The organism is Mucilaginibacter tolerans (assembly GCF_030519375.1).
GTDB lineage: Bacteria > Bacteroidota > Bacteroidia > Sphingobacteriales > Sphingobacteriaceae > Mucilaginibacter.
In genome coordinates, this window is the sequence record NZ_JAUMKB010000004.1 from 115344 (window position 1) to 173014 (window position 57671).

Consider the following 57671-nt stretch of genomic DNA (forward strand, 5'->3'; position numbering starts at 1 on the left):
AGGTTTATATCCTCGGGTATCTCCACAGGTTCACGGTGACCATTCCTGTCCTCTATAATTAAAGTTATCATAATTAAAATGCTGTTACGCCGTAAACTGTAGTATACTTGAAAGTTAGTTTTTGCTCTGGATATACCTGCCTGAAAGCACTTTGGGCCATCAACGCCGCTTCATGAAATCCGCATAGTATTAGTTTTAACTTACCCGGGTAGGTATTAATATCCCCTATTGCGTATATGCCCGGAACATTGGTAGAATAATCGAATGTATTTACCTCTATTGCCGAAAAGTTAATATTTAAGCCCCAATCCGCAATCGGACCCAATTTCGGAGTAAGGCCATAGAGCGGTATTAAATGATTGGTCTCAATAATGGATTCTTCGCTATTCCTGTTTAGGATGTTCACTTCCTGCAAATGACCGTTTCCGTTTATGCTGGTGATATGTGATTGCAGTACCAGGTTGATCTTTCCCTGCGTTGCCAAACCGAAAACTTTTTCTGCAGAATCAGGAGATCCCCGGAAAGTGTCGCCTCTGTGTACCAATGTTACTTCGGATGCAATGTCTGCTAAAAATATGGTCCAGTCTAAGGCGGAATCGCCCCCGCCGGAAAGTACTACTTTTGTATTTCTATAAACTTCCGGATTCTTTATCATGTAAGCTACGCCTTTTCCTTCGAAGTCTTCCAGCCTGTCTATGGCAGGTTTCCGGGGCTCAAAACAACCCAGGCCACCGGCAATTACCACAGCTTTGCAATGGACCTCCGTACCATCATTGGTTTCTAAAATAAAGGATGCATCATCTAATTGATGTAATTGTTCAACCCTTTCGCCTAATGAAAATGTGGGTTTAAACGGGGCAATCTGATCCATCAATCCGTTTACCAATTGTTGCGCGTTAATGCTCGAAAAACCGGGTATATCATAGATCGGCTTCTGAGGATATATTTCAGATAGCTGGCCGCCAACCTGTGGTAATACGTCGATAAGGTGACAACGCATTTTTAATAAGCCGGCTTCAAAAACAGCAAATAAACCTACAGGGCCAGCGCCTATAATGCAGAGATCGGTAGTAATGAGTGCCATAAATTCTGTATTTGGATAACACTCAAAGGTGACTGCTATTATAACTTAAATCAAATGATAAATAGTAATATGAGATTACTTTAAGTTATAGTTTGATAGGCAAAAACGTTTGAACAGTTCGATAAGTTTGGTATATTTCCCATGCAACTGGATAAATTCAAAGATTCTGAATATCTCTAAACCTTTAATTTCTATAACCGCCAGTTCGTTATATTTCAATTCATTGATCACCGATTGAATAGAAAGAAAAGTTGCAGTTTCTGAATATAGCAGATATTCTTTTATAGCAATGCTGCTTTCCAGTTGAATTTCTATTTGCAAATCTTTAGGGTTTATATGCACGTCCGAGAGCGCATTAAATATCACGTCCAAAGTGCCGGAACCTGCTTCGCGCAAAACAAGGGGGATATTCAGTAATTGCCTCGGGTTTATTTCACCTTTTTTGGCGAGTTGATTATTTGCCCGGGTTACCAACACAATTTCGTCTTTAGCAAAGGGCGCATAGGCGATTTGCGGATAGTGTGCGGCGCCTTCAACAATGGCAATGTCAATTTTTTCATCCAAAACCTGCTGGGTAATATAATCGGTATTGCCTTGTATAAAGGTGAATGAAATAGATGGATAGGTTTGTTTAAATAAAGCCAGTAAACGCGGTAAAATGGTTTGTGCTACAGTGGTGCTCGAACCAATATGAACTGTGCCTGCTTCAATATTATTTAGCTGGGCGAGTTCGGTTTCAAGATCATTATAGATATGAAAAATTCGCTCTGTATACTGGAGTAATATTTTACCTGCCGTAGTGAGTGTAATAGTACTACCATTGCGTTTAAACAATTGAAGATTTAGCTGATGTTCTAATTCTTTGATGTGCTTGGTTATCGCAGGTTGGGTAATAAATAGTTCATTCGCAGCTTTTGTAAAACTGAGTTTTTGAGCAACAGTATAAAATACTTTCAGCCTGAAATCAAAAATCATCGGTTCTAAGTTAGGCGTTCAAAAAATAAATAATGCAATTATTATCGACTGCAATGATCAATAGCCTCGAGAATTATTTTGCAGGCTTTCCTGATCTCGCCCGGCGTGATAATCAAAGGCGGAGCGATACGCATAGAATTACTGCAATGCAGGAACCAGTCGACCACCACGCCATTATCAATGCAGCGGTCAATGATCTTTTTATTCAGTTCGAAATTTTCCAGTTCGACAGCCAGCATCAGCCCTTTGCCACGCACTCCCTTGATGGCAGGATGCACCATCAGCTCGCGGAATAGTTTCTCTTTAGACTCAACCTGACTAACAAGGTCTTCATTCAACAAAACCTCCAGAGCCGCTAATCCGGCAGCACAGCATACCGGGTGCCCCCCGAATGTGGTGATATGTCCCAGTATCGGATTTTCTTTAAGTGCCCCCATGATCTGATTGGAGGAGATAAATACCCCGAGAGGCATGCCTCCGCCCAGGGCCTTGGCTAAAAGCAGTATATCCGGAACTATATCAAAATGCTCAAATGCAAATAGTTTACCTGTACGGCCAAATGCTGCCTGTATTTCGTCCAGTATCAATAGCGTGCCGGTTTGGGTGCAACGCTTACGTAAGGCTTGCATATAGGCTATATCGGGTACGCGGATACCTGCTTCTCCTTGTAAAGTTTCGATAATCACACAAGCTGTTTCATCAGAGATCAGTTCCAGGTCATCGATATTATTAAACCGGATAAAATTGACACCCGGCAATAAGGGACGATAGGCTTGTTTGTATTCTTCATTACCCATCACACTCAAAGCGCCATTAGTGCTGCCGTGATAAGAGTTATAGCACGAAACAATCTTGCTGCGGCCAGTGTACCGTTTAGCCAGTTTAAGCGCTCCTTCAACGGCTTCGGCTCCCGAGTTTACAAAATAGACTGAACTTAGCTGTGGAGGTAAAACTGATACCAGCTTTTCAGCAAAACGCACCTGGGGTGTTTGCACATATTCGCCATAAACCATCAGGTGCATGTACTTATCCAGTTGTTCTTTAATGGCATTGATGACATAGGAATTGCCATGGCCCAGGCTGCTTACTCCAATGCCAGAGATCAGATCGATATAACGTTTCCCTCCTGTATCATACATATAGATACCTTCGGCACGTTCAAATTCGAGCAGGAGCGGGAAGTCAGTTGTCTGGGCATTGTTAGCTAAAAATAGCTGGCGAAGTGTGAGCATATGCAAAAATAACAAAGGCTTACGTACTTGAATATGTAAGCCTCCACAAATATAGCTTGTTAAATATTATGGGTTGTTCTTTATAGCCTCGCTGCGTTCTGAAAGTTGTTTTATCAGCTCATCATTAAAATCACGCTCGCTTTTGAATATCAAACTCACTTTTTCGGGGGCGAGTATCTTTAAAAATTCGTCGGTATAATATTTTCTGGTATTTACCAACTCACTTTCATAATACAATTCCCTGTCAATCTGATCTTTTCCGTTGGGTTGGTCAGGTGAGTTGTTTGCTCTTTTTTTCTGAAGGATTTCCTTGAGGGCCTGCCTGTAACGGCGGTACACCGGCCAAAACCGCTGGCCCTGGTCGGCATTCATATTAAGTCTTTTGTTGATATATTCTTCGCGTACCTCTTCTATCCGGTTATTGCCACCGTTTTGCCGGCGCTGTATCACTCGTTCCTGGAAATTTTGCGGACGCCGGAGCAATGGCCTGACAACCTGCCCGAACGATTTAGTACAAATACCCAAAAACAAAAATATGATAAAGATATGTTTGGCCAGTTTATACATTTTATTGACTGGTGTCTAATTCATCCTGCAGATCGCTACTTAAATTATCTGCGTTAACTTGTTTGCTTTCATCCATCAGAGTGTGCGAATCATTCTGATCAACATTTGACTGGATGTAATCTTTGATATCATCAACCGACACCTGTGATAATGATTTATGCAGGAAAGAATGGTTGTGATCCTCTGGAGCACCAGTATTCTGGGTTAAGAGGATAGTTGCCCCAACTGCCAGTGTAATACAGGCTGCGGTTGCATACTTAAAGGTTTGTGAAGCAAATAGTTGCCTTACAATGCCTCTCTTCGGTTTTACAACTTCTTTCTTTTCAGCTGGTTGATTAACCGTTTTATCAAGAATGTTTGCGTTAAGCCTATCAAAATAACCCTCAGGAACAGCAAATACCTCTACCTGGTTTAAAGCCTCTTCTACTGCAATACGGCTTTGAATGTTTTGGTTTAACTCTTCAAAGTAGCCTTTCGGTACAGAGAACGTATCCTCTGATTTATCTAAAGCCTCCTCCACTGCAATACGGCTCTGGATATTCTGACTTAGCTCATCAAAATAACCTTGCGGTACGGTAAATGCATCTTCCGATTTATCTAAAGCCTCCTCCACTGCAATGCGGCTTTGGATGTTTTGGCTTAACTCATCAAAATATCCTTCGGGAACAGTAAATCCGGTAGTCTCTTTATCGGCAGCTCCTTCAATTGCAATACGGGCGTTGATATTGTTGCTTAGCTCATCAAAGTATTTTTCGGGCACAGCAAACCCATTTGAAGGAGAGCCAGTTTTTAATTCATCTAACTTGATATATGACACGATCTGCTGCTCCAGTTCATCAAAATAGCCATCAGGCACTGTAAACGGGTTATTTGGATTAACCTGTTTAAGTGACAAATAATCATTAAGCCATTCTCTATTTCCTCTTTCGCTGTTCATATCGTTATATAGATGAATCTCATGCACAAAGGTTTAAAGTAAATTTAAAATTTAATCCCTTGATAGTAAAAATGATTCAATTTTTTTCACAGCAAGATGAAAGGAAGCCTTTAGCGCACCCACACTTGTTCCCAGCACTTCCGACATCTCTTCATACTTCATATCATCATAATACTTCATATTAAACACAAGGCGCTGTTTTTCAGGCAGGGTCAAGATAGCCTGCTGCAATTTCAGCTGTGCCTGATCGCCGTTAAAATAACCCGAATCCGCCAATGTATCGGCAAGTTCGTAAGATACGTCATCCAGTGGAATGTTATTTTTTTGTTTTTTCTTGTTTAGAAATGTAATACACTCATTAGTGGCTATACGATACATCCAGGTGTACAACTGGGCGTCGCTACGGAAACCAGGCAGGTTTTTCCAAACCTTTACAAAAGTATCCTGGATCAGGTCATCCGCATCGTCATGGTCAACTACCATCCGGCGGATATGCCAGTAGAGTTTTTGCTGGTATTTTTTTAATAGCAGGTTAAAAGCTTCATTCCGGGTCTTTTCGTCCTGGAACTTGCGTAATATTTCTGCATCATCAACCTGTACCGACATGTATTATTATTTATGATTTACTCGTAATTATGGCGAAAATAATTAAAAATCTTTTATTGTAGCAGGTCGAGCACCTGCTGCGAAGCGTTTTTGCTGTTAACTTTATCTATTACCCTTATGATTTTTCCATTTGGATCGATCACAAAGGTCGTACGCAAGGTACCCATATATTTTCGGCCGAATAACATTTTCTCAGCCCAGAGGCCATATTGTTCTACAATTATCCTGTCCGGGTCGGCTATTAGTGGAAATGGCAGGTTGAACTTCTTCTCAAATTTTTTGTGCGATTTTTCTGTGTCGGTACTTACGCCGATCACTGCAAACCCTTTGCTGAGTAACGATTGATAATTATCGCGGAAGTTACACGCCTCATTAGTGCAGGTTGGGGTGTTATCCTGCGGATAAAAGTACAGGATAACATTTTTGCCCTTGAAATCGGATAATGCAACGGTATTGCCATTTTGGTCTTTTGCTGTAAAATCGGGGGCCTTGTCACCCTCTTGTGGTATTGCCATATTTTGTATTTTACTAAGTTAGATTATTATTAGTTGGCATAGCCAATCTAAAATTTCTCGCTAAATTTTTGCTCTTAAAATAGTTAATCAGGCCGTGGAAAAAAGAAAAGCCCTCACCTCTGTAGGTATTTAATATATTTATGCAAACGTTGCTTTCATCTAAAATTATATTAATAATCTGTTCCCTTAGATAGCCTACTTTCTTTTTGCCTCTGATCAAGTTGGGATTACCCGACGTAAATACGATATCGGGGTATTGATCTTCTAAAACAAGCATAATGGCGTCTCTGTTTTCGTTAGGAGTTTTGCCTTTAGAGACAACTAATTTGTTCATGAAGTAAAGACTAATTATCAACCACAGATCAATTAAGACGAATAATAATTCTAAAAGCGAAAATTTTTGCCTAGCAGAAAAAAATATCACTTTCACAGATATAATTGGAAGTATCCAAGCCAAAAAATACATCATAAAATAATCAAATATTAACGAGGTATTTGATTTATAAACAATTCTTTTTCTTTGAATACTTTTATCAACGATTATTTGTCTCATGTGGGTTAAGATAATTATAAATTCTAAACGGGGACATTCGTCCATTTAAATAATTATCTGAAAAAATATGCGGAAAATTGCGAAATATTATCCTTATTATCAGTAACGGTTAAGTCAAATATATGTTTCCCTGAAGCCAAATCCTTGTCGAACTTGTAGCTTAAAACTTTGGTTTTATAGTCCCATTCCATCAATACCCATTTGCCGTCAATTTTACCCGTATAAGTTTTTACCCCCGACATATTATCGCCAATCTTAAGGGCTATGCGCTGCATTTTGGCCATGTTACTCCCATTTTTGATGTTGAGTGAATGAATAACAGGGGGAACGGAATCGACCCGGATATAATAATCGCCAAATGTACGTGCGCTGGCTTTAATGTAGCCATTGTCATAAGTACCTCCTTCGCAAACGCCATTGGCATTCATAATCACCGCTTTGCCAATATTGTTGCCAATTTTTTCATCGGGTTTTATCCAGATCTGGAAAGTATCATTGATTGGCGTGAGATGATTATGCAGGTGATGAATGGCTGAATACATGCCCGGTTTGCCTGGTGAAGCAGAATAGGTAAAGTTCAGGTCATCATACAAATTGCCTTTCGGAACCACCACTTTTAGATTGTCTGCATTAAATTCATTCTGACGGTCGTAATGGAATAAAGTTGTTCCGGTAGAGGTAGGAACAGCCGCGATTTTGGCCGTACTTGATTTTACCTTGATATTTAATGTTGATGTATTTCCAGCGACGTCTTTTACCACGTATTGCACATCATGTATAGCGTCATCAGTAAAATTAACTACCCCGCGATTTACAGATTGCGGATAGAGTGTGATCTTACTGCCCGGTAGTATAAAACATTTTTGGATGAAACGGTGCGAGCTTAGAAAGATAGGGTAATCAATATAGGCATTGATAGAATGCGTTTGATCAAAGGCAAAACGTTCAACGGCAAAGGTGTAAACGGTTGTACCATCAACTTTTAATTCGATGGAATAGATACCGTTATGATTGAATGAAGCGCTGTTCATGTCAGTTGCGGTAATTCCAAAACCGGTTTCGCCGCTTACGTTGATCACCTGGGGTTTGGTTAGATGGTAATGACCCGCCGCGCCAGCAACTGCAAAAAACTGTCTTGGTGTTTTTTCGCTGAAAGGGGCGTCACTGAGGCGATACACGCAAATGGCGCCCAAAGCAGGAGGAACATGATCGGGTATAGTCAGCCCGAATAGTTGCGGATTTATAGTTTGCTCGGTTTGGGTATCTCTTATTTCAAAATGTAAATGCGGCCCTGCTGAAGCCCCAGCATTGCCTGACCAGGCGATCACATCGTCTTTACAAACCATAACCTGTGTGGGTGGCAGTTTAAAATCAACCTCAAAACTTTGGGAGTCGTATTGCTGTTTGCGTACTATTTCCTCCAATTTTGCATCAAAACGTTCGATGTGCCCATAAACTGTCGTGAAGCCGTTGGGGTGGGTGACATAGATGGCATTACCAAAGCCACCAAACTGGACTCTTAAACGCGATATATAACCGTCATAAGCTGCATGAACTGGGTAGCCGGTGCGGCTGTTGGTTTTAAAATCGAGCCCTGAGTGGAAATGTTCCGGGCGCAACTCACCAAATGACCCGGCGGTGCTTGGCGGCAGGTCTAAAGGGTAGCGAAAAAAGTTTTTAGGGTACTGTTTGGTTTGAATAGGATCCTGCGCAAAACAATTAATAGCAAACCCCAGGCAGATTGTATAAAAGGGAATAGTTTTTTTAAACATGCTTATTTAACGTAGAAATCAAGCATTTTCACATCTTCAATATAACCTTCCAGATGATCGCCTATTTTTACCCTACCTACGCCCTCGGGTGTGCCGGTAAAAATCAGGTCGCCTTTTTTGAGTGTGATGTATCTTGATACAAAGGCTATTATACGTTCAAAAGAGAATAAAAGGTCTTTGGTGTTGCCGTACTGGCGCACCTCTCCGTTGATATCGAGTTTAAAATTTAAATGATACAGATCGCTAAAATTGGCTTTCGGTACAAAATTGCTTACCGGTGCCGAACCATCAAATGCCTTGGCCAGTTCCCAGGGTAAGCCTTTCTCTTTATGTCGCTGCTGAATATCACGGGCCGTAAAATCAACTCCTAAACCGATCTCCTCAAAATAACTGCCGGCAAATTTTTCATTAACATGCTTCCCTTCCTTGCTGATCTTTAAAACGATCTCAATCTCGTGATGAACATCTTCGGAAAAATCGGGATGGTAAAAAGGCTTGTTATCTTTCAATATAGCCGTATCCGGTTTCATGAATATCACCGGACTGGTCGGAACAGGATTGTTTAATTCTTTAGCGTGTTCGGCGTAATTGCGGCCTATGGCAATTATTTTCATAGTGCTTGTAAAACGCCAAAGCTAATGATTTAGTTGTAATGGTTGGAGTGGTTTTAATAGTTGTAGATGTCGTAATTGTAGTTCCTGGAAAAATGGTTAGCGTCGATAACGACTTGAACATCTGCAACCACTCCAACGTTTCCAACAGACTATAATACCGATATCCTCTTGATCACTGATTCTGTCCCAGCAACTACTCGGATAAAGTAAAATCCGCGCGATAGCTTGTTACTAACGGGATAAGTAAAACTTTGTTCGCCTGATCCGATTCTTTGGGAAACCAAAGTCATTACATCATTACCCAAAACGTCCATCACTTTTACAGTGACCAACGCATTGCGGGATAAAACGTATTTAACATTGATGATATCAGTAACCGGATTAGGATAAACCTGAACATCAGTAAGCAGTTTATCATCTGTGCGGATCACACTTATTTTGGCGGTAGAAGTAACGGCCGGTTTCAGTGGTGGTAGTGCCAAATGCAACCCCGTTTTTGGGTAGGAGTTTTTTGTTGTAGTGATTTTTGTTTTTGGAAGATGTAAGGTCGTATCAGACTTATTTGCCTGAAAAGCAGAGGCAATATTTATGGTTAATGCAAGCGCAAATATTGTTAACCATGAAAAAATATTAGTATAGTTTTGCCTCATGCTCAAATTTCCTATACAAAAATAGAAATAATGTCGCTATCAATTAATAACAAAACCCTTTTAAAGAATATTTTAACAAAATTTAACAAAATGAGTTTTATTATTGAATATTTGCGCAAATTTATAATGTAAAAGACACACTAAGAGTTATAAATTTAGCAAAAAAGCTCATAACTTTTATCGTTAACAAATGCATAAAGACCTTCAAAAGCTTTCTCTTGCCGGCCTTCTCATAAGTCTTGGTATCATTTATGGAGATATTGGTACTTCTCCGCTTTACGTGTTCAAAGCCATTGTAGGCACACAACAAATATCAGAAACCTTAGTGCTGGGAGGGATTTCCTGTATTTTCTGGACGCTTACGTTACAGACGACATTGAAATACGTAATAATCACCTTGCAGGCGGATAACAAGGGCGAAGGTGGCATATTTTCCTTGTTCTCGCTGGTTCGGCGCAAGGCTAAATGGCTTATTATACCTGCAGTTGTAGGTGGTTGCGCTTTATTGGCCGATGGTATCATTACACCACCTATTACCATTTCTGCTGCTATTGAAGGTCTTGAAGCAAAGTTTCCGCATTTGCATACGGTTACAATAGTCATTATTATTATTACAGCGCTGTTTGTCATACAGCAATTTGGTACCTCTCTGGTGGGTAAAGCTTTTGGCCCGGTGATGTTCCTTTGGTTTACTATGATGGGTGTATTGGGGCTGATGTATATTTTTCAGATGCCTTCGGTGATCAAAGCTTTAAATCCATACTATGCTTTAGTATTGCTGACCAGTAGTAATTACAATGCATTTCTCATATTAGGGGCCGTCTTCCTGTGTACAACGGGGGCGGAGGCTTTATACTCCGATCTGGGGCACTGCGGGCGTAATAACATACGCATCAGCTGGATATATGTAAAAACCTGCCTGGTGCTCAACTATTTGGGACAAGGGGTATGGCTGTTACATCGCAACGGACAAACCCTGAATCTGAACCTTCATAATCCTTTCTATGAAATTATGCCTTCATGGTTCCTTATCTACGGAATTGGTATAGCGACCATAGCCGCTATAATAGCCAGCCAGGCCTTAATTTCAGGTTCCTATACGTTGATCGCAGAAGCCGTGCGGCTTAACTTATGGCTAAAAGTGAAGATCAACTACCCAACGGAGCAGAAGGGACAACTTTATGTGCCGAGCATTAACTGGCTCCTGTGTGCTGGTTGTATCGGCGTAGTACTTCTGTTTAAACACTCAGACAAAATGGAATCGGCCTATGGTTTGAGTATTACCGTAGCGATGCTGATGACTACCATATTGGTATCAAAGTTTCTGGCAAAACGGAAATTTCCAGCCTATGTCATCGGTATATTCCTTGTAGTGTATCTGCTCATTGAGGTTACTTTCTTGTCGGGTAACCTGGTGAAATTTGTACACGGCGGTTGGTTTACGTTATCAGTTGGAGCAGTTCTGTTTGCCATTATGTGGACCTGGCATATTGCACGAAAGATCAGAAACCGTTATGTGAAGTTTATTAATATTGAGGATTACTATACTATACTAAAAGAATTGAGCGAAGATGAGTCGGTGCCAAAATATGCTTCGCAATTGGTATACCTCACAAGTGCCAATTTTGATTCGGAGGTTGAATCCAAGATCATTTATTCGATTTTGCAAAAGCAGCCAAAAAGGGCTGACGTTTATTGGCTGGTGCATGTGGATGTGGTGGATGAACCCTACAGAAGGGAATACGAAGTGAATTTCCTGGTGCCAAATAAAGTGATTCGTATTGATTTTAAGTTGGGTTTCCGGGTGGAGCAACAGATCAACTTATTATTCAGAAGGGTGGTAGAGGATTTAGTGAAGAAAGGGGAGGTGAATATTACCAGTACTTATAAATCACTAAACAAGCATAAAATAGTGGGCGATTTCAGGTTTGTGGTGATTGAAAAAGTATTATCGCGCTCACACCGGCTATCATTTTACGAGCGCGTTATCATGCTTATTTATAATTATCTCAAAAGGGCCAGTTTATCTGAGGAGCGTGGCTTTGGCCTGGACCTGAGTTTTGTTACCGTGGAGAAAGTGCCTTTGATGCTCACTGATCCTGAGGTGGTTGATATACAAAGAGTAGGGTGATATTAAGTTGTAATGGCTAAAATCGTTGGAAGAGTTGTAGTGGTTGTTTATTTTTTATAATCTACAACTTTTTGAACCATTATAACATTTACAACCTCTCCAGTGTGTTACATGTAACAGGTGTAACGGAATAACACCCGCAATAGTTAAAAAAAATTAACTGGTGCTTTCTGGTTGTAGTTGTTAAAAATGTTGTAATAGTTATTTATCATCTGCAACCTTTTAAATCACTACAAACCACTCCAACCCTTACTTATACCTGATCTTGTAAGCAAGTATGATGCTGGCGAATACAAACGTCACAACATTGGCAGCAGCTACCGGTAAGCTGTGGCTTAGTATACCATATATCAGCCAGAACAATGTACCTGCCGTGAAAAGCATATACATGTATAAGGAGATTCCTGACGTGTTTTTGGTTTGAATAGTTTTGATGGCCTGCGGTAAAAATGAAACCGTAGTGCCAAAAGCAGCTAAGTAGCCAATGATATCGATGTAGCTAATACTCTTCATAGGATTTGAGTTAGATGATGAAAACAATTACCCCTGAATAAAGGGCTTTTTCAGCTTACAATAATATTTATTCTAAGCCTTCTATCTTTTTAACACTTTCCTTACCCAGGATGCTGTTTTTGTAGCTATAAGTAAAATAAATAACCAATCCGATGATCAGCCATACCAGGAATCGTATCCAGTTGGTATAACCCAATTCTGTCATCAGGTAAAAACAGCTCAAAAGACCTAAGACAGGTATCAGCGATAAGTTCTTGATAAAGGCAAGTACCGTTAATACTGCTGAGAGAATGATGAAGATAAAAAATGGAAAATTCTCATGGGCATTTTCGCTGGTAAACAGTTTCAGAATATCATTTCTGAAAAAATAAATCCCGGTAATAAAAATAATGGGGACAATCCATTTCGAATTGATGTATGGAAGACGGAACTTGCCGCTTTGAGCGGTTTCTTTAGGTAATAATAAAACGCCACCGCAAACTAACACGAAGGCAAACAGGGTTCCTATACTGGTCAGGTCAGTCACTACTGTTAGATTGACGAACAATGCCGGTACGGCAACTACAATGCCCGTAATAATGGTTGCGAATGATGGCGTATGGTATTTGGGGTGTATTTTAGAAAATACTTTTGGCAATAAACCGTCCCGGCTCATGCTCATCCAGATACGTGGTTGCCCTAGCTGGAATATCAATAATACGCTAGCCGTTGCAATGACAGCGCTAAAGGAGATTATGCCGCTTAATTTAGTCAAATGAACTTTGTTAAATACAAAAGCCAGGGGGTCGCCAACTGCAAGCTCTTTGTAGTTCACCATGCCTGTAAGCACTAACGCAATTAAAATATAGAGTACCGTACAAATGATAAGGGAATAAATCATCCCCCTTGGCAAGTCGCGCTGTGGTGCGCGGCATTCCTCGGCAGTAGTGGATATGGCATCAAAACCGATATAAGCAAAGAAAACGCCGGATACCCCCTTCATTACCCCACTGAATCCGTTTGGCATAAAAGGGTGCCAGTTGGCAGGCGTTACGTAGAAAAACCCTATAGCGATTACCGCGATTACAATACCGATTTTTAGCAACACCATGGCGTTAGTGGCCTTTTTTGTCTCGCGGATACCAATATAAACCAGGTAGGTGATAATGACCACTATTAATAGTGCCGGAATGTTGGCTATGAACTTGACATCCCCTATACCGGGTGCGGTGTTCCATGCGAGTGCGCCTTGTTTAAGTGTATCCGTTATTCCTGCCAGGTTATGGCTTGCAGTAAGAGCCTGTACGTCTCTATTGGCATTGAAAGCTGATAGGTAATCGATTGTAAGATATTCGGGAATATGGATATGAAAACCCTCCATCAGGTTAACAAAGTAGGTGCTCCACGATATGGCTACCGCAATATTACCTATTGCATATTCCATGAGCAGGTCCCAGCCGATTATCCATGCGATCAGCTCACCAAACGAAGCGTAGGCATAAGTATAAGCGCTGCCGGCTACGGGGATGCGTGACGCAAATTCGGCATAACACAAAGCGGAAAACCCGCAGGTGATCGCTGTGATTACAAAGAGGATAGTTACTCCGGGGCCACCATTAAAAGAAGCCAGGCCAATGGTCGAAAATATTCCTGCACCAACCACAGCCGCTATACCCATCAAGGTGAGGTCTTTTACATTTAACTCTTTTTTTAATTGGGAACCTGAATGTTCGGCATCGCTAAAGCCGCTTGCAACATCAGCTAATATTCTGTTTATAGATTTTTTACGGAATATATCTTTCGGCATGCAGTTAATTATTAGACCAAGCCCAAACATAACTATTTTTTTGCATTGAATTATATAGCGGATTTTCTATTAACTTGCGGCCATGAAACCATCATGAGCCACCGCTCAAAAGCTGAAATAAACGAAAATGGCTCATGATAGCTTCATGGCCATTAAAAAACAAATTATTCTAATGAAAATGAGTATGAATGAGGTTTTAAGGCGAACTAATTCGTTTTTGATCCCTTATTTATTGATCTTGTGCGCTTGCCTGGTAATCAAACTGGTTTATACCAAAGCAGAAATCTATTTCGCAGTAAATGCACACTATAACCCATTTTTTGATTGGATACAACCCTATATAACCGATATAGGTAACGGATGGACGGCTGTAGCAATAGCAGCAATACTAACACTGTTTAACTACAGAAAGGCATTAATCGTCGCATCGTCTTACGCAGTTACGTCCATTTCGGCCCAGATATTAAAATACATATTCGATGCCCCTCGGCCTAAATTGTATTTTAAGGATCAAATTAGCAGGATTCATTTTGTTAAGGCGGTTGAGATATTGAGTTTACACAGCTTTCCGTCCGGGCATACGGTTTCGGCATTTACTCTGGCCGTAATTTTTACCTATTGGTGCAAGAACAAGGCCTGGGGACCTTTATTCTTATTCATTGCTGTTATGGTAGGCTATTCACGTATGTATTTAAGTGAACATTTTTTCGAGGATGTCACTGCGGGCTCGGTGATCGGCGTGATTGTAACTGTTATCTGGTTGTACTGGTTGGATAATAAAACATTTATTCAAAGCCCTAAATGGCAAAAGGGACTACTCGGTTAAGCAATCCCTTTAATATTATTGTTTATTAATCAGTTTAATGATGGCCGAAGGCATAGACCAGAGCCACAATAACAAGTAGTATCAGGATTATTAAACCGGCAATTTTTGCAGCACTCCTTGGATGCACACCATGTACTTCTCCCGTGCATGCGTTGATGGTAAATTGATATACTTTATTGTTGTAGGTATAAGTACTTACCCAGACTGGTAACAATATATACTTTATGCCCACATTCTCAAGGTCTACTGCAAAGTCGCCGATACGTTGTTCATCGCCCTCGATATCCTCCAGAATAGTTCTTCTGATTACTGGTGCCATTGAATTTTTAGCTACTTCTAAACCATCCTGCGGGCTTAGTTGATAATTCTCAGCACGAAAGCCGCTCAGAAACATTTCGTTATATGCGGTAAGCTTATTATAAGAGCCAAATGCCCGTAATCTAATTGGGCCAAATTCGGCATCACGAATGATCACAGGGTTTTGCGTGCCCCATTTTTGATTCAGGAACTGGCGCGTACTTATAAAGTATACATCAGCCTTGAACGGACTATTGAAGCCGTATTTCCAACCTTTTAAAGTGGAGAGTATGGGCATGTTCAGCGAGCTAATTCATGCCTGCCTGGCGAATAGATATCAGCTATTTCCCCTTCGTTCATGAAAATCGCTACCTGCGATTCCCTGACCGTGAGTTTAGCGCCCATTTTAATCTCATTATCTTGTCTAGGAAATTTCCATACTATAGTATTTTTGGTGGTATCAACCCACTCAATTATATCTATAAATTCATTCATCAATTTGCTAAATAATCCCATATGTGGTTTAGATAAGTCTTGCAACTAAAGTAAAATAATTTTGCTATTTAGCCTATCGGAATTTGAAATTTCAATAAATAAAAAAGGGGATATCACTCCCCTGATTATGTTTTAGAATTGGTTTATATTTTATTTAATCAGGCAAATTGGCCACTATCTCTTTTCCTGAATATCAGCCAGGCTATCAATCCTATAATTAATACACCACCTGCAATCTCGATTACCATATTGGTATTTACTGAGCTCGATGGGCGCGTGTCGGTGTACTGGTCGTTTCGCTGCAGCTCGGGCGAAAGCTTAATGGATGCAAAAAAGGCTTTTGATTCATTTTTTATCAGATCCTTACGCGATTCAGGGTAGCCGTACTCAAAAGTATAGGTAGCGTCCTGTGTGTACAGCAAAATGAAATTACGGTACTGACTCTCGCCGTTAGGGTCGCTTTGAAACAGCGTAAACGCTTTGGCTTTTAGTGTGCCAATGGTTGTATCGCGTACATTCTGCGTACTACCGTTGCCGCTTTGGCTTTGTATACCCTGTATGTATTTTTTCAGAACGGCATTAAGATCATTTTCCTTTTGTAATGGTTGATTGCCTTTAGCGTTAGGCTCCCGGATGGCGATCATGTAACCAAGGTCATTATTGGCGGTTAATATCTGCTGACCTAAGGTGTCTTTTTTGATATAAGATGTTGGTAACGAAACGCTTACCAGGCTATCAAGCTTTACCGATTTTAACGATTGACCGAATACTGCATTCACCGAAAACAGTATGGCAAATAATACTATTATCTTCTTCATATTACATGTATAAACTCTAGAAAACCGTAAATAGTTTAATATAATTTACAATAAGTAGTCTTATGTGTTTGTTAATTGTCTGATAATAAGTATTCTATGCGTGATTATAGGCGCCTATTTTACACTTAGGCGACAAAGCAATAACGCTATGCAGACTATACCCGGATTTTCATCTGCCTGGTTGTTTTAAGAAAAATATTTTAGTGTAGGTGATAACTTGTTGAGCGAAAATTTCGTATACCCGACAAAAAATAACGATAACTTAAATCTTGTTACAAAAATGAAAAAAATTAAAATCCTGGCCGTAATGGCTATGTCTCTTGCCGTAGTTACTTTAAATTCCTGCAAAAAGAAAGATGTAAAACCGGCTGTGTCAATTACAGCGACTGTTGACGGAACCGCTACTAATTTCAACGTTAATGCGGCTGCCCTGCAGGCTACGTCATCTGGCATGACCATTACGAATATTGAAGGTTCAACCTCCGCTGGGGGGCCGACACTATCTCTGGGTCTGATTGGAACACTAACAGCCGGTAAAACGTTTAGTGACGCTAATACCGCTGACAATGATAGGCCGTTGTTTGTGTACGCCACATCCCCAACTGCCGACTCTGACTATGTAAATGATGACGATGATACATCAAATCTACCAACTGTGACCATTACTTCCGTAACTTCAACTACTATAGACGGAACATTTAAAGGCCTGGTTGCGGACGGCACAAGCACCAAATCAATAGCCAACGGCAAGTTTCACGTAAATATCCAGACTCACCCCTAATACTTAAGGTTATGAGTTATAAAAAAGCCGGCTATAGAGAATATGGCCGGCTTTTTTGCTTTGATTTCCTTTTCCAATCAGAGTTTATCCATCTCACTCTTGACAAACTCGGCCAGCTCTTTTACATAGCCCGCACTGAAATCAAATTTGATTCCCGCTGTTTGATAGATCTCTTTAATGGTTTTGGTATAGCCTAGCTTTAAGGCATCAAGGTATTGCTCCAATCCCTTTTCAGGATTTTCTTTATAGTTTTTCCATACAGCTATTGCGCCTAATTGCGCCATACCATATTCGATATAGTAGAATGGTACTTCGAAAATATGCAGTTGCTTTTGCCAAAGGTTGGCTTCAGCCTCTTTGTGTGTATTCCAATCGGCAAAACTGGCACCAAAATCTTCAAAAATTTGTACCCAGGCTTCGGTACGCTGTTCATCTGTATGGTCCGGGTTGGTGTATATCCAATGCTGGAATTGATCGACAATGGCTACCCATGGCAAAGTTTTTAATACATCAAAAAGCTGATCACGTTTTGCCCGCTTCAGATCTTCTTCGTTATCAAAATACACATTCCAATTGTCCATCGATATTAGCTCCATTGACATAGAAGCCAGTTCTGCAACTTCTGACGGACAATGCTTAAAGTCGTTCAGCTCTAAATCGGCGGTCAAGAAGGTATGCACTGCATGGCCGCCCTCATGTACCATCGTAGTCAGGTCGCGGAAGGTATTAGCTGAGTTCATGAAGATGAATGGCGCACCGGTTTCAGCTAGCGGATAGTTGTAACCACCCGGCGCTTTGCCTTTGCGGCTTTCCACATCGAATAGCTGGTTGTCTTTCATGATCTCCAGGCGCTCACCGAGGTAACGACTGATATTGCTGAAGCACTGAATGGATTTCTCGATCAGCTCGCCACCATTCTGGAAGGGCTTTAAAGCAGCTTTACCGGAAATATCTACATCCAGGTCCCATGGCTCCAGTTTGTCTAAACCTAATGCTGTTTTTCGCTTTTCAGCCTGCTCATGCAGAATAGGTACAATCTCTTTCTGTATAGCTTCATGAAAGGCGTAACAATCCTTCGGAGTATAATCGAAACGCCCCAATGCCTGGAACATGTAATCTCTGAAGTTTTCAAAGCCGGCATTCAAGGCCACTTTATGCCTTAGGGCACGCAGGGTATCGAATAATTGATTGAGCGGCAGCTTATCCTGCCAACGGCGGGTGGTGATCTTCTCCCAGGCTTCCTGCCTTTTGCTGCGGTCTATATCTTTCATCCTTACCGCAGCCTGCTCCAGGGTAAATTCCTTGTCGTCGATATGAACTGACATCGAGCCGGTGATTGACTGGTATTTTTGCTGTTCTACCTGTATCTCGGTCAGGATTGGAATGTTTTCTTCCCTGAAAAGCTCTAAAGCCTTTTTTACGCCACGCAGATAAATAAAATATTTGTGCTTATCCAAATCATCGGCGTATTCACTACCAACTAGCTTCTTGTTCAGTTCATTGCTGTAAGGCGCAATTTTAGGTTCGATCTCGGTAGCGAAATATTGAAACTTTTGCAGCAGTTCTTCGCTGGTGGTATCGCAGGTCATCCGGATATAGCGCCAAGCAAAATCTTCCTCCAAGGCAGCTTCCAGTTCACTGCGGTCATGCAGCCAATGCTCGAGTTCATCAACTGAATTGATGGGGCGTTCAGTTAGTTCCTTGAAGATCGGATCCAGGTTTTCCCATTTTATCTCCAGGTTTTGCGGGATGTACTTTCTTGTTTTTTTGTGTATCATGGCTTTGATGTGCAGATGTGCAAATGTGCGGATGTGAAGATGATAATCAAAGAAATTTACAAACTAAATCAAAACTTGATAATGAAATTATTTTTATCTTTACCACAGGCCTAAGCCTTAATATGAAATCAATCCTAACCATCACAATTATAGTAGTAGCTACCATATTTTTCTCCTGTTCAAAAAAGCAAGACAACAATGTTCAACCGGCACTTGGTGCAATTTCTATAAGTGGCACTCATGAGGCTGATACCATAAAAGGGGTTTTGTCGGCACAGATTGCCGTGTCCGGTTCAGTTCAACCAACCAAAATAGAAGTCTACGCTAATGATTCATTGCTAACCACGGTTACTAAGGTTCCATATAATGTTCAATGGAATACGTTTGGTGTAAACAATGGAAACTATAAGCTAAAAGCAATTGCTTACGATAACTCAGGCAAGCAAACGCAAACTACGCTGAATGTTGTGGTTCACAATGTGCTGGTTACCTTGCTGATCGATCCCCATATAAACAGTATATATTCTAGTGTAATGTATATAGTTACTGATTCTGCAGGAACTGTATTAAATTCCATAAAATACAATGGAACCGATAAATATATTTATGTAACAACAACCCATCCTGATCCCAAAAGTAGATGCAGTGTATTTGAAGTGAAAAATTATTCTTTGGTCGGCCAAACCTATATCACTGCGTATATGAATATACCTAAAGGAAGCGTTTGGAATTTGCGTGGAGTTACTGAAAACCTCGATCCAAAAATATCAAATGCAAAAATAAATCTTGCCAATATCCCTTCTTTTAGCCGGCTAACTACAAGCTCGGATTTATATGGCTTTACCTATACGAATACCGCAGATATACGTAATGTTACCAATTTCCTTTTCTCAAGAACTGGAAAGCAGTATGTGCAGTATATCGATAACAGCGGTAATGGCCATTATCATTTTTATGATGTGGATACTGTCAATAAGAATAATGTGATCGATTTAGCAGCCAATATTTTTCAATCATCAATAACGAAGACCATTACTGCAAATGGCGCAACTTCGATAAGTGTCTATTTAAATGGGAAGTCCGATAAAAGTTATGACGATTATTATTTGTTGGATAGTTATTCCGTTAACGGACCAGGTTTGTCATATTACTACCCTGATGGTACTTATATAACCAACTATACAAGTCTGGTTTCTTTTACCCAAAATGGATGGAATTATAGTAATGTTTATTTAGACCTGCCTCCTGAAACTATTGCTCCTTTTGGAACTATTGCAACCATCACAAGCAGTTCATTAAGCCAATTCAGCTTTACTACACAAGGCACCCTTGACTATTATTCGGCCAATTTTTATTCAGCTTCAAATAATGCCCAACTATCAATTTATTCGCCTTCGGCTTATAAGTCTATCCAGTTCCCAGATATATTAAAACTAACAAATTTGTCGGGTGCGCCTCTCAGTAATTTTAAGCTGACTGCATTCAGTATGTATAAGACACCAGGATTTGATGAAAGTAAGCTGTTTTATTATACTAATGAGTATCCTGGTATAGTCATGCCATCTCAGTCGGCGACTATACGTTTTTAGTAGGCTTTCTTGAACAGTGTTTCGGACATTAACTTAAAGCCATCTTTATAAAAGGTGGGTTTATAGTTGAATGTTTTCTCAAATTTATCAGAGTTAAAGTTGTAGTCATGATCGTATTGGTAATACATCTCCACTGTACCCATCACCACTTTCACAAACAAGCCATATAACCAAAGCATGGTCTTATTAACAGCCATGAATTTAGGTTTGACATCATAAATACTTGCTGCCAGGTCAATGAATTGTTTGCCGGTCATGGGTGCTGCTGTAGGCATGTGCCATATCTGGTTATCGCTTGATGGGTTTTGTCCTAACAGGAAAATCCCTTTGCCCATATCAGGGATATAGCTGAAGTTGTGCAGCTTATTCGGATTGCCTATCCATTGGGCACTTTGCTTTTTGGCGTACTTATCCAGCACCATCATATCCAGAAAACTGTTCTTGTTGTCTGTCCCGTAGAAATCTGCTGCACGGGCTATGCTGGCAGTTATGTTCCCAGTCTTTGCTTCATCCATAAACTGCATAGCTATTTTAGCCCTGACCTCACCTTTTACGCTGGATGGGTTATAAGGAGTAGTTTCCAGCATTGGGCCGTTAACCAGTCCGTAGGAATACACATTGTCGAAGAAGATCAGCCTTGCTCCGGTTTCTTTACCCAGGTTGATAAAGTTTTGCATGATGACGGGCCATTGTTGCTGCCAAACAGTTTTATCGTATACCAGTCCGGCTGTAAGATAGATCACACTTGAGCCTTTCACTGCGGCTAATAGTTCGTTGTAGTTCAGCAGGTCGGCTTTTTGCCAGGTCGTATTTGGGGTTGATGGCTGGATTGGCTTTCGGCTAACCAGGCGTATAGTTTCGTTCGTGGTTGCCAGTTCGCGGGTAAGTGCATTTGCAACTGCGCCGCCGGCTCCTAATATGGTATGCATTTCTTTTTCTGTTTTGATTAAGACAAATGTACCGTCGCCATGTTACCCAAAACGTTAACAAAAGATAAGAAAGTGAAATCAACGTACCGTTTCCAATATTCGCTTCCTTATCCGCGAAAGCGACACAGGGGTAATGCCTAAGTAATTTGCAACGTAGTGTTGCGGTATGCGTCGCAATATTTCCTTACCGGTGTTCAGAAGTTCCAGATAACGTTCTTCGGGCGATTGGGTGATGAAGGCGGTGATCCTGTCCTCGTAACAAATTAAATAGTCTTCAGCTATTAATCTGCCAAAGCGTTCCATTTTGTAGGCCAGCATAGGGTTTGCCAGCATCTGGTCCATATCTTTTTTGGTGAAGGTGACAAGTTTGGCGTCTTCCAGAGCCTGTATATAGGTAAGGCTGGGTCGCCCTGTCAGGTAGCTTTTGTAGGAACTTAGATATTCATTCTCGAAACTGAAGTAGCCCGTAATTTCTTCGCCATCTTTCACATGAAAATACCTGACAGCACCTTTGACTATGAAGCCCACTTTATCACACACCTTGCCATGCTCGGCAAAATAATGTCTCTTCTTAAGCTTGCTGAGGGTCAGATGCTGACTGAACAGTATCCATTCGGCCTCATTAAAGACAACGTATTTTTTAAGATGTTCGCGGAAGATATTCAGAGCAGCAGATGAGTCCATTGCATAAAGGTAACAAATTCGAAATTGAACATTCGAAATCACTCTACCTTATCCACAGCCTATCCAACAAAAAGAACACCGCAAATACCACACTGGCTATCCCATTGGTCGTCATGAATGCAAAATTCACCCGGCTCAGATCATTGGGTTTTACTAACCTGTGCTGGTAGATCAGCATCGAACAAAAGAACACGATGCCGATATAATAAGGCCAGCTAAAGCCACTATGATAGATCAATACAGGTGCTATTATGAATGAAGCAGACAACACATGCAGGCAAGTGGACAACCTCAGGGCATTTACCTTGCCCAGCCATGCAGGTATGGAGTGCAGATGCTCATTACGGTCGAAATCCTCATCCTGCAAGGCATAGATGATATCGAAACCGCTTACCCAGCATAATACAGATAAAGAGAAGAATATTGGCAGCAAAGCAAAATGTCCGGTCACTACCAAATAGGCCCCGATAGGGGCTAAAGATAATCCCAAGCCTAATACGAGATGACACAATGCGGTAAATCTTTTTGTAGCGCTATATCCCAATACCACCAACAAAGCTACGGGCGACAAGAAAAAGCAAAGCCTGTTGATAAACCAGGTAGCTGTAATAAATAAAGCACAATTGACCAATGTAAAAGTGAGAGCTGCTATTGGACTAATGCGTCCTGCGGGTATATCTCGTTTCTGTGTTCTTGGGTTTTTAGCATCGATGTTTCTGTCGAGGTAGCGGTTGAATGCCATAGCCGAGTTACGGGCGAAAACCATACATAGTACCATCAGCAATAATTTCAGCCAATCAAAATGTGCTGACGTAGTAGTCACCGCCAAAAAGAAGCCGATTAAGGCAAATGGCATGGCAAATATGGTATGCGCAAAGGTGACTAAGGAAAGATATTTTTTCATTTTATTTATAAAATTCGGAATCAAATGCCGGCACTTCAAAATTCCTGTTCACTTCGTTTATAAAGCCAAGCACTTCGTCTCGTCCGCTTTGTGATTCGGCGGAGGTGACGAAGACGGCAGGAACCTCATCAAAGGTAGCTAATAATGCCTTTTTAAACTTAGCTATATTCTGATCGGTTTTTACCGACGATTGCTTATCGGCTTTGGTGAATACCAGTACAAATGATAGGCCCTTTTCGCCCAGCCAGTTGCAAAACTCCAGATCGATCTTTTGCGGCTCCAGGCGACTGTCGATTAATACCATTACACATTGCAGGCTTTCGCGTTTATCTAAATAGGTGCGGATAAACTTGTTCCAGTCTTCCTTTTTGCTTTTGGAAATACGCGCATAGCCATAACCAGGCAGATCGACAATATACCAGCTATCATTGATCAGGAAGTGGTTGATGAGCTGTGTTTTGCCCGGCGTTTGCGAGGTCTTTGCCAATCCCTTCTTGGCTGTCAGCATATTGATTAAGGACGATTTACCCACATTCGACCGTCCTATAAAAGCATACTCGGGCTTTACCGGCGGTGGCAGTTTGGATATCTGGGTGTTGCTGCAAATAAATTCGGCAGATTTTACAATCATGGTGCAAAGGTAGTGAATTAGGGATTAGTTGATTGGAGATTAGTTAACCAGTTAATCAGTGACCCTTTATCAGTTATTCATCGTCGTAGCGCCCTGATAACCGGTTAACTGATTAACTAATCACTAAATTGCATGTTGTAACATTTATTTTAATATATCATGACATTGTTCCCATTGTTTATCAGCAAATTTGTATAAGATTTCAACTTTCGATATAAAATGGAAAAATATACAGTCCCTGCAAAAACACGTATAGGGCATGTGCACCTGAAGGTGAGCGATTTGGAGCGTGCTCTTGATTTTTATTGTGACTTGCTTGGTTTTGAATTAATGACACGGTATGGTGCTCAGGCGGCATTCATTTCGGCGGGAGGGTACCATCATCACATAGGGCTTAATACATGGTACAGCCAAGGTCAACCACCTGCACCGGCAAGTTCGCCCGGATTATTCCATACCGCCATACTTTACCCCGAACGTAAAGACCTTGCTATTGCTGTGCAAAGGTTGATTGATGCCAAATATCCACTTAGCGGCGCATCCGATCATGGGGTATCAGAGGCGATTTATCTGGATGATCCGGATGGTAATGGAGTAGAACTCTATTGGGATAAGCCGCATGATCAGTGGCCAAAGGATGAGAACGGTGACCTGACCATGTTTACCCACGCGCTTGATTTGCCTGGGTTGTTGGCATTGGCGAAATGAGGTAATAGTTGACAGTTCATAGGCCATGGTGACTGTCCCAAATGTCCCAGTTGGTGAGGTGAGACAGAACGGGACAGCAGGGGCAGACTAATTTTAACCAATCAACTTAATCAACCCAATCAACTCAATCAACCAAATAACTATCTTTGCCGTGATGAGCAAAACTGTAATCCCTTATACCGATGAGCAGGGCACCAAAAAAGAACAGGTGGCCGATATGTTCAACAATATCTCTAAAACCTACGATTTCCTGAACCATTTTATGTCGCTAGGTATCGATATTATCTGGCGCAAAAAGGCGATCAATGAGTTGAAGAAAGATCAGCCCAAACTGATATTGGATGTAGCTACCGGTACGGGTGATTTTGCTTTCGAGGCCCTGAAAATATTGAAGCCCGATAAGATAATCGGGGTAGATATTTCACGCGGTATGTTGGATGTGGCCGAAGAGAAAATAGCCAAACGCAACTTAAGCAGTCAGTTTGAAGTAAAACTGGGTGATTCGGAAAAGCTGCCTTTCAGCGATAACGGGTTCGATGCGGTTACCGTGGCCTATGGGGTGCGTAACTTCGAGAACCTGGAGAAAGGTTTGGCAGATATTTTGCGTGTACTTAAGCCAGGAGGTAAAGCGGTGGTGCTGGAGTTTTCAAAACCTAAGGTATTCCCCATAAAGCAGTTGTATAATTTTTATTTCAACTACATTACCCCTGGTATCGGCAAGCTCTTTTCAAAGGATTCACGAGCTTATTCCTACCTGCCTGAGTCGGTAGCTGCATTCCCCGATGGGAAAAACTTTACCGGCCTAATGGACAAGGTGGGCTTTAAGCATACCAAATGCAGGCCGTTAGCGTTTGGTATCTGTTCAATATATACGGGCGTTAAGTAAACTCACCCCGACATCGTTACGCTAGCCGACCCGCTCTATGGCAAGCCATAAAGAGGGTGAAAAATAAATCCGCTCGTTGTGCAAAGCGGAGAGAGGGTGGTCGAGCGAAGTAACGACCGGGTGAGTAAATAGGCGGTTTGCCTGATAAACTGATTAAATGAATAAAACCAGGTACTTAACCATTATTTTTATTCTTTTTTGCGGACAAACGCTATTTGCCCAGCGCGCCCCTGCGTGGGGTGGCAATGCTGATCAGGAAGATTATAGCTTTGGGTTTACCTTTCAGTATATCAACAGTTACTTTAAGATCGACAAAAAACCTAATTGGCGCGATCCCTATTACGACCAGGATTTAAAGAAGTATACCACGCAGCCGCTTACGGCTATAGGCTCCCAGGGGTCGCCGGGGTTTGCGGTGAGCTTTTTATTTCGTTACCGCATTGATGAGCACCTTGAAGCACGCACCACGCCGGGACTGGTTTTTGCAGACAGGTCAGTATATTATGATTATGCTGATCCGTCGCAGGACGTGATCAAACCGGTTCAGGCAACTATGGTAGAATTCCCGGTGTCGATCAAACTAAAGTCAGACAGGGTAGATAATTACCGGGCTTATATTATGGCCGGGGTAAAATATTCGGAAGCTATCGGCGCAAAACGAAACAAGCCCGACATAAACCCTGTGGACGCATTGCTAACCAACAAATCAGGCTTTGGCTCCTACGAAGTAGGGCTGGGCTGTGATATTTATTTTGAATATTTTAAAATGACCCCTGAGATAAAATTATCTAACTCAATGGGCAATTTGTTAAACCGCGAAAATACCCCTTATGCCAACCCAATCGACAAACTTTCCCTGCACACCATTACCTTTAGTCTGTGTTTTGAATAATCTGATAATCAGTAGTTAGTATTCATTTTAGAATCAAAAAACTGCCAATTTTCAGACGTTTACGTCAGTTCAATTTTACCACATTTTTAAATTATTAACTAACTTAGTCAACGATTTATTCACCTATGTCAAAAATCACATTAATAACCGGTGCCACCGCAGGGATCGGAGAGGCCTGTGCACATGTTTTTGCCCGTGAACGATACGATATAATAATAACTGGCCGTCGTGCGGACCGCCTTGAAAAGTTAGCTGAACAGCTCAGAAAGGAGTATAATATCAAGGTGATTACCTCTGAATTTGACGTTCGTAACCGTCAAGAGGTAATCAGCAAGCTGGAAGCCTTACCGGATGAATGGAAAAAGATAAACGTGCTTGTGAACAATGCAGGCCTGAGCCAGGGGCTTGATCCGATACAGGACGGTAGTTATGAAGATTGGGAAACGATGATCGACACCAATGTCAAAGGGCTATTGTATGTAACCAAAGTAGTATCAAACTGGATGATCGCCAACGGCTTTGGGCATATCGTCAATCTGGGGTCAATAGCGGGTAAGGAAGTATATGCGAATGGAAATGTGTATTGTGCCAGCAAACATGCCGTAGATGCTTTAAATAAAGGTATGCGGATAGATCTTTTACCATACGGAATTAAGGTAACCGCAGTGCATCCCGGTGCTGTAGAAACGGAGTTTTCAGAAGTGCGCTTTAAGGGAGATAAATCAAGGGCCAAAAAAGTGTATGCGGGTTTTGAACCGTTAGTGGCCAAAGATATAGCCGAAACCATTTGGTTTGCTGTATCACGCCCGCCGCATGTCAACATCAACGAATTAACCATTATGCCAACCGCTCAGGCCAATGCAGTAAATATTTACAGGAAGTAGAGGATGTGGAGTCGAGAAGGTGTGCGAATGTGCAGATTGATTGTCGATGGTAAAAAATATATCATGCCAAATTTGGAACATGCATATTCTCGCATTTGTAACCTACCTGTAAAAATATCTTAAAAAGACACGCTATCACTTAAAAATCAAACAGCTTAAATAATCCTTTTGCGTATTATCTGTCTATATTTTAAATAAAAATACTAAAATCAATTTTGGTTTTTGGACTAATTCAGACATCAAACTATTGGAAAATAAGTTTTTTATTTATTAATATTGGGTGCAATCTTTCGGGATTCGATCAAAAATTACTAATTCGCTCATTCACTAATTATTAACCAGGGATGTCACTTACAACTCAAATAGATCAGGAAATAAAACAGGCCATGTTGGGCAAACAGGAAGCCAGGCTGCGGGGATTACGTGCTATCAAATCAGCTTTGTTGCTGGCACGTACCGAAAAAGGAGCTTCTGAGGAGATATCGCAGGAAACTGAGATCAAAGTGTTGCAAAAGCTGATCAAACAACGTAAAGAATCAGCAGATATCTATAAAGCGCAAAACCGCGAGGACCTTTACAAAATAGAGGCGGAGGAAATGGAAGTAATTGAAGGGTTTTTGCCTAAGCAGATGGAACGCGGCGAAGTAGAAACTTATTTGAAGGATCTGATCAACCGTGTGGGTGCCACATCCGTAAGAGATATGGGTAAGGTAATGGGGGCTGCTAATAAGGAATTAGCTGGCAAGGCGGATGGTAAAACGATATCAGAAGTTGTAAAACAGCTATTAGGATAATTTAATCTGTATAATTGTTGCAACTCAATTTCAATAAGCTATTTTTATAGCGGATAAAAACTATACCAGCCCCTGATAATAATAGCTTGGGGTATTGTTTTAAAATTAATTTTTATACACATATATGGATTTCGTGCTTAAAGAGGAACATGGCTTTAGTTACATCGATGAGGGCGAAGGGGAGGTATTGCTGTTGCTGCATGGCCTGATGGGTGCGCTGAGCAACTGGGATGCTGTGATAAGAGATTTTAGCAAGGAATACCGTGTTATTATACCTATTCTACCGATATATGATTTGCCGCTGCTTACCACGGGGGTAAAAACACTGGCTAAGCATGTGCATCGCTTTGTAATGCACATGGGGCTTACAGATTTCACCTTACTTGGCAACTCACTTGGCGGCCATGTGGGGTTGATCTATTGCATCAATCATCCGCAGCTTGTAAAATCACTGATACTTACCGGCAGTTCGGGGTTATATGAGAATGCATTTGGGGGATCATTTCCCCGTCGTGAAAGCTATGACTTCGTAAAGGAAAAGGTAGAATATACTTTTTACGACCCTAAGGTAGCAACCAAAGAACTGGTAGACGACGTATTTAAAACAATTAACGACCGTAACCGCGTGATCAGGATATTGGCCATGGCAAAATCGGCCATACGTCATAATATGGCAAAGGATTTGCATAAGATTCATATCCCTGTAGCGTTGATATGGGGGAAAAATGATAAAATAACACCTCCCGAGGTGGCAGTGGAATTTAATCAGCTGTTGCCAAATTCGGAGCTGTACTGGATAGATCAATGCGGACATGCACCAATGATGGAGCACCCCGAAGAGTTTAACCGGTTACTGAAGGCGTTTTTAGAGAAATATAAAGTAAAAGTATAAGCATTATGCTTGCAGTCGAGCTGATATCTGATTCAATTCCACCCGTGCACACCTCTGATTCTATTCAGAAGGTGATGGAGCGGATGCTGGAATTCCGTATCAGGCACCTGCCGATTGTAAATGAAGAACAGTTTCTTGGGCTAATCTCCGATGCTGACCTTATAGAAGCGGGTGATTACCAGGCCCCTATTGGTTCGCTGGCATTGTCGTTGGTTAACCCTTATGTGCTGGAAGAACAGCATATTTATGACGTGATCCGCTTGTTTTACGAGCAGCAACTAACTATTGTGCCTGTCCTCGATGTTAAAAAGAATTACCAGGGGCTTATATCAATCAATACACTTACTGAGTATTTCGCTAAGCTCACTTCTGTTTCAGACCCCGGTGGCATCATTGTGCTAGAGATTGGTAATAAGAATAATTCACTGGCCCACATGGCGCAGATAGTGGAATCAGATAATGCCCAGATCCTGAGCTCTTATGTGCGTACGTTCCCGGACTCAACCCGGATGGAAGTGACGCTAAAAGTAAATAAAGTGGATATTTCGGCAATTGTTGCCACATTTATGCGCTACGAATACGAAGTAAAGGCCACCTTTAACCACAGCGACGATAACGATAATTCAAAAGATCGCTACGATTCATTGATGAATTACCTTAATTTGTAAAATAATTATAAGTCCATGGTCAATAGTCCATAGACTATGGTAAAAAATCGATAGCAAACTATGGACTATGGGCTATCAGCTATGGTCTCATAATTTAAACAATGAAAATAGCAATCTACGGCAGACCATTTAACGATATTTTAGTTCTACCCTATATTCAGCAGGTGTTTGACGTGCTCAATCAATACCATGTTGAAATTTACCTCCATAAACAATTGGCCGACTTTCTGGATGGAAAAATAAAGGAAGTAAAATACAATGTTCTAAAAGACGAGAAATTTTTACGTAAGAACATCGACGTATTGATCACCCTTGGTGGCGATGGTACCCTGCTGGACATGGTCACCCTGATACATGATTCGGGTACACCCGTGATTGGTATAAACTTCGGCCGTTTGGGTTTCCTGGCAAGCGTAAATAAAAATGATATTGCGGCAGCCATATATGCAGTGGTGAATAAAGACTTTACCCTGGACAGCCGCGAATTACTGGAGATAGATTGCGAAGGGAAAGAAAATATATTTGGCTGTGACAACTTCGCCCTGAATGACATCACCATTCACAAACGTGACGATTCGGCGATGATAACGACGCATGCTTTTCTGAATGACGAGTTTTTGAATTCCTATTGGGGCGATGGTATCATAATATCAACATCTACCGGTTCAACAGCATATTCATTGAGCTGCGGTGGCCCAATACTATTCCCTCAATCCAATAGCATAGTTGTAACGCCTATTTCGCCACATAACCTAAATGTAAGGCCCATCGTATTACCTGATGACAGTGTGCTTGCGTTTGATGTGGAATGCCGCAGTGCCAATTATTTGGTGTCGTGCGACTCAAGAACGAACATCATTGATAAAACAATGAAGTTTCACATCCGCAAGGCTAACTTTAAATTAAATCTGATCAGGCTAAATAATGAAAGTTATTTATCCACGTTAAGGAACAAATTGTTGTGGGGACTGGATGCCCGCAATTATTAATTTTGATGGATGCCCAAATTTGTAAGCTTTTTACTCCTTTTATTTATATCCTGTAGTCTTCATGCCCAGCAAACCTGGGAGGTGGGCATTTTTGGCGGAGGGACGGCTTATATGGGCGACCTTAACCCAAACAATCCTGTAAAGGTAAGCGGGGGCTCGGTAGGAGCTTTTGTTCAACGCAACTTCGACGGGTACTTATCAGCAAAGCTAAATTATACTTTCGGGCAGATAAGCGGAGCCGACAGCCAATCACCAAATGCACAACAACGCCTGCGTAATCTTAGCTTTACCACCCAATTGAATGAATTAAGCCTGGTAGGGGAGTTCAACTTCTTTAAATATATTCCTGAAGTAGGCCAAAACCGGTGGACGCCTTTCGTTTTCCTCGGTGTGGGCGTAGTAGGGTATAATCCGCAGGCCGTGTACCAGGGTGAAAAGTATGATCTGCGTCCATTGATGACTGAAGGCGAGTCAAAGCCCTATCGCAACCTGGTTCCAACATTTCCATATGGGGTTGGCGTTAAGTATAATATATCCGGTAAACTGAATTTAATCTTCGACTTAGGTTACCGCAATCCATCCACTGATTACCTGGACGATGTTTCAGGCAATTATCCCGATCCGTCTAAATTACCAAACAATACATCAAGAGCTCTTTCCGATCGTTCCGGTGAAGTAAACGGCGGCGTTAATATTGGCGCACCAGGCACTCAGCGTGGAGACCTGCGCCCCAAGGATACCTATATGTTTTTCGGAGTAGGCATCTCCTTCACGTTTATTTCCTCTAAATGCTATTACTAGTAAGTTTTATCTAAAATTCCGTTTAAATTTTTGATTAAATAATTCTCTCCCTACACTTAAGTGAGGGATGTCCAGCGTAACTTTGACAGCGGTGGGTAAAGTATTAGGACAGTTAAACTACACGCAGGTTTTTGCCCCTCCCGGCCTCCCCTGATTCCTGGAGAAGAGTTATTTATTGCAATTTTCAGACTATTATTCTTTTAATTTTGTTTTTACAAAATTAAATTTTGTATATTTGGATTATGTCAAAATAATATATTTTGTCTTTATAGCTAACCGAATATTCACCTAAAAACGTAAAGTCATGGCCGAATTAACCACCTCCGGAAACTCAGGGAGAAAGGGGAGACGCCGCACTCCAACTCCACGAATCGACCTTACTGCTATGGTTGATCTCGCTTTTTTGCTGATCACGTTCTTTATCATGGCTACGTCGCTGGCAAAGCCCAAAGCGATGGATTTGGCTATGCCAGTTAAAGGCCCGGATGGTAGTGTACCGGAAACACGCACCATGAGCGTTTGCCTTGGAAAAGATGACAAAGTGATGTGGTATATGGGTATGCCCGAAAAACCATTGACAAAGCCTCAATTGGTCGATTTTGGTAAAGCCGGGTTACGCGCTGTACTTGCAGACAATAATAAAAAGGCTTTCCAATCCTCCGGTAAACCGCTTATCGTTATTCTGAAGCCAAGTGACCATTCAGTTTATAATAACTTCGTTTCAGCTTTAGATGAATTCAGCATCAGTAATATCCAGACCTACGCCGTCGCAAATATTACACCTAAAGATGTTGATATGCTTAAACAAAAAGGGGCTTTTTAACCTTTCCTTATCATAGCACATTGCCGCCGGCTTTCATTCTGATTGCCCGGCGGTTTGCTTTTTATAATGGCTCTTCCCGGTCAAAGCCGGTAATTTTTTTGTCAATTTTTCTTTTTCTGGTGCATACTAAAAAAGTACAAAGTAAGTTTTACCTTTGTACCCTGAAAAAAAAGGCATAAGTTGTTGAAAGCTTGCTGAAACACGGATTCAATGGGATATAAGGACCAGATTGATTTATTAAAATTACCTCAGCATATAGCTATCATTATGGATGGCAATGGGCGTTGGGCTAAGGGGAAAGGCAAGCTAAGGGTATTTGGCCATCGTAACGGTGTACAGTCTGTTCGCGATGTGGTTGAAGGTGCTGCCGAACTCGGCATCAAGTATATCACCTTATATACTTTCTCTTCTGAGAACTGGAGCCGCCCCAAACTGGAAGTCTCTGCTATAATGGAGTTGATGATCAGTACTATCCACAAAGAAATCAACAACTTTATGAAGAACAACATTCGCTTAAATGCTATAGGTGACCTGGGAATGCTTCCTGGAAAAGCCTATGCAGAGCTTACCGGTGCTATTAAAAAGACAGCAGAAAATACCGGGATAGTGCTTACGTTGGCGTTAAGCTACAGCTCGCGCAAAGAAATTGTACAGGCGGCAAAGAACATTGCGGAAAAGGTACAGAAGGGTGAACTGGGCATTGCCGACATTGATGAAGACACATTTGAGAATAATTTATATACCAGCGGTATGCCCGATCCTGAATTAATGATCAGAACGAGCGGAGAATACCGGATAAGTAACTATTTATTATGGCAAATAGCGTATGCTGAACTGTATTTTACACCTAAACTCTGGCCTGATTTCAGGCGTGAAGACCTGTATGAAGCCATTATTGACTATCAAAAGCGGGAGCGCCGTTTTGGTATGATCAGCGAGCAGCTTAACTAAATTTTTACTTTTAACACTTTTTAACAACTGTATAAATTATTTTTAGCCCACTAAAATATTCGGATGAATAAACTTCTTTTTACTATTCTTTTTGCTGTAATAAGCACTGTTACCCTGGCCCAGGTTACCCAACAACGACCGTCACTGCAAAAATCAATTCCGGCAGACAGTTTGAGTTACCTGAACCCAAAAGATTATATAATAGGGGGTGTTACGGTTAGTGGCACCAAATATCTGGATAAAGATGTATTGGTACAGATATCTAAATTAAGCAAAGGCGACAAGATCAATTTACCAGGGGAGCAAAATGCTGCAGTGGTTAAAAGAATGTATGACCAGGGGCTTTTTGACGATGTTCAATTATATATCACCAAAATCAACCTCGATACCGTTTACCTTGAAATAGCGGTTACTGAGCGTCCGCGATTATCTCGTTTGCATATCACTGGTATCAGAAAAGGCGAAGTAGAAGACCTTCAAAAGAAATTAAGTGACAAGAATTCAAAGATCGTTAACGAGAACCTGTTAAGTACAACAACGGCTATCATTAAAAAGCACTTTAATGAGAAGGGTTTCTTAAATACCACAGTTGATATTAAGCAGCGTAAAGATCCGGGAGATGCGAATAGTGTGATCCTGGATGTTGCTGTAGATAAAAAACAGAAAGTAAGGATCAACAAGGTGATTTTTGAAGGAAATACAGCCTTCTCGAGCAAAAAACTAAAAAAATACCTGAAGAAAACGCGTGAGCGTAAATGGTACAATCTATTTGGTTCAAGAAAGTTTTTGCAGGACCATTATGATGAAGATAAGCAAACCCTGATAGAAAAAATGCAGGATAAAGGTTATCGTGACGCGGAAATTATTAAAGACTCTGTCTGGAAAAATGATGAAAATACAGTAAATGTTAAAATAAAGGTCTATGAAGGGCATAAATATTACTTCGGTAATATTAAGTGGTCTGGCAATGCACGCTATCCATCTGATCTGCTGAATAAGCTGATCCGCCTTAAAAAGGGGGATGTTTTCAGTGAAGAGGAATTGAACAAGCGTTTACAAGGGCCAACCCCCAATAATGATGACGTATCTACACTTTATCTGGATGGTGGATACCTTACTTATAACGCTGACCCTGTTCAGACCAGGGTTTATAATGATACTGTCGACCTGGATATCAGGATCTACGAAGGACCTCAATATACGATCAATAAAGTAGACGTTAAGGGTAACGATGTAACCAACGATAAAGTGGTTAGGCGTGAGATCAGGGTGAAACCCGGACAAAAGTTCAATAAAGAGCTGTTGATCCGCAGTACACGTGAAATTGGTCAGTTGGGTAACTTTGATGAGCAGAAGACAGAACCGAAGCCGACAAACATTAATCCGGCTGATGGGACAGTGGATATTATCTTCAACGTAGTTGAAAAACCATCAGACCAGATAGAGTTGTCAGGTGGTTTTGGCGGCGGACAAATAGTGGGTACGCTCGGGTTAACATTTAATAACTTCTCGCTCAAAAATATATTCCATTTAAAAGACTATAAACCGCTTCCAAAAGGTGACGGTCAGAAGCTGAGCATCAGAGGGCAATCAAGTGGGCGTACTTACCAGAACTACTCGTTTACCTTCTCTGAGCCGTGGTTAGGTGGTAAAAAGCCTATTTACTTTGCGTTATCTGCTTATACGCAATTAAGCTCCACCGGGCAATATTATGCAAAGAGCGATTCCCGTTACAATAATTTGCGTATCAATGGTGTGGGTGTGACTTTGGGTAAAAGATTAAACTGGCCTGATAATTATTTCCAGCTCAATTACTCATTAAACTTTGATCACTATAACCTTGACAATTATCCTGGTTATATATTCCAGAATGGTACTTCTTATAATATCAAACTGACACAGGAGATAACCCGCAACTCACTCGATGCACCAATATTCCCTACACAAGGTTCAAATATTAAATTTACCATACAGGGTACGCCGCCATATTCGTTATGGAATGGTGTAAACTATAAAATAGCTACGCCTGAACAAGTATACCACTTTGTGGAATATTATAAAGTTAAGTGGGATGCACAATGGTTCCAGAAAATAATAGGTAAACTGGTATTGATGTCGCAGGTCAGGTTTGGTTTCTTAGGCGAATATAACTCCTTTGTTCCTGCATCTCCATTTGAACGTTTCAAATTGGGTGGCGACGGTATGCAGAGCTACCAGTTCTTACAGGGTAGTGATATTATCGGGTTAAGAGGTTATCAAAACTTCTCTATCATTCCGGTCGGAACTAATTATAATGAGAGCAACAACCCGGGTAGTACGATCTATAACAAATATACGTTTGAGCTTCGTCACCCTGTGATTGCCAGCCAGTCGGCAACAATATTTGTATTGGCATTTGCTGAGGGCGGCAATGTGTGGAATAACTTTGATCAATTTAATCCGTTTAACGTAAGACGCTCTGTAGGTATTGGAGCAAGAATATTTTTACCTATTTTTGGATTGCTTGGGTTGGATTACGGATATGGATTTGATAAGATACCAGGAATACCCGATGCTAATAAAGGGCAGTTCCACTTCTCAATCTCACAAAGCCTGAGCGGGGGATTTAATTAAAATTATATGAAAAAAATAATTTTATTATTAGTTCTTACGTTTACAGCGTTTACGAGTACATTTGCGCAGCGTTTTGCTTTCGTTGACTCAGATTACATACTAAAGCATGTACCTGAATATGCGGCAGCGCAAAAACAATTGACCGCATTGTCCGGGCAATGGCAAAAAGAAGTTGATACCCGGTCGCAGGAGATCGAACGATTATACAAAGCATACGAAGCTGACCAGGTTTTACTGACGGCTGACATGAAAAAGCGGCGCGAGGCCGAGATATCTGATAAAGAGAAAGCAGTGAAGGAATTTCAGCGTCAAAAGTTCGGGCCAGATGGAGAACTGTCAAAAAAGAGCACTGCTCTGATCAAGCCCATTCAGGACAGGATAACAAAAGCAATACAGGAAGTAGCTGAAGGTGAAGATCTGGATATGATATTTGATAAAAACAGCGAAGTGATTATGCTGTATGCTAATCCGCGCTATGATAAAAGTGCGGACGTGATAACGAAACTGGGCCTGAAGCCTGGTGTGTTTGCGAGATAAAATAATTTAGAAATAAAACAAACTATTATTAAACACAGAACATTAAAAATGAAAAAACTATTAAAGGTTGCTTTAATCGCAGTATGTATTGTATTTGCAGGAAATCTGGCTAAAGCGCAAAGTAAAATAGGGTATGTAGCAGTGGACGCGATTGTTGATCAGATGCCTGAAACTAAAGCAGCAATTAAAACCATTACTGATTACAATAAACAGTTCATCGATCAGCTGACTACTATGAATAATGAATTACAGTCGAAAGGACAGGCTTACCAGGCTCAACGTGGTACTATGACTGACGCTATCCGCACTGCAAAAGAAAGCGAACTGAACGACTTGCAAAAACGTTTTACCGACTACCAGAATACAGCACAACAACAAGTTCAGGCTAAACAGTCTGAATTGGGTAAACCGATTATCGAAAAAGTAAGAGCCGCTGTTGCGCAGGTAGCAAAAGAAAAAGGCTACACTTATGTGATCAACTCATCACAAACTGATTTGGTTGTATCGCCTCCGGGTGATGACCTGGCAGTTGAGGTAAAAGCTAAATTAGGTTTAAAATAAATTAATTTACAGGTTATTTTTATAAAGCGCCGGCAATTTGCCGGGCGCTTTTTTTATTTTAGCGCTGTGTTAAACAAGCAACCTATAGGTATTTTTGATTCCGGATATGGCGGTCTCACCGTTTTCCGGTCAATTGCCGATCAACTCCCGGATTATGATTACATCTATTTAGGCGACAATGCCCGTGCACCATACGGTAACAGGTCGTTTAATACCATTCACGAATATACCTGGCAGTGCGTGCAGATGCTTTTTGAAATGGGGTGCCCCTTGGTGATACTTGCTTGTAATACAGCATCAGCAAAAGCTCTCCGGACTATCCAGCAACGTGATCTGATCCACGAAGATCCGTCCAAAAGAGTGCTTGGCGTTATCAGGCCCACAGCCGAAGTGATTGGAAATTATACCCAAACGAAACAAATAGGGGTATTGGGTACCAAAGGTACCGTGCAGTCGAAATCCTATCTGATCGAGATTAATAATTTTTTCCCTGAGGTAAAGGTTCATCAGCAGGCTTGTCCGCTTTGGGTGCCATTGGTTGAGAACGGAGAGCATGATCAGCCTGGAGCCGATTATTTTGTAAAAAAATACCTTGACCAGGTGCTGGCAAAATCTACTGAAATTGATACGCTACTGTTAGCCTGTACACATTATCCATTATTACAGGGAAAGATAACCGCTTATTTACCAAAGCACATCAAAGTGGTTCCCCAGGGAGACATTGTGGCTGCAAGCTTAAAAGATTACCTGAACCGTCATTCTGAAATGGAGCAAAAGTTAACCAAAGGGCATACAAGGCAATTTTTTACCACTTCTGATGATACGGATGACTTTGATCATCATGCCTCCATGTTCTTTTCCGAACAGGTAAAATCAGAATATGCTTCTTTAAAATAGTTCGTATCATTCAAGGGTATCGTTTCAATTCATGTTTATTATACATTGTCTATAAACTTAATATAATTTATTAAGCCTTATTAACTGAATATTACCCTTGCATTTAGTAAGTTTGCAGCCGGAGCCTGCTGATCATTGAACTTTTATATTAAATACCTTATTGTCGCTATAGGCCTGTTTGCTTTTTCAGGCTTCTTTGCACTTTTCGGGGTCTATGCCGAAAGGAAGGTATCAGCGTTTATACAGGACAGACTCGGCCCTACGGAAACCGGCAAATTCGGGCTGCTTCAAACTATCGCCGACGTAATAAAATTATTGATCAAGGAGTCCATCATTCCCGCCGCTGCCGATAAGCTGTTATTCATGCTTTCCCCGGCAATCATATTTATAGCGGTGTACATGGGTTTTGCTGCCATTCCCTGGGCTCCCGGAATAGCGCCATCCAACCTGAATTTGGGTTTGTATTATATTTTCGCCATACTCTCCATCGAGACATTAGGTATCCTGATGGCCGGTTGGGGATCAAATAACAAATACTCTATCCTGGGTGCTATGCGCTCGGCGGCGCAAATTGTATCCTACGAGATACCGGCAGGTTTTGCCATTATTGCGGTAGTGATGATTGCCCAGACTATGAATCTGCAAACCATAGCTGCACAACAAGGGATCATGTCGTCAGAGAAGGCAAGCTTTTTAGGCATTTGGAATGTCTCGCAATACGGAGGGATACTGGCCTGGAATATTTTCAGGGCGCCGCACCTGATCATTGCTTTTGTTATCTATTTCATTGCTTCACTGGCCGAAAGCAACCGTGCGCCTTTTGATATTCCTGAAGCGGAATCGGAGTTGGTGGCGGGCTTTCATACTGAATTTACGGGGATGCGCTTTGCCTTCGTTTTTTTGGCAGAGTACTCAATGATGTTCCTAGTATCGATGGTGGCTGTGATCCTTTTCCTTGGTGCATGGAACACGCCTTTGCCGAATATCGGCAGTGTGCGTTTGGCAGACTGGACAACAGGAGCAGCCTGGGGGATATTCTGGACGGCACTTAAAGTTTTGGCTTTAGTTGGCGTACAAATGTGGATACGCTGGACGTTGCCGCGTTTACGTGTCGATCAGCTGATGAATCTATGCTGGAAGGTGTTGACACCGCTGGCATTTGTATGTATGCTGATATCAGGCATATGGCGATTGTGGGTGATGTGATTTTTTTATTTCGGATTTCGAATTTTCGATTTCGGATTTAGAACTGTTTGGAAATTAAGAATCATGGTAATCAATTAATCCGATGGATCATGATCTAGACAAAGTTTTTAGAGTTTAGAAATTAGGATTTAGTGTTTAAAAACGCAATACACGGTTTTAGTACAGCATGGAAAGGCTTGAGCCTTACCATCAGGCACCTTTTTGCCTCGAACGCAAAAAGGAAGATAACACCGATCAGCAATGATAATTATTTTAAAAGCCTGGAAGGAACTAACACCATACAATATCCAAAACAGCAATTGCCGGTGCCTGAAGTTGGGCGTTACCAATTGGAGGTAGAAATTGATGATTGTATCGTTTGCGATCTCTGTGCCAAAATATGTCCGGTTGATTGCATCGACATTGAATCAATAAAAGCGACCGAAGCTTTTGGTCAAACATCCGATGGCTCGCCTAAACGTATCTATGCTGCCAAATTTGATATCGATATGGCCAAATGCATGTACTGTGGCTTGTGCACTATTGTGTGCCCTACGGAATGCATTATCATGACCAATCAGTATGACAGAACAGTATTCGAATTGAAGGACCTGACCTACGGGTTTTCGGACATGACCCCGGAAGACGCTGCAGAAAAACGAGCATTATTAGATAAACAAGTTGCCGAACGTCAGGCTGCCAAACTAGCTGCAATGAACAAAAAGGAGGGTGAAGCATGACGATGGTAAAAGCGCTCTTCTATCTGTTGGGTTTTATGACGCTTGCCTCGGCATTGTTTGTGGCTGCCAGTAAAAACCTGGTCCGCAGTGTTTTTATGTTTTTTGTTACTCTTTTGTCACTGGCCGGTTTGTATGTGCTGGCATTGGCTGATTTCGTGGCTATAACACAGGTAGTAATCTACGTAGGCGGAATTTTGGTACTGATGCTGTTTGCCTTCATGCTATCCGGCAAGGAGACTCTTTCTAATATACAACAGCAGAACAGCCGTTTTATCAGTGTAAGCCATCTGCCGGTCTTATTGCTGGCAGTATTGTTCTTTATTGTGCTGATTAATATATTATTTAAAGCAGATATCAATAATTTGCAATGGACCAATAAGGCTGCATCGTACAAATTGGATGTCAGACCGGATAGTCAGATGACCAGCAATATTGGTACTAACCTGATGACTACCTATCTGTTGCCCTTTGAAGCGATTTCTATTCTGCTGATGATGGCTTTGGTAGGAGCGGCGCATTTATCGCGAAAGGAGAAGAAAGCATGATCAATTTATCGGATTTTCTCATCGTTAGTGCCGGTTTATTCTGTGTGGGTTTATACGTCATCCTAACTAAGCGAAACGCTATACAAGTGCTGATCGGTATAGAGATGATGCTGAATGCAGCCATATTAAACCTGGTAGCTTTTGGTAAATATGATCGTTTATACAACGGCGGGCAAATATTTGCCCTGTTTGCTATTGTGCTTGCCGCAGCAACAACCGCTGTTGCGTTGGCGATTATTTTAAACGTTTATAAAAAATATAAAACCATTGATCCGGATCAAATACACGAATTGAAGGATTGAAAAAATTTCAATGAGGGTACTCAAAAATAATAGTGTGGAGGTGTCATGCTGAGCTTGTCGAAGTATGGTAGGGCAGGTCTTTTTATGTCCGCAGTTTTATTTTGTTTGCTCCTGTCTGGAAACGCCGATGCTCAAAATAATGATGCTATTCATAAAGATACATCAGTAAGATTAGTTATTAGAGACCCTGGCAGTATTACGAATGATAGAATTTTACTGATTGTAGACGATAAAAAGTATTATACGAATTCTTTTGATAGTCTTTTCCCTGACACGAGTAATATTTTAAATGTGAAGGTTATAAAAGGTAGGGAATCTATTGATAAGTATGGCAAAAAGGGTAAAAATGGAGCCGTATTAATCACTACCATAAAATATGCTGTTGAACAATATCAGAAGAGGTTCAGTGCTTTCTCAAAGAAGTATACGGGCTACAGGATTAGACAACAAGGCAAAGATGACAGTTGCACTTACATCGTTAGTGGGTTAATTTTATCGAATGATTCTAGAAAAAAAACTGAAAAATTATACAATATAAAATCTCAGGACATTAAAGGAATAGCAATTACGGAAAACCCCTGGTATAATGGCGGGGAGAGCAGGAAATATTTGGTAGTCATTGATACTAAAAACTAACATTGGAAAACTTTTTACAAGCTATAGATACACTAACGATACGTTTTGCACTTGCAGCAGTGTTGTTGCCATTGCTGGCCTTTATGGTGAATGTCTGTTTGCCGGGTAAAAACAATAAAGTAGCCGGTTGGATATCTACCTTTGCTATTCTCGCGGGCGCTGTATTTTCTGTATTCGTTTTCTCAAAGGTCTGGAACCAGCACCAGGTGCATCAACAGCAGTTATGGTTTACAATTGGCCAGACCAAATTATATGCGGGAGTACTGCTGAATAATCTTTCGGTGCTAATGTTGTTGCTGGTTTCACTCATTGCCTTACCGGTGCATATTTACTCCACTGCTTACATGGGGAAGGACGAAAACAGCAAACGTTATTTTACTTACCTCAGTTTCTTTTGTTTCAGTATGCTGGCTTTGGTGGTGATTGACAATTTGATTTTGTTCTATATTTTCTGGGAACTGGTTGGCTTTTCATCTTACCTGCTCATCGGTTTCTGGTATACCCGTTCCAAAGCAGTTATCGCCAATAAAAAGGCCTTTATCATGAACAGGATAGGGGATATCGGCCTGCTGGCAGCCATAGCTATTCTTTTTACGGTTTACCACACTTTTGATATAGATCAGCTATTTGGTGCTAATGCTTTGGTGCGTTCAATAGCCTTTGAATTACCCGGCGGATGGCAATATGTTGCTTTCGGGGGGATTGCACTGGCGGTGGCAGCTAAATCGGCGCAGTTTCCGTTACATACCTGGTTGCCTGATGCAATGGAGGGCCCGACATCCGTATCAGCGCTTATCCATGCGGCTACAATGGTGGCCGCAGGGGTGTTCCTGCTGGGCCGGGTTTATCCTGTATTTACGGAATTAGAGTTGAATATCCTCGCTATAATAGGAGCATTTACCGCTTTTATGGCGGCAACTATCGCTCTTACGCAAAACGATCTGAAACGTATCCTTGCTTATTCAACCATTTCGCAATTAGGATTTATGGTGATGGCAATGGGGATTGGAGCCTATTCTTCTTCGCTGTTTCATTTAGCTACTCATGCATTTTTTAAATGTTTGCTGTTCCTCGTAGCAGGTATTGTCATCCATCAGGTGCAACATGCGAAGGATGAATATAAGCTCGACATCGACCCGAAAAATGTATTGTATATGGGTGGTCTTGCTAAGAAAATGCCGTTTACATTTGTCTCCGCATTGATAGCAGGACTTGCATTAATCGGCTTTATTTTTACATCAGGGTATCTGTCAAAAGACGGTATTTTGATTCAGTCATTTGAATGGGCCGAAGGGAAATATTGGTTATTTAAATTAATCCCGATCAGTGCGATCATCACCAGCTTGATGACTGCATTTTATGTAACCCGTCTGATTGTAAAAGTGTTTTTTGGCGAGTTTAAATTATCACAAATTAACCCAAGTATCGAACTGCACGTCAGTGACGGCGGATGGCAATATAAACTACCCTTAGTGTTCTTGTCGGTCTGCTGCTTGTTCCCTCTGTTCTCGTTCACCCCATTTTTATATGAGCGCGCATGGTTGCTTAACGGATTTCAAAGAATTACCGGGCTTGACAGGGTGAATATTTATCACACAATTGTTCCTGTAGGCGTGAACATTCTAAGTCTGTTCGTGATTTATTGGGCTTATGCCGTGTATGTAATGGAAAAGGCCTTACCGTTCCCTGAAGGTGGCTGGATTTTCAGATTGTCTTATCACGAATGGTATATCGATAAGATTTACAACAAGATAATTGTTGGCCCGGTACTGGCGCTGGGAAAATTCGCCCGATGGTTTGATATCAATATTATCGATGGTTTTATACATTTGCTGCAACGAATAGGTATTGCCTGCTCAAAAATTACCGATTGGACGGATCGCTATATTATCGATGGTTTATTACATTTAATTGCCGCCATAGTATTGAGCATCGGTAATTTTGCCCGAAGCTTCCAGGGAGGTAAGGTGCAATATTATTTGTTTAGCATGCTGGCAATAATACTGGCTATATTTTTATTTAAAATCCTTATTTAAGTGAGATATGAGATATGAGATTTTAGATTTGAGATCAAACCATAACTGCAAATTATTCTTGCTGATTGGAGGCGACATAGAATTTTCTGTGTCTCAAATCTCACATCTCAAATCTCACATCTCGCAAGTAATTTCTCATATCCCGCATCTTACACAATGAATATATTATCATCGCTGATTTTTACCCCGCTGCTGTTTGGCTTACTCATAATCCTGCTGCCATCGGCCTGGCGTTTCAGTTTTAAATATATCGCCCTGCTGGCTACACTGATCCAGTTGGGTCTAAGCATTACAATGTACCTGTACTTCAGGACCGGGTCAGCGTACGCTGGTGTTAGTAACGAAGCTTCGTTTCAGTTTGTACAAAAAGCGCATTGGATCAACCTGAACCTGGGAAACACGTTGGGCAAAATGCAAATCGACTATTTTGTCGGCGTTGATGGTATTTCAATTACCATGATATTGATGAGTTCGGTGGTAATGGTGATTGCGGCTCTTGCGTCGTGGGAGATCAAAAGTAACCTAAAAGGCTTTTTTAGCTTGTTTTTACTGTTAAATACCGCCGTCATCGGCGTGTTTTGTGCATTGGATTTCTTCCTGTTCTACATATTCTATGAGTTGATGTTACTGCCGCTTTATTTCCTTATCGGGATGTGGGGCGGTGCACGGCGCGAATATGCTGCTATCAAATTTTTCCTGTATACGTTATTCGGTTCGGTGTTTATGCTGCTGGTGATGATCGGGCTTTACTTATCTGTAAAAGATCCGGAAACCGGTAATCATACCTTCAACATCGTCCAGATGATGAACCCGGCCAATTACGACGCTGAATCAATATTTGCCGTTTGGGGTCATAAAACATTATTGGGGATGCCCGCAAGGACAGTCGGTTTTGCGGTGCTGTTTATCGCTTTTGCGATTAAAGTACCTGTGGTGCCCTTACATACCTGGCTGCCCGATGCACACGTCGAAGCGCCGACACCTGTTTCTATCATATTGGCAGGTATCCTGCTGAAGATAGGTGGATATGGTATCATCCGTATTTGCCTGGGCATATTTCCTGAAGTTGCTGTATCTGGCGCCTATTGGCTTGGATTGTTGGGCGTCATATCAATTCTATACGGTGCTCTAAATGCCCTCGCCCAGCGTGATCTGAAACGTCTGATCGCTTACTCGTCAGTATCCCACATGGGTTTTGTGCTTTTGGGTATCGCTTCTCTGACACCAGAAGGAATTAGTGGGGCGGTTATGCAGATGGTAAGTCACGGCTTTTTGTCGACCATGTTGTTCTTCCTTGTGGGTGTGGTGTATAATCGCGTGCACGACAGGGATATTTACCATTTCCGTGGGTTAGGCTCTTTGATGCCGCGATATACCACATTTGTTATGATTGCATTCTTTGCATCACTGGGCCTGCCTGGGTTTTCAGCTTTTGTTGGCGAGGCGTTTTCATTAATTGGCGCATTTAAATCACCATCAGTAAATGGCGCATTGCCTTACTGGATGGCTGTCTGTGGCTCAGTAGGTATTTTGTTAGGCGCGGCTTATTTTCTCTGGACTTTGCAGCGAATGTTTTTCGGATCACTAACACTCAAAGGCGGAGAAGTATGGAAAAGCGCGTTAACAGATTTGAACTTTCGTGAAATATTCTCACTGTTCCCATTAGCGCTACTGGCATTGGTTTTAGGCGTAATGCCTTCACTGGTGTTCGACAAGGTTAATGATTCGGTATTGGCATTGGTGCACTTTTTAGGGTTTAAATAATCGTTTTTTGAACTACTCTTATGGAAAATAGTTAAATGATGCATCCTGAGATCAAATAACCCCAGTAAGGGAATGAATCTAACAGAATGTAATACTTAACTTAAAACCTATGTTCAGGAAATTATTAGTCGCTGCAAGTCTTTTTTTTATAACGATAGTAGCGCAGGCAGACGATCAGAAGATCGAATCAAAAGTTCAAAAAGTGGTGGTGTTTTTAAATGGGGCACAGGTAACACGTATGGCAATGGTACATATTAACCCGGGTAATTCAACATTGATTTTCGAGAATATTTCTCCTGGAATTGATGTACAGAGCATCCATGTACGTGCCAATGGGGATTTCACCATCCTTTCGGTTAAGCACGAGCTGAATTTTTTGAACGAACAGATCAAGCAACAACGGATTGAGGATCTAAGAGCAAAGCAAAAGAGTATAAAGGATAAGATCGACTTGCAAACCAGCCTTGCATCTATTTACCAGGAGGAGGAGAACATGCTGGTGAAAAATCAGATGATCGCAGGACAAAACACCGGGCTCGATATCATAAAACTAAAACAAGCGCTGGATTTTCAGACTGAACGCCTGACTGCTTTGAAAAAAAAGGAGCAGGAAAATACTGCACAGATAGCTGATTTAACTAAGGAGCTGCTAAAATATAGCCAGCAGATTGCCGAGTTAAATAAAGGTGCTTCAACAGCTACAAGCAATATATTGGTTACTGTTTCATCGAAAACCTCTTTGCAAACCGAATTTACTTTGAGCTATGTGGTGCATAATGCCAGTTGGTTCCCTACTTATGATGTCAGGGCGAAAAATGTGAACAGCCCTATCAGCATATCATATAAAGCCAACGTATCACAACAAAGTGGCGAAGACTGGAAAAATATTAAACTGACCTTATCAACCGGAAACCCCACGGTAGCTGGCAATAAGCCTGAGCTAAACCCATATTTTTTGAATTTCGGGATGTATTACCAGCCCGAAAACGGAACTATGACAGCTGCAAGCGGGAAAGTAATAGGCAGCGATGATGGGAAGCCTATTCCCGGTGCAAGTATTAGAGTAAAAGGTAGCTCGGTTGGAACAGTGTCTGATGCAAACGGAAACTTTACTGTTCAATTACCGCCTAATTCTCATAACCTTGAAATCGCTTTTATCGGTTATATCCCTCAGACCTTGCCTATCACTTCTTCACTGCTTAATGTATCACTTAAACCTAGTGCAAGTAACTTAAATGAAGTGGTTGTTGTAGGGTATGGAACAAGTAGTAATGGATATGATACTGAATACAAAAGAGATTTAACAGGATCAGTAGCGGGTGTTCAGATAAGAGGAATGGCTACTATTCCAATTGGGGTAAACAAAGTAGAAAATCAAACCAACATCGAGTTTAATATTGCAATGCCTTATTCTGTGCCAAGCGACGGCAAGCAATACACTGTTGAGATCAATCAATTAGATATTCCTGCTATTTACCAGTATGCCGTAGCGCCCAAATTAAGTACCGATGTGTTCCTTACGGCAAGATTAACCGACTGGAATAAATACAATTTGTTATCGGGTGAGGCAAACCTGTTTTTTGAGGGGACCTTTATCGGCAAATCATTAATTAATACCGATGCAACTACTGATACATTAAATTTATCTTTGGGCACTGATAAAAATATTGTGGTGACACGTACATCATTAAAAGATTTATCAGAACGACAGAGTCTGGGGTCGAACAAAAAGGAGACCCGCGATTGGCAAATTGAGGTAAAGAATCGTAAGCGTCAGCCGATAAATTTGCTGGTTGAGGATCAGGTCCCGGTTTCGCAGAACTCTTCGATTGAAGTTGAAATACAGGAATTATCAGGTGCAGCATTAGATAAGCTGACCGGGAAGGCGACCTGGAAAATGACGTTAAAACCTGAAGACGATAAAAAAATAGAATTAAAATATTTGGTTAAATACCCTAAAAATCAATCAGTAATTATTCAATAAATAAATGAACGATCTGTTACCATTTTTACCCGGGCAATTGCAACAAGTTTTTGATGGTATACCTTTTTTTATGCCCGAAATATACTTGTCTGCCTTGTTCGTAGTATTGCTGGTAACAGATCTCATTTTCGGAAGGAACGGTGCATGGATATGCAGGATTATTGCGTGTTGCGGACTGCTCGTAATAGCGCTGAAAGATGTAGAACAATTGAAATTGCTTCTTACCGGGTCGCAACTGTTTTTCAATAATATGCTTTTATTGCACGAGAAGACCGTTGCATTTAAATTGATGATCGATATTTTATCTGCAGTTTTATTGCTCTATTTTAACTGGGATGATCAGCTCGCATCACACAAGAAAGGGCTTACTGATCTATATTCCGTCGTTATTGCTGCCGTATTTGGGATGCATTTAATGGTAATGGCAGTCAACCTGTTGTCTATTTACCTGTCGGTCGAAATGGTTTCCATCGCATCCTACCTGATGGTTGCCTATCGTGCTGAGAATGCCATCAGCAGCGAGGCCGGGTTAAAATATGTGCTTTTCGGAGCTGCTTCATCAGCCATCATGCTTTATGGCATATCCCTGTTATATGGCTTTGGTGGATCACTTAATCTGTTTGGCAGTAATTTGATGCCCGGATTAATGCAGGTTAATCCATTAGCAGTTGCATTGGCTTTGCTGTTATTTATGGTGGGGATAGGGTTTAAATTGTCATTTGTACCGGTGCATTTTTGGGTACCCGACATTTACCAGGGGGCACCAACTCCGGTCTCGGCATTTTTATCCACCGTAACAAAGGTAGCCGCTTTCGGTTTATTGGTTAATTTACTTACGCCGTTCATTTTCTTCCCCGGGTTTTCGAAGGTTTTCAATTTCAGCTTGTTCCTGTCAGTTATCGGTATCATAACGATGATTGCCGGCAATTTTGCAGCAACAATGCAGAGGAACCTCAAACGCATGCTTGCTTACTCAAGCATAGGGCATACCGGCTTCGCTTTAATGGCACTTGTGAATTTCAATGCCGATATGCAGGGAATAACAGCTCTGACCTTTTATTTATTTGCTTATTCATTAGCTAATATTGGTGCATGGATGCTGGTCAGTTACTTTTCAAATACAGCCAATGCTGAGAATATGGAAGATTTTAAGGGGCTTGGCTTTAAATTCCCCCTGGCAAGTGTGGCGTTTGTAATTATCCTGATCTCACTTACCGGTATACCGGTCACAGCGGGCTTTTATGGTAAGTTTTTGGTGTTTTCCTCGGTGTATACTGTTTATCAGGACTCTCATAATATCTGGTTCCTGTTGTTGATGATAACAGGTGCTGTTACCACTGTTGTTTCTTTGTTTTATTACATCAAGGTTCCGTTGAATTTGTTCCTCAGAAAAACTGAAAGAACTACGAGTTTTTCCTCAACCAGTAACTATTTATTGGTTTCAATTGCAATTATTTCATTATTGGTAGTTTGTTTGGGCCTTTTCCCGGATTTTTTGGTTAAATAATTATAATTATCAAAAATTCTAACCATTGTTTGAAATATTTTAAACAAATTCTCCATTTTTTAGAAAAATTAGTAATTTGCAGCCCGCAAAAAAGAACCGATTTTTCTAAATTATGAAGCGTTATTTTCCCTTTGCCTTAATTGTAGGCATTTTGATCCTGACTTTTATTTTCCCGTCAGTTGAGTTCCACAATTCAAGCACTAATCCCAATTTTAATACCGGTGACATTGCCTGGATGCTGATGTCGACCGCCCTGGTGCTAATCATGACACCCGGACTAGCATTTTTCTACGGTGGTATGGTGAATAAAAAGAATGTGATCTCCACTATGCTGCAGAGTGTTGTTTGTATGGTGATTATTACAGTGATGTGGGGAATAGTCGGGTTCAGCCTGGCTTTTGGTGATACCATAGGCGGTGTGATTGGTAATCCATCTACGTATTTTATGATGAAAGGCATGTTGGGCAATGCAACCTGGAAACTGGCACCAACAATTCCATTGCTGCTGTTTGCAATGTACCAACTAAAGTTTGCTATCATCACCCCGGCGCTGATCACCGGAGCATTCGCCGAGCGTATCCGCTTCAACAGTTATATCATTTTCCTTTGCCTGTTCTCCATCTTCATATTTTCACCATTGGCGCACGCTACCTGGCATCCTGACGGAATCCTGTCAAAATTAGGTGTGCTTGATTTTGCCGGGGGAACAGTAGTACATATGTCGGCTGGGTGGGCTGCATTGGCATCGGCATTATATCTGAAACGCCGTAACGAAGCCAACCACGCCCCCGCCCGTGTTACTTATGTGATCATCGGTACGGGGCTTTTATGGTTTGGCTGGTTCGGCTTTAACGCCGGCTCGGCATTTGGCGCTAATCACTTAGCGGTAAATGCATTGGCTACAAGTACAACAGCGTCGGCTGCAGCGGGGTTGACCTGGATATTTTTTGATATGCTCCTTGGCCGCAAACCATCGGCAATGGGAACCTGTATCGGTGCTGTTGTGGGATTGGTTGCAATTACGCCTGCTGCAGGTTATGTATCAGTACCACACTCACTGGCCATTGGTATCATCTCGGCGGTTGTGAGTAATCTTGTGGTTGAATGGCGTACACGTACCTCCATTGATGATACGCTTGACGTATTCCCGTGCCACGGTGTAGGCGGGATGGTAGGTATGTTATTAACCGGCGTATTTGCCCATCAGAATGTCAATGCCGCAAATACCACAGGCAACGGTTTATTCTTTGGACAGACGCATTTGTTTTTGGTTCAATGTGTTGCACTTGTGGCAGCATCGGTATTCTCCTTCTTCGGCTCTTTGCTGTTATTAAAGATCACAGATATGATATCGCCTTTACGCGTTTCGCAAGAGGAGGAAACGATCGGTTTGGATATCAGCCAGCACGGCGAGAAATTGTAAAATATTTATGAAATATACCCGTAGAGACGCGATGCATCGCGTCTCTACAATATCCCGGTTATTAAATTAGTCGGGATTTTTCTTTTATCTTAGAGCTATCAACAGCTTTATCCTAATCCTATGAAAAAATACCTTTTGACGGTCATCTTATCCGGAGTGTTTTTCAATTCATTCGCCCAAAATCTTTCAACAGATAGCGGAACATTTTTGCTGCATAAATTTCAGCAGCATATTGGTAAAGAAACGTACCATGTTGTCAACAACAAGGACTCAAAAGATTATGTGTCCGACTTTAAATTCGTCGACCGCGGTTCACCGGTGCCATTGAAGACGGAATTAAGAGTGAACCCGGCGCTAGATCCGCTCGGTCTTAAAATCAAGGGAAACGTTGCACGTTCTGCCTCTATTAACGACACCATCAGCATAAAAGGAAATACGGTCCACATAAAGGTTGATAACGATGTTTCGGATAAGACACTAAAACCCCTCACTTTTCCTATAGCCGGGTATGCGCCTGTAATCGTGCAACAGGTTTTGATACAATACTGGAAAAAGCATAAAGAACCATCTAACATCAATATACTTCCAAATGGCTCTGTCCAAATTCACCGCGATGGAGCAGATACACTCACTTTTGAGGGTAAACCTTTGATACTGGAAAGATATGCTATCGGCGGATTAATATGGGGCAACGAGTTTGTGTGGACCGACCGCCAGGGCCAATTGATAGGCGTAATCACTAATGATGCCGAGTTCGATAAGTTTGAGGCCATGCGCGAAAAGTATGAGTCGCTGTTGCCGAACCTGATTGGAAAAACGGCTACCTACAGTATGCGTTTGTTTACCAAATCTGCGTCAATAAAAACATCTGCTGATAAAGTGATTGTCATCAAAGGAGGGACCGTTCTAGATGTGGTGAATGAAAAGACGATACCGGATGCAGTAGTGCTGATAGAAAATGGTATTGTCAAAAAGATTGGCAAAGCGGGCGAAGTGTCTATACCTGCCAATGCAAAAGTGATCGATGCAAGGGGCAAAATGCTGCTGCCTGGCTTGTGGGATATGCATGCCCACTTTGAGCAGGCTGAGTGGGGACCGGCTTACCTTGCTGCCGGAGTAACCACAGTTCGTGACTGCGGCAACGAGTTCGATTTTATCAATGCGATAAAAGATGCAATAGACAAAGGTAAAGGTGTTGGCCCCGAAATATTGAAGGCCGGTATAATTGATGGTAAAGGACAATATGCTTTAGGTGTTATCCAGGCGGATACTAAAGAAGAAGCAATAAAAGAAGTGGGTCGTTATAAGAATAACGGCTTTGTGCAGATCAAAATTTACAGTTCGGCCAAACCGGCTATTGTCAAGGCAATTTGTGACGAGGCACATAAACAGGGATTAACAGTTACCGGGCATATCCCTATTGGGATGACCTTGCAACAGGGTGTTGATTCTGGTATGAACATGGTGAATCACGTGCAGTATGTATACTCGATTATGAAACGGAATAAAGACCGCTCAATCAATTTTGAGGATTCTACCAGTTTGGCAGCTATCAATTTTATCAAGCAGCATAATGTAGTGATTGACCCAACCTTGGGCGTATTTGAAATGAGTTTCAGGAACATAAATGATGATATTACTGTTTTGGAACCCGCATTTTACACCCTGCCATTGCCATTACAGGCTATGCTGAAAAATACTGGACAGGACTCTGCGGGGGCAAAGAAATTCAAGCCGCTTTATGAGAGTATGGTAAAGATTGTAAAGAAATTACATGATGCAGGAGTAACGATAGTCGCAGGAACTGATCAGGGATTTCCTGGCTTTAGTGTTCCTCGCGAGTTGGAATTATATGTGCAGGCAGGGTTAACCCCGGCTGATGCCATACAGACAGCAACCATTACTCCAGCCAAAGTAATGAATATGGATAAACGCACTGGGTCAATTGATGAGGGCAAAAAGGCTGATATTATCATCATAGACGGCGATCCGTTAAAAAATATACGGGAAATCCGAAATGTGACAACAGTTATTCAAGGTGAGCATATTTATAACCCAAGTACGTTACATAAGTTGGTGGGATTTAGCAAATAATACAATAGTTTCGTCAGGTTGGGTGTCACATTGAGGCACTCGAAATGCGGTGCGTAAAGGCCAGCCCCACTATGCTTCGAGTGCCTCAGTGTGACATCCCAGTGAGGAAAACAGAAGAAACTCACACACCCTCCACTCTTTTCTGATCATGTTGATTCCGTCGAGGTGCGATTGTTTGGGAACATCGGAATTGTTAACGCTAAAACTTCGGCTACCGTGAAGGCAAAAGGTAAGACAAGCGCCGCTAAAGCCTGCTATATGGAAGTGTACGAGAAGCGCCAGGGCAAATGGTATGCTGTGGCTGCTGATGTAACTTTATTGAATTAAATTAAACTGGATCGTGCTCGAATAGGTAAAATGCCCGGTTCTTTAAAATTTATCAGGCTTAAAATCGTTTTTAATGTATGGGCTGCATGTTGACAATTGTCTGCAAATATTAATGCAATCTAATGACATTGTTAATTTAAAGTTCCAACATTAAAATTGTACTTTTGCAGCCTCATAACAAATCATGAGCGATCAGATTAAACATGAATGCGGTGTGGCATTTATCCGCCTATTAAAGCCACTCTCTTATTACCAAAAAAAGTATGGCACTGCGCTGTATGGTTTAAACAAGCTTTACCTTTTGATGGAAAAACAGCATAACCGCGGCCAGGACGGCGCGGGTGTTGCTACCATTAAACTGGATATAGAGCCCGGAAAACGATACATCAGCAGGCATCGGTCGATGGCCTCGAACGCAGTGGCCGATATTTTTGAGTATATCCAGAAGAAATTTGCCGATATACAAAAAGAGCAGCCCGATAAGCTATCGGATGCGGAATGGCTAAAAGAGAATGTGAGTTTTACAGGCGAGGTGTTATTAGGCCACCTGCGTTACGGCACTCATGGGAAAAACAGTATCGAGAACTGTCACCCGTTTTTGCGTCAGAACAATTGGCAGACCCGTAACCTGGTCATTGCCGGTAACTTCAACATGACCAATGTTGATGAATTACTGCAACAGCTGTACGATCTGGGTCAGCACCCCAAAGAAAAAGCTGATACCATTACTGTATTAGAAAAAATAGGTCACTTCCTGGATACAGAAAACCAAGGGCTGTTCGATCAATATAAAAGAGAAGGATTACATGACAATGTTGAGATCAGCAAGCTGATCGCCAACGATCTTGACGTAACCAAAATACTGCGCAGATCGGCCAGAAACTGGGACGGCGGATATACCATAGCCGGTATATTTGGTCACGGGGATGCTTTTGTGATGCGCGATCCATCGGGAATACGTCCGGCATTCTACTTCCAGAATGACGAGATCGTTGTTGCTGCTTCTGAACGACCTGCTTTACAGACAGCTTTCAATGTGCCTATAGAAGAAATCAAAGAAATTCAGCCGGGGCATGCGCTTGTTGTTAAGAAAAACGGCAAGATCACAGAAGAAATGTTCAGCGAACCGCTGGAGAAAAAATCATGCTCGTTTGAGCGCATCTACTTCTCTCGCGGCAGCGACTCTTCTATTTATCGTGAGCGTAAACAATTGGGCCGTTTACTTTGCCCGCAAATATTGGATGCGGTTGATAACGATATTCAGAATACGGTATTCTCTTACATTCCCAATACCGCCGAAGTTGCTTTTTACGGCATGGTTGAAGGGGTGCACAAATACATCAAGACTTACCAGAAAGAACGCTTACTAAACCGCGACGACAAGATCACAGATGAGGAGTTAAACGAAGTATTATGCCTTGCGCCGCGTGTGGAGAAGATCGCGATAAAAGACGTGAAGCTTCGCACTTTTATTACTCAGGATGCCGACCGTAGCGAAATGGTAGCCCACGTGTACGATACGACTTACGGCCTGATTAAAGAAGATAAAGATACGTTAGTGGTATTGGACGACTCCATCGTCAGAGGTACCACGTTAAAACAAAGTATACTTAAAATACTGGATCGTTTAGGCCCTAAAAAGATCGTGGTGGTTTCATCTGCTCCGCAGATACGTTTTCCCGATTGTTACGGTATCGATATGTCTCGTATGGGTGAATTTGTTGCTTTTGAAGCGGCTATTAGTCTGCTGAAAGAACAAGGCAAAGAAGATGTCATCCTGGATGTTTACCAAAAATGTAAGGATAGCGCCTCACTACCAAAAGAACAGGTTGAAAACTATGTAAAGGCAATTTATGAGTCATTTACTGACCAGGAAATTTCCGACCGTATCGCTAAGATCATCACGCCAAAAGAAATCAAAGCTGAGGTAAAAGTAATCTACCAGACCTTAGAAAATCTGCATAAAGCCTGCCCTGACCATACAGGTGACTGGTACTTCTCAGGCAATTTCCCGACAGCGGGCGGTAACAAAGTAGTTAATCGTGCTTTTGTGAACTGGATGGAGGGGAAGAATCAGCGTGGGTATATGTGATTTGGTGAATAGTGAGTGGTGAATAGTCAATAGTCAAGAGAAATTCACTACTCACCACTGACAATTCACTATTAGCTCGCAAACGGCGTAAACACCCAATGTGTTACCAGCTTGTCGTACAGGATTAATGATGCAATGATCAATGCTATCCCGGCAACTTCATTAAGCCGGTGAACAAATTTAACAGATATTCTATCTCTTAACTTATTGGCATAAAAAGCCTTTGTGGTATCTAAACCGAACTGGACGATCAGTATCGTAAGAAACATCACCGCGATCTTTAGTGACCTGTTGGGAACGGTATTGATATACAATGTACTCGCAGTGCCCACCACAACTGTCCAGTGAAATAACAGGGTAGGGTTGAGGATGCACATCAGGAAGCCCTTTAGAAAATAGCCCGTCCGTTTTAATTTAGAGGGAACGGTATTATTGTAATTTACCTCTGATTTCTTAAAAATATAGTATATACCGAGACCGAAAAGAATAACGCAGCCCACAATACCCGCGTGCTGCTTATCCTGACTGGAAATATCAAAATATTGCGAGCCGAACAGGATGGCGCCAACAAATACCACGTCGCTGGTAACCACTCCCAGCGCTAAAGCGACGCCTGCATGAAAGCCTTTTTCAATGCTCGTCTTTATCAATGCAAAAAAGACAGGGCCTGTCAAAAACGTGAGCACTAATCCTACCCCAATCCCCCTTATTACAGCTTCTATCATTAATTTTTTAGGCTTTGGAATGATGGCTCCCGTTAGCCGGGAACGAATATGCGATTTTTAACAGTAAACAACCAAACTTAAAATTCGGATTTATTATTAAAAAAGTATATGCCGATTTCTAAAAATAATCTTTATGTTAGTGTCTTGTAAACTAATTATTCCAACCTAAATAACAAATGGAACAAAACAATTCTAAAAGTTACGGCTCTGCGCTGTATACTATCATTACGGTGTTTTTCTTTTGGGGTTTTCTGGCCGCATCCAACGGTATCTTTATCCCCTTTTGTAAAGCGCATTTTAGCCTTACCCAATTTGAATCTCAGCTGATCGACTTTACATTTTACGGAGGCTATTTTATTGGTTCCCTTGTGCTCTATTTCGCGTCCCAGGCTACCAAAGTCGACATACTGAACAAGTTAGGTTATAAGAATGGTATTATATATGGTCTTGTTATATCAGCGATAGGCGCGCTTGTGATGGTACCGGCTGTAAATTCAGGATCATTCGGTTTTATTCTGAGTGCTTTTTTTGTCATTGCTTTAGGATTTTCATTACAACAAACAGCTGCCAATCCATTTGTGATAGCTCTTGGCTCCCCGCAAACCGGGTCGAATAGATTAAACCTTGCCGGCGGTGTGAATAACTTTGGGACATTGCTGGGGCCAATTGTTGTTAGTATAGTTTTATTTGGAGGCGCGGGTAAAATGATACCAGCTGCTGACGTTAAAATCACAGCTGTAGATAATCTGTATTACATACTTGCCGCCTTGTATATCGCGGTAGCAATATTTTTCTGGGTATCAAATCTACCTAAAGTTACCAGTGATGAAAAGATCGAAGCCAGTACAAAAACCAATTTGCCGCTGATTGTCATATTTATTGCTTTTTGTCTTATCCTGGCGGCTACTCCTCTTGCAACTATGACTGGGCTGTCAAAAGCATATTTTGTTTATACTGCTTTAGCAATTATTCTGGTTACTTTAATGGCATCTTTATCGGCATCCAGTAAAAGTACTGAAGGATGGGGCGCTATGCATTACCCTCAATTGATTTATGGGATGATCGCTATATTCACCTATGTGGGTGTCGAGGTGACTATTCAAAGTAACATGGGCGCACTTTTAAAGACCCCTGATTTTGGCGGGTTTAAAGAATCAGAAATAGCCCCTTACATCTCTTTATATTGGGGAAGTTTAATGATCGGTCGTTGGACAGGGGCCATTGCTGTATTTAATCTTTCAAAAACAGCTAAAAATATCCTTACAGTTATTGTCCCATTATTCGCATTTGGAGTTGTACTCGTTGCCAACAAGCTTAACGGTGTAGATGTTTCTAACCTGTATATTTATGTGTGCTGTGTGATAGTTTTGATTGCGGGATTTATGATCGGTCAACAGAAGCCGGTACGTACACTTATGATATTTGGTATACTAGGTATACTGGCAATGGTTGTCGGATTGATGACCACAGGTCGTGTGGGTCTGTTGGCATTTATCAGTGGCGGATTATGCTGCTCAATTATGTGGCCGTCCATATTTGCCTTATCTATCGCAGGACTTGGAAAATACACCAGCCAGGGTTCGGCATTTTTGATTATGATGATTCTAGGAGGCTCTATCATTCCTCCGGTACAAGGTATATTGGCTGATACCAGCGGTATACATCTATCTTATGTAATACCTGTATTATGCTTTGCTTACCTGGCATTCTTCGCATTAAAGGCCGGTGCTGAGTTGAAGAAACAGGGCATTGATGTAGATAATATGGAAGCCGGAGGGGGGCACTAATTTGTCATTAGTCACTGATCATTAGTCATTAGTTAAGTTTGCCTGATTGACACCGATCAGTGACCAATGACCAATGACTGATTAACAAATGACTAAACTAAGTTTCGATCATATTTTTATGAACCTGGCAACCGACCTGGCCCTGCGCTCACACTGCGTTAAGGCACAGGTCGGTGCTGTTTTGGTTAAAGATACACGTATTATTTCTATCGGCTATAACGGTCCGCCGGCGGGCACCCACAACTGCGATGAGGAATGGCCCGAGGTTGGCTGCCCGAGAGATGCCCGCGGCAGCTGCTCGCTTGCACTGCATGCTGAAGAGAACGCCATATTGTATGCTGTAAAAAATGGTGCTAACCTGGAAGGTTCGACCTTATATACCACACTTTCGCCGTGCCTGCCTTGCGCGCGGTTGATATTCTCAGCCGGGATAAAACATGTTTATTTTATGAAATCGTATGCGCAATATAAAGGCTTACCCAGCGATGAAGGCGTTGATTTTTTAAATCGCTTTGGGGTGAAGGCGGAGAAGTTTGAGATTGGTGATTAGTTAATCAGAGATTAGAGCTTGGTGTCTGAATCACCGATTGAATGTCTTCCTCAGATTTTGATTGGCAAATTATCAGAATTAAATCTTGTTAAGTCATTTATTGGTGTTCACCTTATCCAAGGCAAATTGCAGTTGCTGATCAGGCGTCATATTGGTATTGTCGAGGATGATGGCGTCAGGGGCCCTAACCAAGGGGCTTTCGGCACGGGTAGTGTCCTGGTAATCGCGGTGGGCAATATTCTCAAATACTTCCTCTAAAGTAATATCAGGGTTTTTTTCATGCAGTTCTTTGTATCGTCTTTCTGCCCTTATTTTAGGATCGGCAGTCATAAAGATTTTAAGTGTAGCTTCCGGGAAAACAGTAGTGCCTATATCGCGGCCATCCATAACGATATTTTTGGAACGCCCCAT

General features: G+C 41.5%; 55 protein-coding genes and 1 pseudogene (2 of these 56 cut by a window edge). 33 read left to right on the forward strand and 23 right to left on the reverse strand.

What is annotated here, in order from left to right; genetic code table 11:
* The 12 genes from Q3A68_RS07150 to Q3A68_RS07205 all read right to left on the reverse strand — a co-directional run.
* Positions 1-71 carry the beginning of a 2Fe-2S iron-sulfur cluster-binding protein gene (locus Q3A68_RS07150; protein ID WP_302900374.1) on the reverse strand. It extends 247 nt beyond the left edge of the window, so only the first 71 of its 318 coding nucleotides appear in the window; the start codon lies at positions 69-71; its stop codon lies off the left edge, out of view.
* Between the two features lie 2 nt (positions 72-73).
* Positions 74-1084, reverse strand: a complete 1011-nt coding sequence (locus Q3A68_RS07155) for an NAD(P)/FAD-dependent oxidoreductase (RefSeq protein ID WP_302900375.1) — start codon at positions 1082-1084, stop codon at positions 74-76.
* Between the two features lie 75 nt (positions 1085-1159).
* Positions 1160-2059, reverse strand: coding sequence for a LysR substrate-binding domain-containing protein (locus Q3A68_RS07160; protein WP_302900376.1), 900 nt, complete (start codon positions 2057-2059; stop codon positions 1160-1162).
* A 41-nt stretch (positions 2060-2100) separates the two neighbouring features.
* Complete coding sequence (locus Q3A68_RS07165; RefSeq protein ID WP_302900377.1) at positions 2101-3291, reverse strand: aspartate aminotransferase family protein; 1191 nt, start codon at positions 3289-3291, stop codon at positions 2101-2103.
* A gap of 66 nt (positions 3292-3357) precedes the next feature.
* Positions 3358-3858, reverse strand: a complete 501-nt coding sequence (locus Q3A68_RS07170) for a hypothetical protein (protein WP_302900378.1) — start codon at positions 3856-3858, stop codon at positions 3358-3360.
* A gap of 1 nt (position 3859) precedes the next feature.
* On the reverse strand, positions 3860-4795 hold the full coding sequence (locus tag Q3A68_RS07175; protein WP_302900379.1) for a hypothetical protein: 936 nt from the start codon (positions 4793-4795) through the stop codon (positions 3860-3862).
* A 51-nt stretch (positions 4796-4846) separates the two neighbouring features.
* Positions 4847-5401 (reverse strand): RNA polymerase sigma factor, encoded by a 555-nt coding sequence (locus Q3A68_RS07180; RefSeq protein WP_302900380.1) that lies wholly within the window; start codon positions 5399-5401, stop codon positions 4847-4849.
* Between the two features lie 53 nt (positions 5402-5454).
* Entirely contained in the window at positions 5455-5916 is a 462-nt protein-coding gene (gene bcp, locus Q3A68_RS07185) for a thioredoxin-dependent thiol peroxidase (RefSeq protein WP_302900381.1), read from the reverse strand.
* A 13-nt stretch (positions 5917-5929) separates the two neighbouring features.
* Entirely contained in the window at positions 5930-6469 is a 540-nt protein-coding gene (locus tag Q3A68_RS07190) for a hypothetical protein (protein ID WP_302900382.1), read from the reverse strand.
* A 53-nt stretch (positions 6470-6522) separates the two neighbouring features.
* Complete coding sequence (locus Q3A68_RS07195) at positions 6523-8241, reverse strand: peptidoglycan DD-metalloendopeptidase family protein (protein ID WP_302900383.1); 1719 nt, start codon at positions 8239-8241, stop codon at positions 6523-6525.
* 2 nt (positions 8242-8243) lie between these two features.
* Complete coding sequence (locus Q3A68_RS07200) at positions 8244-8855, reverse strand: fumarylacetoacetate hydrolase family protein (RefSeq protein WP_302900384.1); 612 nt, start codon at positions 8853-8855, stop codon at positions 8244-8246.
* 149 nt (positions 8856-9004) lie between these two features.
* Positions 9005-9505: a T9SS type A sorting domain-containing protein gene (locus Q3A68_RS07205; RefSeq protein ID WP_302900385.1), complete on the reverse strand. Its 501-nt coding sequence runs from the start codon at positions 9503-9505 to the stop codon at positions 9005-9007.
* A gap of 190 nt (positions 9506-9695) precedes the next feature.
* Here Q3A68_RS07205 and Q3A68_RS07210 point away from each other — a divergent pair, with 190 nt between their 5' ends.
* Positions 9696-11636, forward strand: a complete 1941-nt coding sequence (locus Q3A68_RS07210; protein ID WP_302900386.1) for a KUP/HAK/KT family potassium transporter — start codon at positions 9696-9698, stop codon at positions 11634-11636.
* A gap of 249 nt (positions 11637-11885) precedes the next feature.
* Here Q3A68_RS07210 and Q3A68_RS07215 read toward each other — a convergent pair whose 3' ends face one another.
* The gene (locus Q3A68_RS07215; protein ID WP_302900387.1) at positions 11886-12149 is read right to left on the reverse strand and encodes a SemiSWEET transporter; all 264 of its coding nucleotides are present in this window, start codon (positions 12147-12149) and stop codon (positions 11886-11888) included.
* A 67-nt stretch (positions 12150-12216) separates the two neighbouring features.
* On the reverse strand, positions 12217-13935 hold the full coding sequence (locus Q3A68_RS07220) for an amino acid permease (protein WP_302900388.1): 1719 nt from the start codon (positions 13933-13935) through the stop codon (positions 12217-12219).
* A gap of 184 nt (positions 13936-14119) precedes the next feature.
* Between Q3A68_RS07220 and Q3A68_RS07225 the strand changes: the two genes are divergently transcribed.
* Positions 14120-14761: a phosphatase PAP2 family protein gene (locus Q3A68_RS07225; protein WP_302900389.1), complete on the forward strand. Its 642-nt coding sequence runs from the start codon at positions 14120-14122 to the stop codon at positions 14759-14761.
* Between the two features lie 34 nt (positions 14762-14795).
* On the opposite strand, the pseudogene Q3A68_RS07230 reads toward Q3A68_RS07225, so the two are convergent.
* Positions 14796-15574 (reverse strand): annotated as a pseudogene (locus Q3A68_RS07230) (SPFH domain-containing protein).
* A 137-nt stretch (positions 15575-15711) separates the two neighbouring features.
* Entirely contained in the window at positions 15712-16371 is a 660-nt protein-coding gene (locus tag Q3A68_RS07235; RefSeq protein WP_302900390.1) for a hypothetical protein, read from the reverse strand.
* A 280-nt stretch (positions 16372-16651) separates the two neighbouring features.
* Here Q3A68_RS07235 and Q3A68_RS07240 point away from each other — a divergent pair, with 280 nt between their 5' ends.
* Complete coding sequence (locus Q3A68_RS07240) at positions 16652-17152, forward strand: hypothetical protein (protein WP_302900391.1); 501 nt, start codon at positions 16652-16654, stop codon at positions 17150-17152.
* 77 nt (positions 17153-17229) lie between these two features.
* Here Q3A68_RS07240 and Q3A68_RS07245 read toward each other — a convergent pair whose 3' ends face one another.
* Positions 17230-18930: a M3 family oligoendopeptidase gene (locus Q3A68_RS07245; protein WP_302900392.1), complete on the reverse strand. Its 1701-nt coding sequence runs from the start codon at positions 18928-18930 to the stop codon at positions 17230-17232.
* A gap of 122 nt (positions 18931-19052) precedes the next feature.
* On the opposite strand from Q3A68_RS07245, the gene Q3A68_RS07250 reads away from it, so the two are divergent.
* The gene (locus Q3A68_RS07250; protein ID WP_302900393.1) at positions 19053-20519 is read left to right on the forward strand and encodes an Ig-like domain-containing protein; all 1467 of its coding nucleotides are present in this window, start codon (positions 19053-19055) and stop codon (positions 20517-20519) included.
* Here the strand turns inward: Q3A68_RS07250 and Q3A68_RS07255 are convergent.
* From Q3A68_RS07255 to yihA, 4 genes are all read right to left on the reverse strand, one after another.
* Positions 20516-21448, reverse strand: coding sequence for an NAD-dependent epimerase/dehydratase family protein (locus Q3A68_RS07255; protein WP_302900394.1), 933 nt, complete (start codon positions 21446-21448; stop codon positions 20516-20518). The two genes, Q3A68_RS07250 and Q3A68_RS07255, sit on opposite strands and share 4 nt — an antisense overlap.
* A gap of 78 nt (positions 21449-21526) precedes the next feature.
* The gene (locus Q3A68_RS07260) at positions 21527-22132 is read right to left on the reverse strand and encodes a Crp/Fnr family transcriptional regulator (RefSeq protein WP_302900395.1); all 606 of its coding nucleotides are present in this window, start codon (positions 22130-22132) and stop codon (positions 21527-21529) included.
* Positions 22133-22175: 43 nt separating this feature from the next.
* Complete coding sequence (locus Q3A68_RS07265; RefSeq protein ID WP_302900396.1) at positions 22176-23036, reverse strand: UbiA-like polyprenyltransferase; 861 nt, start codon at positions 23034-23036, stop codon at positions 22176-22178.
* Between the two features lies 1 nt (position 23037).
* Positions 23038-23667, reverse strand: a complete 630-nt coding sequence (gene yihA, locus Q3A68_RS07270) for a ribosome biogenesis GTP-binding protein YihA/YsxC (protein ID WP_302900397.1) — start codon at positions 23665-23667, stop codon at positions 23038-23040.
* Between the two features lie 219 nt (positions 23668-23886).
* On the opposite strand from yihA, the gene Q3A68_RS07275 reads away from it, so the two are divergent.
* The 27 genes from Q3A68_RS07275 to Q3A68_RS07405 all read left to right on the forward strand — a co-directional run bounded on the left by Q3A68_RS07275 (position 23887) and on the right by Q3A68_RS07405 (position 54198).
* A complete protein-coding gene (locus Q3A68_RS07275) occupies positions 23887-24375 on the forward strand; it encodes a VOC family protein (RefSeq protein WP_302900398.1) in 489 nt (162 codons plus the stop codon).
* A gap of 154 nt (positions 24376-24529) precedes the next feature.
* Positions 24530-25261 carry a bifunctional demethylmenaquinone methyltransferase/2-methoxy-6-polyprenyl-1,4-benzoquinol methylase UbiE gene (ubiE, locus tag Q3A68_RS07280; RefSeq protein ID WP_302900399.1) on the forward strand — a complete coding sequence of 244 codons (732 nt, stop codon included), beginning with the start codon at positions 24530-24532 and terminating at the stop codon, positions 25259-25261.
* Between the two features lie 157 nt (positions 25262-25418).
* On the forward strand, positions 25419-26153 hold the full coding sequence (gene porT / locus Q3A68_RS07285; protein ID WP_302900400.1) for a type IX secretion/gliding motility protein PorT/SprT: 735 nt from the start codon (positions 25419-25421) through the stop codon (positions 26151-26153).
* 125 nt (positions 26154-26278) lie between these two features.
* Complete coding sequence (locus Q3A68_RS07290; protein ID WP_302900401.1) at positions 26279-27037, forward strand: SDR family oxidoreductase; 759 nt, start codon at positions 26279-26281, stop codon at positions 27035-27037.
* A 344-nt stretch (positions 27038-27381) separates the two neighbouring features.
* Positions 27382-27831, forward strand: coding sequence for a GatB/YqeY domain-containing protein (locus Q3A68_RS07295; protein WP_302900402.1), 450 nt, complete (start codon positions 27382-27384; stop codon positions 27829-27831).
* Positions 27832-27955: 124 nt separating this feature from the next.
* On the forward strand, positions 27956-28723 hold the full coding sequence (locus Q3A68_RS07300) for an alpha/beta fold hydrolase (protein WP_302900403.1): 768 nt from the start codon (positions 27956-27958) through the stop codon (positions 28721-28723).
* A 5-nt stretch (positions 28724-28728) separates the two neighbouring features.
* Positions 28729-29391, forward strand: coding sequence for a CBS domain-containing protein (locus Q3A68_RS07305; RefSeq protein ID WP_302900404.1), 663 nt, complete (start codon positions 28729-28731; stop codon positions 29389-29391).
* Between the two features lie 101 nt (positions 29392-29492).
* Complete coding sequence (locus Q3A68_RS07310; RefSeq protein WP_302900405.1) at positions 29493-30380, forward strand: NAD kinase; 888 nt, start codon at positions 29493-29495, stop codon at positions 30378-30380.
* Positions 30381-30389: 9 nt separating this feature from the next.
* Positions 30390-31181 carry a type IX secretion system protein PorG gene (gene porG / locus Q3A68_RS07315; protein ID WP_302900406.1) on the forward strand — a complete coding sequence of 264 codons (792 nt, stop codon included), beginning with the start codon at positions 30390-30392 and terminating at the stop codon, positions 31179-31181.
* Between the two features lie 304 nt (positions 31182-31485).
* Positions 31486-32004 carry an ExbD/TolR family protein gene (locus tag Q3A68_RS07320; protein WP_302900407.1) on the forward strand — a complete coding sequence of 173 codons (519 nt, stop codon included), beginning with the start codon at positions 31486-31488 and terminating at the stop codon, positions 32002-32004.
* A 210-nt stretch (positions 32005-32214) separates the two neighbouring features.
* Positions 32215-32955, forward strand: coding sequence for an undecaprenyl pyrophosphate synthase (gene uppS / locus Q3A68_RS07325; protein WP_302900408.1), 741 nt, complete (start codon positions 32215-32217; stop codon positions 32953-32955).
* A gap of 63 nt (positions 32956-33018) precedes the next feature.
* The gene (bamA, locus tag Q3A68_RS07330; RefSeq protein WP_302900409.1) at positions 33019-35568 is read left to right on the forward strand and encodes an outer membrane protein assembly factor BamA; all 2550 of its coding nucleotides are present in this window, start codon (positions 33019-33021) and stop codon (positions 35566-35568) included.
* 6 nt (positions 35569-35574) lie between these two features.
* The gene (locus Q3A68_RS07335; RefSeq protein ID WP_302900410.1) at positions 35575-36105 is read left to right on the forward strand and encodes an OmpH/Skp family outer membrane protein; all 531 of its coding nucleotides are present in this window, start codon (positions 35575-35577) and stop codon (positions 36103-36105) included.
* Positions 36106-36153: 48 nt separating this feature from the next.
* Complete coding sequence (locus Q3A68_RS07340) at positions 36154-36666, forward strand: OmpH/Skp family outer membrane protein (protein ID WP_302900411.1); 513 nt, start codon at positions 36154-36156, stop codon at positions 36664-36666.
* 66 nt (positions 36667-36732) lie between these two features.
* Entirely contained in the window at positions 36733-37563 is an 831-nt protein-coding gene (murI, locus tag Q3A68_RS07345; protein WP_302900412.1) for a glutamate racemase, read from the forward strand.
* A 135-nt stretch (positions 37564-37698) separates the two neighbouring features.
* Positions 37699-38769, forward strand: a complete 1071-nt coding sequence (gene nuoH, locus Q3A68_RS07350) for an NADH-quinone oxidoreductase subunit NuoH (protein WP_302900413.1) — start codon at positions 37699-37701, stop codon at positions 38767-38769.
* A 131-nt stretch (positions 38770-38900) separates the two neighbouring features.
* The gene (locus tag Q3A68_RS07355; protein ID WP_302900414.1) at positions 38901-39488 is read left to right on the forward strand and encodes a 4Fe-4S dicluster domain-containing protein; all 588 of its coding nucleotides are present in this window, start codon (positions 38901-38903) and stop codon (positions 39486-39488) included.
* The gene (locus Q3A68_RS07360) at positions 39485-40033 is read left to right on the forward strand and encodes an NADH-quinone oxidoreductase subunit J family protein (RefSeq protein WP_302900415.1); all 549 of its coding nucleotides are present in this window, start codon (positions 39485-39487) and stop codon (positions 40031-40033) included. Before Q3A68_RS07355 ends, Q3A68_RS07360 begins: the two co-directional genes overlap by 4 nt.
* Positions 40030-40335 carry an NADH-quinone oxidoreductase subunit NuoK gene (nuoK, locus tag Q3A68_RS07365; protein ID WP_302900416.1) on the forward strand — a complete coding sequence of 102 codons (306 nt, stop codon included), beginning with the start codon at positions 40030-40032 and terminating at the stop codon, positions 40333-40335. The genes Q3A68_RS07360 and nuoK overlap by 4 nt, the downstream gene beginning before the upstream one ends.
* A gap of 84 nt (positions 40336-40419) precedes the next feature.
* The gene (locus Q3A68_RS07370) at positions 40420-40971 is read left to right on the forward strand and encodes a hypothetical protein (RefSeq protein ID WP_302900417.1); all 552 of its coding nucleotides are present in this window, start codon (positions 40420-40422) and stop codon (positions 40969-40971) included.
* 2 nt (positions 40972-40973) lie between these two features.
* Complete coding sequence (locus tag Q3A68_RS07375; protein ID WP_302900418.1) at positions 40974-43007, forward strand: NADH-quinone oxidoreductase subunit 5 family protein; 2034 nt, start codon at positions 40974-40976, stop codon at positions 43005-43007.
* A 156-nt stretch (positions 43008-43163) separates the two neighbouring features.
* Positions 43164-44771 carry a complex I subunit 4 family protein gene (locus Q3A68_RS07380; protein WP_302900419.1) on the forward strand — a complete coding sequence of 536 codons (1608 nt, stop codon included), beginning with the start codon at positions 43164-43166 and terminating at the stop codon, positions 44769-44771.
* Positions 44772-44880: 109 nt separating this feature from the next.
* A complete protein-coding gene (locus Q3A68_RS07385; protein ID WP_302900420.1) occupies positions 44881-46755 on the forward strand; it encodes a mucoidy inhibitor MuiA family protein in 1875 nt (624 codons plus the stop codon).
* 4 nt (positions 46756-46759) lie between these two features.
* On the forward strand, positions 46760-48262 hold the full coding sequence (locus tag Q3A68_RS07390) for an NADH-quinone oxidoreductase subunit N (RefSeq protein ID WP_302900421.1): 1503 nt from the start codon (positions 46760-46762) through the stop codon (positions 48260-48262).
* 112 nt (positions 48263-48374) lie between these two features.
* Positions 48375-49685, forward strand: coding sequence for an ammonium transporter (locus Q3A68_RS07395; protein WP_302900422.1), 1311 nt, complete (start codon positions 48375-48377; stop codon positions 49683-49685).
* A gap of 120 nt (positions 49686-49805) precedes the next feature.
* Positions 49806-51779, forward strand: a complete 1974-nt coding sequence (locus tag Q3A68_RS07400; RefSeq protein ID WP_302900423.1) for an amidohydrolase family protein — start codon at positions 49806-49808, stop codon at positions 51777-51779.
* Positions 51780-52290: 511 nt separating this feature from the next.
* Positions 52291-54198 (forward strand): class II glutamine amidotransferase, encoded by a 1908-nt coding sequence (locus Q3A68_RS07405; RefSeq protein ID WP_302900424.1) that lies wholly within the window; start codon positions 52291-52293, stop codon positions 54196-54198.
* Between the two features lie 71 nt (positions 54199-54269).
* On the opposite strand, the gene Q3A68_RS07410 is transcribed toward Q3A68_RS07405, so the two are convergent.
* On the reverse strand, positions 54270-54923 hold the full coding sequence (locus Q3A68_RS07410; RefSeq protein ID WP_302900425.1) for a LysE family translocator: 654 nt from the start codon (positions 54921-54923) through the stop codon (positions 54270-54272).
* Positions 54924-55099: 176 nt separating this feature from the next.
* Between Q3A68_RS07410 and Q3A68_RS07415 the strand changes: the two genes are divergently transcribed.
* Together Q3A68_RS07415 and Q3A68_RS07420 are read left to right on the forward strand one after the other, a co-directional pair.
* The gene (locus tag Q3A68_RS07415) at positions 55100-56710 is read left to right on the forward strand and encodes an MFS transporter (RefSeq protein ID WP_302900426.1); all 1611 of its coding nucleotides are present in this window, start codon (positions 55100-55102) and stop codon (positions 56708-56710) included.
* Positions 56711-56798: 88 nt separating this feature from the next.
* Positions 56799-57260 (forward strand): deoxycytidylate deaminase, encoded by a 462-nt coding sequence (locus Q3A68_RS07420; protein WP_302900427.1) that lies wholly within the window; start codon positions 56799-56801, stop codon positions 57258-57260.
* A 93-nt stretch (positions 57261-57353) separates the two neighbouring features.
* Here the strand turns inward: Q3A68_RS07420 and cmk are convergent, their stop codons facing one another.
* Positions 57354-57671: the end of a (d)CMP kinase gene (cmk, locus tag Q3A68_RS07425; RefSeq protein ID WP_302900428.1), read on the reverse strand. The gene runs 354 nt beyond the window's last position; only the last 318 of its 672 coding nucleotides appear in the window; its start codon lies off the right edge, out of view — the gene reads right to left on this strand; the stop codon is at positions 57354-57356.

Excerpts from the sequence above, each read along its gene's own strand:
- Q3A68_RS07155 (WP_302900375.1), bottom strand. The coding sequence starts at position 1,084 with ATGGCACTCATTACTACCGATCTCTGCATTATAGGCGCTGGCCCTGTA.
- Q3A68_RS07160 (WP_302900376.1), bottom strand. The coding sequence starts at position 2,059 with ATGATTTTTGATTTCAGGCTGAAAGTATTTTATACTGTTGCTCAAAAA.
- Q3A68_RS07165 (WP_302900377.1), bottom strand. The coding sequence starts at position 3,291 with ATGCTCACACTTCGCCAGCTATTTTTAGCTAACAATGCCCAGACAACT.
- Q3A68_RS07170 (WP_302900378.1), bottom strand. The coding sequence starts at position 3,858 with ATGTATAAACTGGCCAAACATATCTTTATCATATTTTTGTTTTTGGGT.
- Q3A68_RS07175 (WP_302900379.1), bottom strand. The coding sequence starts at position 4,795 with ATGAACAGCGAAAGAGGAAATAGAGAATGGCTTAATGATTATTTGTCA.
- Q3A68_RS07180 (WP_302900380.1), bottom strand. The coding sequence starts at position 5,401 with ATGTCGGTACAGGTTGATGATGCAGAAATATTACGCAAGTTCCAGGAC.
- bcp (WP_302900381.1), bottom strand. The coding sequence starts at position 5,916 with ATGGCAATACCACAAGAGGGTGACAAGGCCCCCGATTTTACAGCAAAA.
- Q3A68_RS07190 (WP_302900382.1), bottom strand. The coding sequence starts at position 6,469 with ATGAGACAAATAATCGTTGATAAAAGTATTCAAAGAAAAAGAATTGTT.
- Q3A68_RS07195 (WP_302900383.1), bottom strand. The coding sequence starts at position 8,241 with ATGTTTAAAAAAACTATTCCCTTTTATACAATCTGCCTGGGGTTTGCT.
- Q3A68_RS07200 (WP_302900384.1), bottom strand. The coding sequence starts at position 8,855 with ATGAAAATAATTGCCATAGGCCGCAATTACGCCGAACACGCTAAAGAA.
- Q3A68_RS07205 (WP_302900385.1), bottom strand. The coding sequence starts at position 9,505 with ATGAGGCAAAACTATACTAATATTTTTTCATGGTTAACAATATTTGCG.
- Q3A68_RS07210 (WP_302900386.1), top strand. The coding sequence starts at position 9,696 with ATGCATAAAGACCTTCAAAAGCTTTCTCTTGCCGGCCTTCTCATAAGT.
- Q3A68_RS07215 (WP_302900387.1), bottom strand. The coding sequence starts at position 12,149 with ATGAAGAGTATTAGCTACATCGATATCATTGGCTACTTAGCTGCTTTT.
- Q3A68_RS07220 (WP_302900388.1), bottom strand. The coding sequence starts at position 13,935 with ATGCCGAAAGATATATTCCGTAAAAAATCTATAAACAGAATATTAGCT.
- Q3A68_RS07225 (WP_302900389.1), top strand. The coding sequence starts at position 14,120 with ATGAATGAGGTTTTAAGGCGAACTAATTCGTTTTTGATCCCTTATTTA.
- Q3A68_RS07235 (WP_302900390.1), bottom strand. The coding sequence starts at position 16,371 with ATGAAGAAGATAATAGTATTATTTGCCATACTGTTTTCGGTGAATGCA.
- Q3A68_RS07240 (WP_302900391.1), top strand. The coding sequence starts at position 16,652 with ATGAAAAAAATTAAAATCCTGGCCGTAATGGCTATGTCTCTTGCCGTA.
- Q3A68_RS07245 (WP_302900392.1), bottom strand. The coding sequence starts at position 18,930 with ATGATACACAAAAAAACAAGAAAGTACATCCCGCAAAACCTGGAGATA.
- Q3A68_RS07250 (WP_302900393.1), top strand. The coding sequence starts at position 19,053 with ATGAAATCAATCCTAACCATCACAATTATAGTAGTAGCTACCATATTT.
- Q3A68_RS07255 (WP_302900394.1), bottom strand. The coding sequence starts at position 21,448 with ATGCATACCATATTAGGAGCCGGCGGCGCAGTTGCAAATGCACTTACC.
- Q3A68_RS07260 (WP_302900395.1), bottom strand. The coding sequence starts at position 22,132 with ATGGACTCATCTGCTGCTCTGAATATCTTCCGCGAACATCTTAAAAAA.
- Q3A68_RS07265 (WP_302900396.1), bottom strand. The coding sequence starts at position 23,036 with ATGAAAAAATATCTTTCCTTAGTCACCTTTGCGCATACCATATTTGCC.
- yihA (WP_302900397.1), bottom strand. The coding sequence starts at position 23,667 with ATGATTGTAAAATCTGCCGAATTTATTTGCAGCAACACCCAGATATCC.
- Q3A68_RS07275 (WP_302900398.1), top strand. The coding sequence starts at position 23,887 with ATGGAAAAATATACAGTCCCTGCAAAAACACGTATAGGGCATGTGCAC.
- ubiE (WP_302900399.1), top strand. The coding sequence starts at position 24,530 with ATGAGCAAAACTGTAATCCCTTATACCGATGAGCAGGGCACCAAAAAA.
- porT (WP_302900400.1), top strand. The coding sequence starts at position 25,419 with ATGAATAAAACCAGGTACTTAACCATTATTTTTATTCTTTTTTGCGGA.
- Q3A68_RS07290 (WP_302900401.1), top strand. The coding sequence starts at position 26,279 with ATGTCAAAAATCACATTAATAACCGGTGCCACCGCAGGGATCGGAGAG.
- Q3A68_RS07295 (WP_302900402.1), top strand. The coding sequence starts at position 27,382 with ATGTCACTTACAACTCAAATAGATCAGGAAATAAAACAGGCCATGTTG.
- Q3A68_RS07300 (WP_302900403.1), top strand. The coding sequence starts at position 27,956 with ATGGATTTCGTGCTTAAAGAGGAACATGGCTTTAGTTACATCGATGAG.
- Q3A68_RS07305 (WP_302900404.1), top strand. The coding sequence starts at position 28,729 with ATGCTTGCAGTCGAGCTGATATCTGATTCAATTCCACCCGTGCACACC.
- Q3A68_RS07310 (WP_302900405.1), top strand. The coding sequence starts at position 29,493 with ATGAAAATAGCAATCTACGGCAGACCATTTAACGATATTTTAGTTCTA.
- porG (WP_302900406.1), top strand. The coding sequence starts at position 30,390 with ATGCCCAAATTTGTAAGCTTTTTACTCCTTTTATTTATATCCTGTAGT.
- Q3A68_RS07320 (WP_302900407.1), top strand. The coding sequence starts at position 31,486 with ATGGCCGAATTAACCACCTCCGGAAACTCAGGGAGAAAGGGGAGACGC.
- uppS (WP_302900408.1), top strand. The coding sequence starts at position 32,215 with ATGGGATATAAGGACCAGATTGATTTATTAAAATTACCTCAGCATATA.
- bamA (WP_302900409.1), top strand. The coding sequence starts at position 33,019 with ATGAATAAACTTCTTTTTACTATTCTTTTTGCTGTAATAAGCACTGTT.
- Q3A68_RS07335 (WP_302900410.1), top strand. The coding sequence starts at position 35,575 with ATGAAAAAAATAATTTTATTATTAGTTCTTACGTTTACAGCGTTTACG.
- Q3A68_RS07340 (WP_302900411.1), top strand. The coding sequence starts at position 36,154 with ATGAAAAAACTATTAAAGGTTGCTTTAATCGCAGTATGTATTGTATTT.
- Q3A68_RS07360 (WP_302900415.1), top strand. The coding sequence starts at position 39,485 with ATGACGATGGTAAAAGCGCTCTTCTATCTGTTGGGTTTTATGACGCTT.
- nuoK (WP_302900416.1), top strand. The coding sequence starts at position 40,030 with ATGATCAATTTATCGGATTTTCTCATCGTTAGTGCCGGTTTATTCTGT.
- Q3A68_RS07370 (WP_302900417.1), top strand. The coding sequence starts at position 40,420 with ATGTCCGCAGTTTTATTTTGTTTGCTCCTGTCTGGAAACGCCGATGCT.
- Q3A68_RS07380 (WP_302900419.1), top strand. The coding sequence starts at position 43,164 with ATGAATATATTATCATCGCTGATTTTTACCCCGCTGCTGTTTGGCTTA.
- Q3A68_RS07385 (WP_302900420.1), top strand. The coding sequence starts at position 44,881 with ATGTTCAGGAAATTATTAGTCGCTGCAAGTCTTTTTTTTATAACGATA.
- Q3A68_RS07390 (WP_302900421.1), top strand. The coding sequence starts at position 46,760 with ATGAACGATCTGTTACCATTTTTACCCGGGCAATTGCAACAAGTTTTT.
- Q3A68_RS07395 (WP_302900422.1), top strand. The coding sequence starts at position 48,375 with ATGAAGCGTTATTTTCCCTTTGCCTTAATTGTAGGCATTTTGATCCTG.
- Q3A68_RS07400 (WP_302900423.1), top strand. The coding sequence starts at position 49,806 with ATGAAAAAATACCTTTTGACGGTCATCTTATCCGGAGTGTTTTTCAAT.
- Q3A68_RS07405 (WP_302900424.1), top strand. The coding sequence starts at position 52,291 with ATGAGCGATCAGATTAAACATGAATGCGGTGTGGCATTTATCCGCCTA.
- Q3A68_RS07410 (WP_302900425.1), bottom strand. The coding sequence starts at position 54,923 with ATGATAGAAGCTGTAATAAGGGGGATTGGGGTAGGATTAGTGCTCACG.
- Q3A68_RS07415 (WP_302900426.1), top strand. The coding sequence starts at position 55,100 with ATGGAACAAAACAATTCTAAAAGTTACGGCTCTGCGCTGTATACTATC.
- Q3A68_RS07420 (WP_302900427.1), top strand. The coding sequence starts at position 56,799 with ATGACTAAACTAAGTTTCGATCATATTTTTATGAACCTGGCAACCGAC.